This window comes from Microbacterium sp. GCS4 (assembly GCF_001262495.1).
GTDB lineage: Bacteria > Actinomycetota > Actinomycetes > Actinomycetales > Microbacteriaceae > Microbacterium.
Window position 1 is genome coordinate 674,508 of the sequence record NZ_LGYE01000001.1, and the last position, 55,148, is coordinate 729,655.

At 70.4% G+C, this 55,148-nt stretch carries 57 protein-coding genes and 1 tRNA gene (2 of these 58 cut by a window edge); 25 read left to right on the top strand and 33 right to left on the bottom strand.

The window, feature by feature from the left end; translation table 11 throughout:
* Both cysK and epsC read left to right on the top strand, forming a co-directional pair.
* Positions 1 to 579, top strand: the 3' portion of a protein-coding gene (gene cysK / locus AKH00_RS03405) for a cysteine synthase A (protein WP_050721286.1). 360 nt of this gene lie to the left of the window's left edge; only the last 579 of its 939 coding nucleotides appear in the window; its start codon lies beyond the left edge, outside the window; it ends in the stop codon at positions 577 to 579.
* A gap of 8 nt (positions 580 to 587) precedes the next feature.
* Positions 588 to 1,157 (top strand): serine O-acetyltransferase EpsC, encoded by a 570-nt coding sequence (epsC, locus tag AKH00_RS03410; protein WP_050721287.1) that lies wholly within the window; start codon positions 588 to 590, stop codon positions 1,155 to 1,157.
* Positions 1,158 to 1,166: 9 nt separating this feature from the next.
* Here the strand turns inward: epsC and AKH00_RS03415 are convergent, their stop codons facing one another.
* The 7 genes from AKH00_RS03415 to lysA form a co-directional block, all read right to left on the bottom strand.
* Entirely contained in the window at positions 1,167 to 1,580 is a 414-nt protein-coding gene (locus AKH00_RS03415; protein WP_050721288.1) for a phage holin family protein, read from the bottom strand.
* A 93-nt stretch (positions 1,581 to 1,673) separates the two neighbouring features.
* Entirely contained in the window at positions 1,674 to 2,672 is a 999-nt protein-coding gene (locus tag AKH00_RS03420) for a hypothetical protein (RefSeq protein WP_050721289.1), read from the bottom strand.
* Between the two features lie 117 nt (positions 2,673 to 2,789).
* On the bottom strand, positions 2,790 to 3,869 hold the full coding sequence (gene prfA, locus AKH00_RS03425) for a peptide chain release factor 1 (RefSeq protein WP_050721290.1): 1,080 nt from the start codon (positions 3,867 to 3,869) through the stop codon (positions 2,790 to 2,792).
* An 11-nt stretch (positions 3,870 to 3,880) separates the two neighbouring features.
* Positions 3,881 to 5,821: a transcription termination factor Rho gene (gene rho / locus AKH00_RS03430; protein ID WP_050721291.1), complete on the bottom strand. Its 1,941-nt coding sequence runs from the start codon at positions 5,819 to 5,821 to the stop codon at positions 3,881 to 3,883.
* Positions 5,822 to 6,035: 214 nt separating this feature from the next.
* Complete coding sequence (thrB, locus tag AKH00_RS03435) at positions 6,036 to 6,971, bottom strand: homoserine kinase (protein ID WP_050721292.1); 936 nt, start codon at positions 6,969 to 6,971, stop codon at positions 6,036 to 6,038.
* Positions 6,968 to 8,275, bottom strand: coding sequence for a homoserine dehydrogenase (locus tag AKH00_RS03440; protein WP_050721293.1), 1,308 nt, complete (start codon positions 8,273 to 8,275; stop codon positions 6,968 to 6,970). Before AKH00_RS03440 ends, thrB begins: the two co-directional genes overlap by 4 nt.
* A gap of 58 nt (positions 8,276 to 8,333) precedes the next feature.
* Entirely contained in the window at positions 8,334 to 9,746 is a 1,413-nt protein-coding gene (lysA, locus tag AKH00_RS03445) for a diaminopimelate decarboxylase (protein ID WP_050721294.1), read from the bottom strand.
* A 145-nt stretch (positions 9,747 to 9,891) separates the two neighbouring features.
* On the opposite strand from lysA, the gene AKH00_RS03450 reads away from it, so the two are divergent.
* On the top strand, positions 9,892 to 10,947 hold the full coding sequence (locus AKH00_RS03450) for a YihY/virulence factor BrkB family protein (RefSeq protein WP_200903786.1): 1,056 nt from the start codon (positions 9,892 to 9,894) through the stop codon (positions 10,945 to 10,947).
* Between the two features lie 13 nt (positions 10,948 to 10,960).
* Here the strand turns inward: AKH00_RS03450 and AKH00_RS03455 are convergent, their stop codons facing one another.
* Together AKH00_RS03455 and argS are read right to left on the bottom strand one after the other, a co-directional pair.
* Positions 10,961 to 11,812 carry an LmeA family phospholipid-binding protein gene (locus AKH00_RS03455; protein WP_050721295.1) on the bottom strand — a complete coding sequence of 284 codons (852 nt, stop codon included), beginning with the start codon at positions 11,810 to 11,812 and terminating at the stop codon, positions 10,961 to 10,963.
* A 51-nt stretch (positions 11,813 to 11,863) separates the two neighbouring features.
* Positions 11,864 to 13,528 (bottom strand): arginine--tRNA ligase, encoded by a 1,665-nt coding sequence (gene argS, locus AKH00_RS03460; RefSeq protein ID WP_050721296.1) that lies wholly within the window; start codon positions 13,526 to 13,528, stop codon positions 11,864 to 11,866.
* A gap of 70 nt (positions 13,529 to 13,598) precedes the next feature.
* Here argS and AKH00_RS03465 point away from each other — a divergent pair, with 70 nt between their 5' ends.
* Positions 13,599 to 14,405: an SGNH/GDSL hydrolase family protein gene (locus tag AKH00_RS03465; protein ID WP_082297375.1), complete on the top strand. Its 807-nt coding sequence runs from the start codon at positions 13,599 to 13,601 to the stop codon at positions 14,403 to 14,405.
* A gap of 16 nt (positions 14,406 to 14,421) precedes the next feature.
* A tRNA-Arg gene (locus tag AKH00_RS03470) sits at positions 14,422 to 14,494 on the top strand.
* 222 nt (positions 14,495 to 14,716) lie between these two features.
* Here the strand turns inward: AKH00_RS03470 and AKH00_RS03475 are convergent.
* The 3 genes from AKH00_RS03475 to AKH00_RS03485 all read right to left on the bottom strand — a co-directional run bounded on the left by AKH00_RS03475 (position 14,717) and on the right by AKH00_RS03485 (position 17,812).
* Complete coding sequence (locus AKH00_RS03475; RefSeq protein ID WP_050721298.1) at positions 14,717 to 15,310, bottom strand: DUF305 domain-containing protein; 594 nt, start codon at positions 15,308 to 15,310, stop codon at positions 14,717 to 14,719.
* Positions 15,311 to 15,393: 83 nt separating this feature from the next.
* Positions 15,394 to 16,041: a DUF6153 family protein gene (locus AKH00_RS18480; protein WP_442922367.1), complete on the bottom strand. Its 648-nt coding sequence runs from the start codon at positions 16,039 to 16,041 to the stop codon at positions 15,394 to 15,396.
* Positions 16,004 to 17,812, bottom strand: a complete 1,809-nt coding sequence (locus AKH00_RS03485) for a glycoside hydrolase family 15 protein (protein WP_050721300.1) — start codon at positions 17,810 to 17,812, stop codon at positions 16,004 to 16,006. The genes AKH00_RS18480 and AKH00_RS03485 overlap by 38 nt, the downstream gene beginning before the upstream one ends.
* Before the next feature lie 76 nt (positions 17,813 to 17,888).
* Between AKH00_RS03485 and AKH00_RS03490 the strand changes: the two genes are divergently transcribed.
* Positions 17,889 to 19,289 carry a glucose-6-phosphate dehydrogenase gene (locus tag AKH00_RS03490; RefSeq protein WP_050722017.1) on the top strand — a complete coding sequence of 467 codons (1,401 nt, stop codon included), beginning with the start codon at positions 17,889 to 17,891 and terminating at the stop codon, positions 19,287 to 19,289.
* On the opposite strand, the gene AKH00_RS03495 is transcribed toward AKH00_RS03490, so the two are convergent.
* Together AKH00_RS03495 and AKH00_RS03500 are read right to left on the bottom strand one after the other, a co-directional pair.
* The gene (locus AKH00_RS03495; protein ID WP_050721301.1) at positions 19,276 to 20,205 is read right to left on the bottom strand and encodes an AEC family transporter; all 930 of its coding nucleotides are present in this window, start codon (positions 20,203 to 20,205) and stop codon (positions 19,276 to 19,278) included. The genes AKH00_RS03490 and AKH00_RS03495 overlap by 14 nt on opposite strands.
* Positions 20,206 to 20,260: 55 nt before the next feature.
* Positions 20,261 to 20,758, bottom strand: coding sequence for a CGNR zinc finger domain-containing protein (locus AKH00_RS03500; RefSeq protein WP_235556674.1), 498 nt, complete (start codon positions 20,756 to 20,758; stop codon positions 20,261 to 20,263).
* 125 nt (positions 20,759 to 20,883) lie between these two features.
* Here AKH00_RS03500 and AKH00_RS03505 point away from each other — a divergent pair, with 125 nt between their 5' ends.
* The 4 genes from AKH00_RS03505 to AKH00_RS03520 are packed head-to-tail and all read left to right on the top strand — an operon-like array spanning position 20,884 to position 24,323.
* A complete protein-coding gene (locus tag AKH00_RS03505; RefSeq protein WP_050722018.1) occupies positions 20,884 to 22,284 on the top strand; it encodes a threonine/serine ThrE exporter family protein in 1,401 nt (466 codons plus the stop codon).
* Positions 22,285 to 22,344: 60 nt separating this feature from the next.
* Positions 22,345 to 22,809, top strand: coding sequence for a MarR family winged helix-turn-helix transcriptional regulator (locus AKH00_RS03510; protein ID WP_200903788.1), 465 nt, complete (start codon positions 22,345 to 22,347; stop codon positions 22,807 to 22,809).
* Positions 22,810 to 22,868: 59 nt separating this feature from the next.
* Positions 22,869 to 23,291: an organic hydroperoxide resistance protein gene (locus tag AKH00_RS03515; RefSeq protein ID WP_050721303.1), complete on the top strand. Its 423-nt coding sequence runs from the start codon at positions 22,869 to 22,871 to the stop codon at positions 23,289 to 23,291.
* A 54-nt stretch (positions 23,292 to 23,345) separates the two neighbouring features.
* The gene (locus AKH00_RS03520; RefSeq protein ID WP_050721304.1) at positions 23,346 to 24,323 is read left to right on the top strand and encodes a zinc-binding dehydrogenase; all 978 of its coding nucleotides are present in this window, start codon (positions 23,346 to 23,348) and stop codon (positions 24,321 to 24,323) included.
* Between the two features lie 174 nt (positions 24,324 to 24,497).
* On the opposite strand, the gene AKH00_RS03525 is transcribed toward AKH00_RS03520, so the two are convergent.
* The 5 genes from AKH00_RS03525 to AKH00_RS03545 all read right to left on the bottom strand — a co-directional run bounded on the left by AKH00_RS03525 (position 24,498) and on the right by AKH00_RS03545 (position 28,541).
* Entirely contained in the window at positions 24,498 to 25,574 is a 1,077-nt protein-coding gene (locus AKH00_RS03525) for a DNA polymerase IV (protein ID WP_200903789.1), read from the bottom strand.
* Positions 25,575 to 25,636: 62 nt separating this feature from the next.
* A complete protein-coding gene (locus tag AKH00_RS03530) occupies positions 25,637 to 26,029 on the bottom strand; it encodes a DUF1304 domain-containing protein (RefSeq protein ID WP_050721305.1) in 393 nt (130 codons plus the stop codon).
* A 26-nt stretch (positions 26,030 to 26,055) separates the two neighbouring features.
* Positions 26,056 to 26,949, bottom strand: coding sequence for a CPBP family intramembrane glutamic endopeptidase (locus AKH00_RS03535; protein ID WP_050721306.1), 894 nt, complete (start codon positions 26,947 to 26,949; stop codon positions 26,056 to 26,058).
* The gene (gene trmB / locus AKH00_RS03540; RefSeq protein ID WP_050721307.1) at positions 26,946 to 27,671 is read right to left on the bottom strand and encodes a tRNA (guanosine(46)-N7)-methyltransferase TrmB; all 726 of its coding nucleotides are present in this window, start codon (positions 27,669 to 27,671) and stop codon (positions 26,946 to 26,948) included. The genes AKH00_RS03535 and trmB overlap by 4 nt, the downstream gene beginning before the upstream one ends.
* Before the next feature lie 30 nt (positions 27,672 to 27,701).
* Positions 27,702 to 28,541 (bottom strand): DUF3097 domain-containing protein, encoded by an 840-nt coding sequence (locus AKH00_RS03545; protein ID WP_050721308.1) that lies wholly within the window; start codon positions 28,539 to 28,541, stop codon positions 27,702 to 27,704.
* A gap of 122 nt (positions 28,542 to 28,663) precedes the next feature.
* Between AKH00_RS03545 and AKH00_RS03550 the strand changes: the two genes are divergently transcribed.
* The 4 genes from AKH00_RS03550 to AKH00_RS03565 all read left to right on the top strand — a co-directional run bounded on the left by AKH00_RS03550 (position 28,664) and on the right by AKH00_RS03565 (position 32,832).
* Positions 28,664 to 30,709, top strand: coding sequence for a TPM domain-containing protein (locus tag AKH00_RS03550; RefSeq protein ID WP_050721309.1), 2,046 nt, complete (start codon positions 28,664 to 28,666; stop codon positions 30,707 to 30,709).
* 55 nt (positions 30,710 to 30,764) lie between these two features.
* Positions 30,765 to 31,511: a PspA/IM30 family protein gene (locus AKH00_RS03555; protein WP_050721310.1), complete on the top strand. Its 747-nt coding sequence runs from the start codon at positions 30,765 to 30,767 to the stop codon at positions 31,509 to 31,511.
* A 65-nt stretch (positions 31,512 to 31,576) separates the two neighbouring features.
* Positions 31,577 to 32,380 (top strand): arginase family protein, encoded by an 804-nt coding sequence (locus tag AKH00_RS03560; RefSeq protein WP_050721311.1) that lies wholly within the window; start codon positions 31,577 to 31,579, stop codon positions 32,378 to 32,380.
* Positions 32,377 to 32,832, top strand: coding sequence for a hypothetical protein (locus AKH00_RS03565; protein ID WP_050721312.1), 456 nt, complete (start codon positions 32,377 to 32,379; stop codon positions 32,830 to 32,832). The genes AKH00_RS03560 and AKH00_RS03565 overlap by 4 nt, the downstream gene beginning before the upstream one ends.
* A gap of 13 nt (positions 32,833 to 32,845) precedes the next feature.
* Here the strand turns inward: AKH00_RS03565 and AKH00_RS03570 are convergent, their stop codons facing one another.
* Genes AKH00_RS03570 through AKH00_RS03580 form a run of 3 tightly spaced genes read right to left on the bottom strand, consistent with a single transcriptional unit; the run spans position 32,846 to position 34,557 of the window.
* Positions 32,846 to 33,316, bottom strand: a complete 471-nt coding sequence (locus AKH00_RS03570) for an SIP domain-containing protein (protein WP_050722021.1) — start codon at positions 33,314 to 33,316, stop codon at positions 32,846 to 32,848.
* Between the two features lie 33 nt (positions 33,317 to 33,349).
* Positions 33,350 to 34,084, bottom strand: a complete 735-nt coding sequence (locus AKH00_RS03575; protein WP_050721313.1) for a tyrosine-protein phosphatase — start codon at positions 34,082 to 34,084, stop codon at positions 33,350 to 33,352.
* Positions 34,081 to 34,557 carry a carboxymuconolactone decarboxylase family protein gene (locus tag AKH00_RS03580; RefSeq protein WP_050722022.1) on the bottom strand — a complete coding sequence of 159 codons (477 nt, stop codon included), beginning with the start codon at positions 34,555 to 34,557 and terminating at the stop codon, positions 34,081 to 34,083. Before AKH00_RS03580 ends, AKH00_RS03575 begins: the two co-directional genes overlap by 4 nt.
* A gap of 240 nt (positions 34,558 to 34,797) precedes the next feature.
* Between AKH00_RS03580 and AKH00_RS03585 the strand changes: the two genes are divergently transcribed.
* The 6 genes from AKH00_RS03585 to AKH00_RS03610 all read left to right on the top strand — a co-directional run bounded on the left by AKH00_RS03585 (position 34,798) and on the right by AKH00_RS03610 (position 40,693).
* Entirely contained in the window at positions 34,798 to 35,667 is an 870-nt protein-coding gene (locus tag AKH00_RS03585; RefSeq protein ID WP_235556711.1) for an alpha/beta fold hydrolase, read from the top strand.
* A gap of 96 nt (positions 35,668 to 35,763) precedes the next feature.
* Positions 35,764 to 37,284, top strand: a complete 1,521-nt coding sequence (locus AKH00_RS03590) for an ABC transporter substrate-binding protein (RefSeq protein ID WP_050721314.1) — start codon at positions 35,764 to 35,766, stop codon at positions 37,282 to 37,284.
* Between the two features lie 16 nt (positions 37,285 to 37,300).
* Positions 37,301 to 38,248: an ABC transporter permease gene (locus AKH00_RS03595; RefSeq protein ID WP_050721315.1), complete on the top strand. Its 948-nt coding sequence runs from the start codon at positions 37,301 to 37,303 to the stop codon at positions 38,246 to 38,248.
* Positions 38,248 to 39,114 (top strand): ABC transporter permease, encoded by an 867-nt coding sequence (locus AKH00_RS03600; RefSeq protein WP_050721316.1) that lies wholly within the window; start codon positions 38,248 to 38,250, stop codon positions 39,112 to 39,114. Before AKH00_RS03595 ends, AKH00_RS03600 begins: the two co-directional genes overlap by 1 nt.
* Complete coding sequence (locus AKH00_RS03605) at positions 39,111 to 39,902, top strand: ABC transporter ATP-binding protein (protein WP_050721317.1); 792 nt, start codon at positions 39,111 to 39,113, stop codon at positions 39,900 to 39,902. The genes AKH00_RS03600 and AKH00_RS03605 overlap by 4 nt, the downstream gene beginning before the upstream one ends.
* Positions 39,899 to 40,693: an ABC transporter ATP-binding protein gene (locus tag AKH00_RS03610; RefSeq protein ID WP_050721318.1), complete on the top strand. Its 795-nt coding sequence runs from the start codon at positions 39,899 to 39,901 to the stop codon at positions 40,691 to 40,693. The genes AKH00_RS03605 and AKH00_RS03610 overlap by 4 nt, the downstream gene beginning before the upstream one ends.
* Positions 40,694 to 40,696: 3 nt before the next feature.
* On the opposite strand, the gene AKH00_RS03615 is transcribed toward AKH00_RS03610, so the two are convergent.
* The 4 genes from AKH00_RS03615 to AKH00_RS03630 form a co-directional block, all read right to left on the bottom strand.
* On the bottom strand, positions 40,697 to 41,308 hold the full coding sequence (locus AKH00_RS03615) for a GNAT family N-acetyltransferase (RefSeq protein WP_050721319.1): 612 nt from the start codon (positions 41,306 to 41,308) through the stop codon (positions 40,697 to 40,699).
* 41 nt (positions 41,309 to 41,349) lie between these two features.
* Positions 41,350 to 42,060, bottom strand: coding sequence for a uracil-DNA glycosylase (locus tag AKH00_RS03620; RefSeq protein ID WP_050721320.1), 711 nt, complete (start codon positions 42,058 to 42,060; stop codon positions 41,350 to 41,352).
* Positions 42,061 to 42,062: 2 nt separating this feature from the next.
* A complete protein-coding gene (locus AKH00_RS03625; protein WP_200903790.1) occupies positions 42,063 to 42,845 on the bottom strand; it encodes an SDR family oxidoreductase in 783 nt (260 codons plus the stop codon).
* An 85-nt stretch (positions 42,846 to 42,930) separates the two neighbouring features.
* Positions 42,931 to 43,875 carry a DMT family transporter gene (locus tag AKH00_RS03630; RefSeq protein WP_050721322.1) on the bottom strand — a complete coding sequence of 315 codons (945 nt, stop codon included), beginning with the start codon at positions 43,873 to 43,875 and terminating at the stop codon, positions 42,931 to 42,933.
* Positions 43,876 to 43,908: 33 nt separating this feature from the next.
* Here AKH00_RS03630 and AKH00_RS03635 point away from each other — a divergent pair, with 33 nt between their 5' ends.
* Complete coding sequence (locus tag AKH00_RS03635) at positions 43,909 to 44,499, top strand: TetR/AcrR family transcriptional regulator (protein ID WP_050721323.1); 591 nt, start codon at positions 43,909 to 43,911, stop codon at positions 44,497 to 44,499.
* A gap of 60 nt (positions 44,500 to 44,559) precedes the next feature.
* Here AKH00_RS03635 and AKH00_RS03640 read toward each other — a convergent pair whose 3' ends face one another.
* Positions 44,560 to 45,402: a MerR family transcriptional regulator gene (locus tag AKH00_RS03640; RefSeq protein WP_235556675.1), complete on the bottom strand. Its 843-nt coding sequence runs from the start codon at positions 45,400 to 45,402 to the stop codon at positions 44,560 to 44,562.
* 165 nt (positions 45,403 to 45,567) lie between these two features.
* On the opposite strand from AKH00_RS03640, the gene AKH00_RS03645 reads away from it, so the two are divergent.
* The 3 genes from AKH00_RS03645 to metX all read left to right on the top strand — a co-directional run bounded on the left by AKH00_RS03645 (position 45,568) and on the right by metX (position 49,254).
* Complete coding sequence (locus tag AKH00_RS03645; protein ID WP_050721324.1) at positions 45,568 to 46,890, top strand: bifunctional o-acetylhomoserine/o-acetylserine sulfhydrylase; 1,323 nt, start codon at positions 45,568 to 45,570, stop codon at positions 46,888 to 46,890.
* A 138-nt stretch (positions 46,891 to 47,028) separates the two neighbouring features.
* Entirely contained in the window at positions 47,029 to 47,982 is a 954-nt protein-coding gene (locus tag AKH00_RS03650) for an endonuclease/exonuclease/phosphatase family protein (protein WP_050721325.1), read from the top strand.
* A gap of 63 nt (positions 47,983 to 48,045) precedes the next feature.
* The gene (gene metX / locus AKH00_RS03655; RefSeq protein ID WP_050721326.1) at positions 48,046 to 49,254 is read left to right on the top strand and encodes a homoserine O-acetyltransferase MetX; all 1,209 of its coding nucleotides are present in this window, start codon (positions 48,046 to 48,048) and stop codon (positions 49,252 to 49,254) included.
* An 8-nt stretch (positions 49,255 to 49,262) separates the two neighbouring features.
* Here the strand turns inward: metX and AKH00_RS03660 are convergent, their stop codons facing one another.
* Genes AKH00_RS03660 through AKH00_RS03680 form a run of 5 tightly spaced genes read right to left on the bottom strand, consistent with a single transcriptional unit; the run spans position 49,263 to position 53,589 of the window.
* The gene (locus tag AKH00_RS03660) at positions 49,263 to 49,889 is read right to left on the bottom strand and encodes an NUDIX hydrolase (protein WP_050721327.1); all 627 of its coding nucleotides are present in this window, start codon (positions 49,887 to 49,889) and stop codon (positions 49,263 to 49,265) included.
* A gap of 52 nt (positions 49,890 to 49,941) precedes the next feature.
* Entirely contained in the window at positions 49,942 to 51,159 is a 1,218-nt protein-coding gene (locus AKH00_RS03665; protein WP_050721328.1) for an MFS transporter, read from the bottom strand.
* Positions 51,160 to 51,168: 9 nt separating this feature from the next.
* A complete protein-coding gene (locus tag AKH00_RS03670) occupies positions 51,169 to 51,501 on the bottom strand; it encodes a thiamine-binding protein (protein ID WP_050721329.1) in 333 nt (110 codons plus the stop codon).
* Between the two features lie 4 nt (positions 51,502 to 51,505).
* Positions 51,506 to 52,747 carry a hypothetical protein gene (locus AKH00_RS03675; RefSeq protein WP_235556676.1) on the bottom strand — a complete coding sequence of 414 codons (1,242 nt, stop codon included), beginning with the start codon at positions 52,745 to 52,747 and terminating at the stop codon, positions 51,506 to 51,508.
* Complete coding sequence (locus AKH00_RS03680) at positions 52,744 to 53,589, bottom strand: NAD(P)H-hydrate dehydratase (RefSeq protein ID WP_050721330.1); 846 nt, start codon at positions 53,587 to 53,589, stop codon at positions 52,744 to 52,746. Before AKH00_RS03680 ends, AKH00_RS03675 begins: the two co-directional genes overlap by 4 nt.
* 67 nt (positions 53,590 to 53,656) lie before the next feature.
* On the opposite strand from AKH00_RS03680, the gene AKH00_RS03685 reads away from it, so the two are divergent.
* Positions 53,657 to 54,724 (top strand): NADH:flavin oxidoreductase/NADH oxidase, encoded by a 1,068-nt coding sequence (locus AKH00_RS03685; protein ID WP_050721331.1) that lies wholly within the window; start codon positions 53,657 to 53,659, stop codon positions 54,722 to 54,724.
* 63 nt (positions 54,725 to 54,787) lie between these two features.
* Here the strand turns inward: AKH00_RS03685 and AKH00_RS03690 are convergent, their stop codons facing one another.
* Positions 54,788 to 55,148: the 3' end of a hemolysin family protein gene (locus tag AKH00_RS03690; protein WP_050721332.1), read on the bottom strand. 701 nt of this gene lie beyond the right edge of the window; the window shows 361 of its 1,062 coding nt (coding positions 702-1,062); its start codon lies beyond the right edge, outside the window — the gene reads right to left on this strand; the stop codon is at positions 54,788 to 54,790.

Consider the following 55,148-nt stretch of genomic DNA (forward strand, 5'->3'; position numbering starts at 1 on the left):
AAGGGCATGACGCACGCCGTCGCCGAGGCCGAGGCCATCGCGGAGAAGACCCCCGGCGCCGTGCTCGCCAAGCAGTTCGCGAACGAGGCGAACCCGGCGATCCACCGCAAGACCACCGCCGAGGAGATCCTGCGCGACACCGACGGCCACGTCGACTACTTCGTCGCGGGCATCGGCACGGGCGGAACCATCACCGGTGTCGGCCAGGTGCTCAAGGAGCGCATCCCCGGCGTCAAGGTCATCGCGGTGGAGCCCAAGGACTCCCCCATCCTCACCGAGGGCCACCCCGGACCGCACAAGATCCAGGGCATCGGCCCGAACTTCGTTCCGCAGATCCTCGACCGCGACGTGATCGACGAGGTCGTCGACGTCGAGTTCGACGACGCGATCCGCCTCGCACGCGACACCGCGGCGAAGGACGGCATCCTGGTCGGCATGTCGAGCGGCGCGGCGATCTGGGCCGCGCTCGAGATCGCGAAGCGACCGGAAGCTGCGGGCAAGACCATCGTCGTGATCATCCCGTCGTTCGGCGAGCGCTACCTGTCGACCGCTCTGTACGAGCACCTGCGCGAGGCCTGATCCGCCCGATGGACGTCATCGGTCGAATGCGCGAGGACATCGCGGCGGCCCGGCTGCGCGACCCCGCCGCTCGGAGTTCCCTCGAGGTCGCTCTGCTCTACCCCGGACTGCACGCGATCTGGGCGCACCGCGTCTGGAACGCGCTGTGGCGTCGGCGGCTGCGACTGCTCGCACGCGGGGGCTCGCAGATCTCCCGCTGGCTCACCGGCATCGAGATCCATCCCGGCGCGCGGATCGGCCGTCGCTTCTTCATCGACCACGGGATGGGCGTCGTGATCGGCGAGACCGCCGAGATCGGCGACGACGTGATGCTGTACCACGGAGTGACGCTGGGAGGCCGTACGCGGGACGCCGGCAAGCGGCATCCGACCCTCGGCGACGGGGTCGCCGTGGGCGCCGGGGCGAAGATCCTCGGGCCGGTGACGGTCGGCGCCCACTCCGTCGTCGGAGCCAATGCCGTCGTGACGCGCGACGCCCCCGCCGACAGCGTGCTGGTGGGCGTTCCCGCCAAGCCGCGCGCGCGGACCTCGCAGGATGACACGCGAGCGCTGCTGACCGCCCCGGAGTACTCGATCTGAGGATGCCGGTCAGCGCGCTGCTCGGCGGCCGCGCTTCTCCCCGACCTCCTTGCGGAGGAAGATGAGCGGCAGCAGGACGCTTCCCAGCGCCGTGATGAGCCACACGATGACCGCGCCGAGCAGCCATCCGGTCACATCGACGATGCGCAGACCGCCGATCGGCAGCAGCACCACGATCACGAGCGCGATGAGCGTCGAGAAGATCCCGATCCCGCCCATGAGCACGGGCGCGTAGCGGTCGGCCAGCTTGCTGACCCAGGGTGCGAGCACGCTCTGTAGGATCGCGAAGATCAGGATGCAGATGACGAAGCCCCACCACCGGTCCCACTGGATCTGGAACCCGTCGAGGAGGAGGTCGGCGACGATGAGGCCGAGACCCGCCGAGACGACGTACATCAGCGAGCGGAACAGGAACGTGATCACGGCCCGAGCATAGCGCTCACACAGGCCCGCATGTGGGAGCGCTCCACACCCGTCTGTTTCTGCCGAACGGCAGAAACAGACGCTCGGTTTGCGTCATACGGCAGAGATAGACGGGCCTGAATCGCGGTCGGCGCGGCGACAGGCCTCACGGATCCGACGGACGGCCTCGTGAGGTGAGCGATAGACGTGCTCCGACGTCAGGCGAACCGTCACCCACCCCGCCTCGGCGTACGCCTGGTACTTGTCGATGTCGCGCTCGAGCTGATGGCGAAGGAGATGACCGTCGCTCTCGTACTCGATCGCCACACGCAGGTCCGGATACGCCAGTTCGCTGCATCCGAGGAATCGGCCTCGCCCGTCGTAGACGTCGTGATCGAGGACCGGCTCTGGCAGCCCCGCGTCGCGGATGAGCAGCCGGATCTGAGTCTCCGGAGGCGACGCCGATCCCGTGCGCGCATGCTCCAGAGCGCGGCGAAGCGCCGGGGCACCGGGGCGGCCTCGTCGCTCTGCGAAGCGTTCGAGGCGCTCGCGATCGGCGAGCGCGGACTCCGTCACCGGTCTGAACCCGCCGGGATGCCGCGGAATGTGGAGGACGTGATCCGCGGCAACGATCAGCTCATCCTCACGCAGCGTTCCGCCGAGCGACGCCCAGGTCGAGGCGGGGTCGGTGACACGGATGCCGCCGAGATCCGTGACGAGGACGAAGGATGCCGTGAATTGCCGCCCCCGCAGCCCTGGCCTCACCGGTGCGGTGCGTGGACGGAACACGCCGACCTCGATCGCTGCGGGGACCCTCGATGGCAGCGGGATCTGCCACAGATGAGCCGCCGTCGTCCCGCAAAGGAAAGCGTGCGGTGGCATGAGAGGGATGTAGGCGCTGATGAGCCGCTCGAACTCTGCGGAGCGCCGCGCCCAGTTCGGTGCGTCGTCGGAACCGGCCGGGTCGAGGTCTCGACGGCGTCGGCCGCCGTGGAAGATCGTCTCGAAATGGTCGCCCCGCAGCGCGGATCTCCCGACGCCGAGGTGCGAGGCCTCAGCGACCGTGAACGCCTCGGGCAGTCGGGAAGGAGTCTCGGGGCGGCGTCGTGGCATGACGCAAGAGTGCACGAACCGGAACCGCGCGCGTGCGGGCCGTCCACAGGGCCCGTCTATTTGCGGCGAATGGTCGCCGCACGCACGCTATTTGTGCCGTTCGGCAGAAATAGACGGTCAGGAGTCGGAGCCGACGGCGGCGAGACGCGCCTCCTCATCGGCCTGGACCGCCGACTCGATGATCGGCTCGAGAGCGCCGTCCATGACCTGGTCGAGGTTGTACGCCTTGAAGCCGGTGCGGTGGTCCGCGATCCGGTTCTCCGGGAAGTTGTAGGTGCGGATGCGCTCGGAGCGGTCCATCGTGCGGATCTGCGACTTACGCGCATCCGACGCCACCGCATCCAGCTCCTCCTGCTGCTTCGCGAGCAGCCGAGCGCGGAGCACGCGCATCGCGGCCTCGCGGTTCTGCAGCTGCGACTTCTCGTTCTGCATCGACACGACGATGCCGGTCGGCACGTGCGTGATCCGCACCGCCGAGTCTGTCGTGTTCACGGACTGCCCGCCGGGGCCCGACGAGCGGAACACGTCGATCTTGAGATCGTTCTGGTCGATCTGGATCTCCTCGGGCTCGTCGACCTCGGGGAACACCAGCACCCCGGTCGTGGACGTGTGGATGCGACCCTGCGACTCGGTCGCCGGCACGCGCTGCACTCGGTGCACACCGCCCTCGTACTTCAGGTGAGCCCAGACGCCCTGAGCGGGGTCGGATGACGATCCCTTGATCGCGACCTGCACGTCCTTGTATCCGCCGAGATCCGACTCGTTGCGCTCGAGGAGCTCCGTCTTCCAGCCCTTCGACGCCGCGTACTGCACGTACATGCGCAGCAGATCGGCGGCGAACAGCGCCGACTCGGCGCCGCCCTCCCCCGCCTTGATCTCCATGATCACGTCGCGCGCATCATCGGGATCACGCGGGATCAGCAGGCGTCGAAGCTTCTCCTGCGCCGCCTGCAGACCCTGCTCGAGCACCGGGACCTCGTCGGCGAACGCCTCGTCCTCACGGGCGAGTTCGCGCGCGGCCTCCAGATCGTCGGATGCCGCGACCCACGCCTCATGCGCCGCGACGATGCGCGACAGCTCGGCGTAGCGCCGGTTGACGCGCTTGGCGCGCGCGGCATCGGCGTGCACCGCCGGGTCGGAGAGCTCCTCCTGCACCCGGCGGTGCTCGTCGATCAGAGTCTGGACGGACTCGAACACCGTCGCTCCGCTCAGCGGATGTTGTTGTCGTGCCCGTGACCGCCGGCCGGCAGCGTCGGGATCGACTTCTGCATCTGCACGAGGAACTCCACGTTCGAATGGGTCTCCTTGAGCTTGCCGAGCACGACCTCGAGCGCCTGCTGCTGGTCGAGGCCGGCGAGGGCGCGACGCAGCTTCCAGGTGATCTTCACCTCGTCGGCGGAGAGCAGCATCTCCTCACGGCGGGTGCTCGACGCGTTGACGTCGACGGCCGGGAAGATCCGCTTGTCGGCGAGAGCGCGCGACAGACGCAGCTCGCTGTTGCCGGTGCCCTTGAACTCCTCGAAGATGACCTCGTCCATCTTGGAGCCGGTCTCGACGAGCGCGGTGGCGAGGATCGTGAGCGACCCGCCGTTCTCGATGTTGCGCGCAGCGCCGAAGAAGCGCTTGGGCGGGTAGAGCGCCGAGGCGTCGACTCCACCGGTCAGCACACGACCCGAGGCGGGGGCGGCGAGGTTGTACGCACGGCCGAGGCGCGTGATCGAGTCGAGCAGCACGACGACGTCGCGACCGAGTTCGACGAGGCGCTTCGCGCGCTCGATCGCGAGCTCGGCGACCGTCGTGTGGTCCTCGGCGGGGCGGTCGAAGGTCGAGGCGATGACCTCGCCCTTGACCGAGCGTTCCATGTCGGTGACCTCTTCGGGGCGCTCGTCCACGAGCACGACCATGAGGTGGACCTCGGGGTTGTTCTGCGCGATCGCGTTCGCGATCTGCTGCAGGACGATGGTCTTGCCGGCCTTGGGGGGCGCGACGATGAGTCCGCGCTGGCCCTTGCCGATGGGGGCGACCAGGTCGATGATGCGCTGCGTGAGCTTCTCGGGCGCGGTCTCCAGGCGCAGACGCTCCTGCGGGTACAGCGGGGTCAGCTTGCCGAACTCGACGCGCGTGGCGGCGTCGTCGACCGAGAGGCCGTTGATCGAGTCGACCTTCACGAGCGCGTTGTACTTCTGGCGCCCCTGCTGCTCGTTCTCACGCGGCTGCTTGATCGAGCCGACGATCGCGTCGCCCTTGCGCAGGTTGTACTTCTTCACCTGGCCGAGCGAGACGTAGACGTCGCTGGGACCCGCGAGGTAGCCGGTCGTGCGAACGAAGGCGTAGTTGTCGAGGACGTCGAGGATTCCGGCGATCGGGATCAGGACGTCGTCCTCGCCGATCTCGGTCTCGAACTCGTCGGTCTGCGTGCCGCCGCGGCGCTTGTTGCGCTGACGGCCACGACCGTTGCCGCCCTGCTCGTCATCCGCGGGAGCGTTCTGCTGCTGCTCGCCCTGGCCGTTGCCGTTCTGTCCGCGACCGCGGTTGCGGCTGCGGTTGCGGCTGCGGCTGCGGCCGCTCTGCTCCTCGCCATCGGCGCCCTCGGAGGCGGAGTCGTTCGACGACGCCGCCTCGGCGGGTGCCTGCTCCGCGGGCTTCTCCTCGGCCGCGGCGGGAGCGTCCGCCTCCGCGGTGGCCTTCTTGGCGGGACGACGCCCGCGGCCCTTCTTGGGCTCGGCGGCGGAGTCGGCCGCCGCATCGCTCGCCGCGTCGGCGGGCTTCTTGTCCTCGGCGGGCGTGCTCTCGGCCGGGGCCGCGTCCGTCGCCGGAGCGGCGTCTGCCGCGGGCTCGGCGTCGGCCTTCTTCGCACGGCTGCGGCGAGGGGCCTTGGCCTTGGGTGCCTCGGCGTCGGCGGCCGGAGCGTCAGCAGACGCCGGAGCGTCAGCGGACGCCGGGGCGTCGGCCGCGGGCGCCGCGGCGGCGCTCTCCGCTGCCTTCTCGGCCTTGGCGGCCGCCGACGCGGTGTTCGCCCGACGCGGGGCGCGCTTGCGGGCGGGCGCGGCCTCGGCAGGCGCCTCGGTCGCGGCGGGGGCCGCGGCGGATGCCGGGGCCTCGGCGGCCGGAGCCGCCTGGTCGTTCTGGGTCTCGGAGAAGTTCTCCACGAGTGCTCCCTCTTTGGTCTCGAAGACATGAGCGGTACGTGCGCAACGGGTGCTGCGCACGATCGCACGGGCTGGTGCTCGGCACCGGCCGGCCCCGCACCAGGCTCTCGGTGAGAACCACGCTCAGGATGAGGGCGGCGCTCACGACAGATAGGTGCGTCAGGGGTTTGGCGTGCGGATCTTGCAGAGTTGCAATGGGGCCAGATTCACGAACCTACGTGGAGCCCTCCGCTCGAGTCCCCACTGTACCACCACGGACGTCGACCGCCAGCAGCAGCGCGTCCCACGGGGTGTCGGTGGTCGCAGCGGCCAGTTCCACGGCATCCTGTCGGCTGCCGGGTCCGTCCGCGAGCACGAGCACGCTGGGCCCCGCGCCCGAGACGACGGCGGCGAAACCCGCCGCGCGCAGCGCCTGCACGAGGCGCTGCGTCTCGGGCATCGCCCCGGCACGGTAGTCCTGGTGCAGCCGGTCGGCGGTCGCGTCGAGCAGCAGCTCGGGGCTCTGCATGAGCGCGGCGATCAGGAGTGCCGATCGCGAGACGTTGAACACCGCATCGGCCGTCGACACCTGCGGCGGCTGCAGCGACCGCGCGGCCGAGGTCGACATCGTGTAGGCGGGGACGAGCACGAGCGGAGAGACGCCGCGGTGCACCAGCAGCTTCTTGTGCTGCGGGCCGCGGTCTCCCATCCAGGCGATCGTGAGGCCGCCGAACAGGGCGGGCGCGACGTTGTCGGGGTGCCCCTCGATCTCGGTGGCGAGGCGCAGCATGTCGGTGTCGTCGATCTCGACGTCGCCGTCGAGCAGCCCCTTGGCCGCCAGGATGCCGGCGGTGACGGCGGCTCCGGACGAGCCGAGTCCCCGCCCGTGCGGGACGCCGTTCTCGGCGACGATCCGCAGCCCCGGCATGGGGCGTGCGACATCCGCGTACACGTGTGCGATCGTGCGGACGATGAGGTTCGACTCATCGCGGGGGATCTCCTCCGCGCCCGAACCCGACACCTCGATGTCGAGCTCGCCCGCGGGGAGCTCGGTGACGAGGAGGGTGTCGTAGACGCTCAGCGCCAGGCCGAGTGTGTCGAAACCGGGGCCGAGGTTCGCGCTGGTCGCGGGGACCGTGACCTCGACGGTGCGTCCGAGGGCCACCGTCACTCGCCTTCGACGCGCAGCACGGAGACCACGCGCTCGACGACCGAGCTTCCGGCGAGGGCGTCGACCGTCGCGCTCAGCGCCTGATCCGTGGCACGGTGCGTGCCGATCACGAGGCGTGCGGTGGGCTCGTCCTCGCCCTCCACGGTCTGCACGACCGTCGCGACGGACACGTCGCCGTCGCTGAGGATGCCGGCGACCGTCGCGAGGACGCCGGGAGCGTCCGAGACCTCGAGCGTGATCTGGTAGCGCGTCGTGACATGGCCGATCGGGACGACGGGCAGGTTCGCCCTGGTCGACTCCCCCACGCCCACGCCGCCGGCGATGTGTCGGCGGGCGGCGGAGACGACGTCGCCGAGCACCGCCGAGGCCGTCTGCACTCCCCCGGCGCCCGCGCCGTAGAACATGAGCGAGCCCGCGGCCTCGGCCTCGACGAACACGGCGTTGTTCGCACCGTGCACCGAGGCGAGCGGGTGCGACTGCGGCACGAGCGCCGGGTACACGCGCACGGAGATCGACTCCGAGCCGTCGACGTCGATGCGCTCGCACACCGCGAGCAGCTTGATCACGAAGCCCGCAGAGCGGGCCTCTTCGATCATCGACGCGGTGATCGAGGTGATGCCCTCGCGGTGCACGGCGTCGAGCGGGACGGCCGTGTGGAAGGCGAGACTCGCGAGGATCGCGGCCTTCTGCGCCGCGTCGTAGCCCTCGACGTCGGCCGTCGGGTCGGCTTCGGCGTATCCGAGCCGCTGGGCGTCGGCGAGCACGTCGGCGAAGTCGGCACCCTCGGTCTCCATCCGGTCGAGGATGTAGTTGGTCGTGCCGTTCACGATGCCCATGATCCGCACCACCCGGTCTCCGGCGAGGGAGTCCCGCAGCGGTCGGATGATCGGGATCGCACCGGCGGCCGCGGCCTCGTAGTAGACGGAGGCGCCGACGCGGTCGGCAGCCTCGAACAGCTCGGGGCCGTGGGTCGCGAGGAGCGCCTTGTTCGCCGTGACGACGTCCGCCCCCGAACCGATCGCCTGGAGGATGTTCGCCCGCGCGGGCTCGATGCCCCCGATCAGCTCGATCACGATGTCGGATCCGAGGATCAGCGACTCGGCGTCGGTCGTGAACAGCTCCTTCGGCAGGTCGACGTCGCGCGGTGCGTCGAGGTTGCGCACGGCGATGCCGGCGAGCTCGAGCGACGCTCCCGCGCGGTCGGCGAGTTCGTCGCCGTGACGCAGCAGAAGGGCGGCGACCTGGGAGCCGACCGCGCCGGCGCCGAGCAGCGCCACCCGAAGTCGTCGGTACTCAGTCGTCATTGCTTCTCCTTCGGAGGGGTGGGACGGGTGGTGCTTTCCGGGCGGATCGGCCGGGCGATCAGCCCTGCGCCGACTCCACCGCGGGGACCCCGGCATCGCGGGACAGGACATCGGCGATGGTCTCGCCTCGGACGATCACGGTCGACCGGCCGTCGCGGACCGCGACGATCGGCGGACGCGGGACGTGGTTGTAGTTGCTCGCGAGGGACGCGCAGTACGCGCCGGTCGCCGGCACGGCGAGGAGGTCGCCCGGTGCGACGTCATCCGGCAGGTACTCGTGGTCGACGACGATGTCGCCGGACTCGCAGTGCTTGCCCACGACGCGGCTGAGCTGCGGGGCGCCGACGCCGACACGGGACGCCAGGCGCGCCGAGAACTGGGCGCCGTACAGGGCCGTGCGCGCGTTGTCGCTCATGCCTCCGTCGACGCTGAGGTACCGGCGGACGGCTCCGGACTCGAGCTCGACGTCCTTCGTGGTGCCGACCTCGTACAGGGTCACGCCGGCCGTGCCCACGATCGCGCGCCCCGGCTCGAACGAGAGCGCGGGGACGGCGATGCCCCGCGCCGCGCAGCCCTCGGCCACTGCCGCGACGATCTCGCCCGCGAGGGTCTCGATCGGCGTGGGGTCGTCGACGCTCGTGTAGGCGATGCCGAAGCCGCCGCCGAGGTTGAGCTGCGGCACCGGGCCGCCGTCCAGCAGAGCGGCGTGCAGCTCCAGGACACGGGATGCCGACTCCCGGAAGCCCGCGACCCCGAAGATCTGCGAGCCGATGTGGCAGTGCAGTCCGGCGAAGTCCAGACCGGGGATCTCCCGGATGCGGGCGACGGCTGCCTCGGCATCCGCCAGGGGGAATCCAAACTTCTGATCCTCGTGAGCGGTGGCGAGGAAGTCGTGCGTCTCGGCGTGCACGCCGCTGATGACGCGCACGAGCACGCGCTGCACGGCGCCTGTTCGAGAGGTGATCGCTGCGAGCCGCTCGATCTCGATCGCGCTGTCCACGATGATCGTGCCGATGCCGACGCCGACCGCGCGTTCGAGCTCCGCGACGGATTTGTTGTTGCCGTGGAACCCCAGGGATGCCGGTGCCACGCCGGCTGCGAGCGCGACTTCGAGCTCGCCACCGGTGCAGACGTCGATGCGGAGACCCTCGTCGATGACCCAGCGCGCGACCACGGTGCTGAGGAACGCCTTGCCGGCGTAATAGACCTGGGCGGTCGTCCCGTGCTCCGCCGCCGCCTCGTCGAACGCCGTGCGGAATGCGCGCGCCCTGGTGCGGACCTCGTCCTCGTCGAGCACGAGCAGCGGGGTGCCGTAGTGCTGCGCGAGCGTCGTCGCCGGGATGCCGGCGAGGGTCAGCGTCCCCTCGGCGTCGCGCACGGCGGAGGCGGGCCACACCGAGGTCGGCAGATCGTTCGCGTCATCGGGTACGACGAGCCAGTCCGGGGCGAGCGAGTCGGCAGGGGAATGCAAGGATCACCAATCGTGGAGCGGGTCTCGGGCCGGAGGGGCACAGCGAGTTGACCCGATTCTAGGGCACCGCCCATGCCGCATCCGTCATGGTGACACCCCGCGTCAACCCCCTGCGCCCGCGCGCTCCGACTCGTAGGGTGGGGGCGTGACGAGCAGTGAGAAGACCTCCGAGGAGCCCACCCGGCCCGGCCTCATCCCGCGCGTGTCCGCGGCGGCGATCCGCTGGGCTCTGCAACGCCGTGCCGTGCGCGCGTTCCTGCTGTACTCGGAGCGACGTGGCGCGATGCTCGCCGACAGCGTCACCTACCGTGCCTTGTTCAGCGTGTTCGCGGGCGTGCTGCTCGGCTTCTCGATCGCGGCTCTCTGGCTCGCCGGCAACCCCGACGCGTGGCGCGCGATCATCGACGCGGTGCAGTCGGTCGTGCCCGGGCTCATCGGCGAGGGCGGGGTCATCGATCCCGACGACCTGCGCGCCCCGCTGTCGCTCTCGATCGCCGGGATCGTGGGTGCTGTGGCGCTCGCTGGTTCCGCACTCGCGGCGATCGGATCGCTGCGGACGGCCGTCCGCGTGATCGCGGGGACCGCGCAGGACGACATCCTGTTCATCTGGGTCATGCTCCGAAACCTCGCCCTTGCGATCGGGATCGGCGCGGCTTTCGTCGCAGCGGCCGCAGTGACCTTCGTCGGACGCCTCGGCGTCACGTGGCTCAGCGGGCTGTTCGGCTTCTCCGAGGACTCCCCCGCCGCCACCTGGGGCATCCGCATCGTCTCGCTGCTGGTCGTGCTGGTGCTCGATACGGCGCTGGTCGCCGCCATCTTCCGGGTGCTCTCGGGCGCCCGCGCCTCGGGGCGCTCGCTGTGGACGGGTGCGCTGATCGGCGGCGTGGGGCTTCTCGTGCTGCAGGAGCTGTCGAGCCTGTTCGTCGGTGGCGCGACGAGCAACCCGCTGCTGGCGTCGTTCGCCTCGCTGCTGGCGCTGCTCATCTGGCTGCAGCTGTCGACGCAGGTGATCCTGATCGCGTGCGCGTTCATCGTGACGTCCGAGCAGGAGCGCGCCGATCGCGTGCGCGCCCGTTTCGGTGCGACCACCTTCGAGCAGCGCCGTGTGCAGCGCGCCGAGGAGGAGGTCGCCCTGGCCACTGCGGCCCTGCGCAAGGCTCAGACGGACGCCGGGCTCAAGACTCCGGCCGACGACGCCTGAGTGGAGCGCTCGCTCAGCCCTGTGCGCAGACGCCCTTCTCGAGCAGGCTCGCATCGGTCGCGATCGCCCCGTCGACGTCCACGTCGATGACCGCCTCGCTGCCGTCGATCGTCACTCCGGTGATGAGGATCCCGGCGGGAAGCTGGTCCTTGATGCAGATGCGCTGGGTGTCGGTGAGCTGCGCCCCCAGAGAACCGAGCGACGAGCCGACCTGGTCGGCGCCGATCTCGAGCCCGCCGACCGTCAGCGCGACCGGGGTGAGTTCCAGGTCGCCCTCGGCGACACCGGGGGTCACGGTCAGGGAGATCGGGATCGGGATGCCGAGCACGGCGACGGAACCCGCGACCGTGGCGTTGGGCGCCTCGAGCGTGACGGTGTCGATCGGGAGGTCCGTCTTCGCGAGGATGTCCGTGAACTGGGACTCGTCGATGCGGATGGTCCCCACCGCCCCTCCCAGGTCGCCGCCCTGCAGCGGGACGCCCGTCGCGGTCACATCGACCGCTCCCGTGATTCCCTCGAGCGTCACCGAGTCCGTCGCGAGGTGCAGGCTGTCGAGGCGCCCGCCGATCAGCTGCGGGATCAGGATGCCCTCGGCCTCGACGTCGAGCTGCTGGTCGGCGGGCAGGTCGAGCTGATCGATCACGATCGAGCGGACCACACCGGGCACCACCGAGCGCGCGACGGCCTCCGCCGCCACCGCGAGCAGCGCGAGCACCACCACGACGATGAGGAGCACCCAGGGCCACCGCTTGCGACGACGCGTGGGCGCGGCGGCATCCGCTCCGTCCCTCTCGCCGGGGATCACGAGCGTCGGGTGCTGGGTGTCGGCGGCGGGGTACGGCAGCGTGTGGTTGTCGTCGCTCATATTGACATCCTGTCGTATCGGTCTGGATATCGGACCGATCGGATAACGCGACTACTTGCGCTCGGGCGCGGACACACCCAGCAGGTGCAGGCCGTTGCGGAGCACCTGACCGGTGGCGTCGTTGAGCCACAGGCGCGTGCGGTGCACGCTCTGCACGGGCTCGTCGCCCAGCGGGATCACCCGGCAGTTGTCGTACCAGCGGTGGTACAGACCCGCGAGCTCCTCCAGGTAGCGTGCCACGCGGTGCGGCTCGCGCACCTCCGCGGCGAACGCGACGACGCGCGGGAACTCCTGCAGGGCGCCGAGCAGCGCCGCCTCGGTCTCGTGCGTCAGCGTCTCCGGAGCGAACTCCGAGCGGTCGACGCCGGAGTCGGCGGCGTTGCGGGCCACGTTGTGCGTGCGCGCGTGGGCGTACTGCACGTAGTGGACCGGGTTGTCATTCGAGGGCTTCTGGAGCAGCTCGGGGTCGAGCGCCAGCGGCGAGTCCGCGGGAGAGCGCTCGAGCGAGTACCGCAACGCATCCGTGCCGAGCCACTCGCGCAGGTCGTCCATCTCGATGATGTTGCCGGCACGCTTACTGAGACGCGCCCCGCCGACCGAGACGAGCTGACCGATCAGCACCTCGACGTTCTTCTCCGGGTCCTCACCCGCGGCGCCCGCGATGGCCTTGAGACGGTGCACGTACCCGTGGTGGTCCGCGCCGAGCAGGTAGAGCTTGTACTCGAAGCCGCGGTCGCCCTTGTTGAGGTAGTACGCGGCGTCGGCGGCGAAGTACGTGTACTCGCCGTTCGAGCGGCGGATCACGCGGTCCTTGTCGTCGCCGAAGTCGGTCGTGCGCACCCAGACGGCGCCGTCCTGGTCGAAGACGTGCCCCTGCTCGCGCAGCCGGTCGACGGCCTGGTCCACGAGGCTCACGCCGTTCTCGTCCTCCGCGTGCAGCACGCGCTCCGAGAACCAGACGTCGAACTCGACGTTGAACTTCGCCAGCGATTCCTTCTGCTCGGCGAGCTGGAACCCGTAGGCGAGCTCGCGCGTCACGAGCAGCTGCTCCTCGTCCGGGAGGTTCAGCAGATCAGGGCGTGCCGCGAGCACCCGCGTCGCGAGGTCGCCGATGTAGCTGCCGGCATAGCCGCCCTCGGGCGTCGGCTCGCCCTTCGCAGCAGCGAGCACGGAGTGCGCGAAGCGCTCCATCTGCACGCCCGCGTCGTTGATGTAGTACTCGCGGGCCACGGTCGCCCCCGATGCGGCCAGCACGCGCGCGATCGCATCGCCGAGCGCAGCCCAGCGGGTGTGGCCGATGTGCAGCGGCCCGGTCGGGTTCGCGCTCACGAACTCGATGTTGACGGTCTGGCCGGCCTGAGAGTCGTTCGAACCGTAGGCCTCACCCGCATCGACGATGACCTTCGCGAGAGCGCCTGCGGCGGCGGCATCCAGGCGGATGTTGATGAAGCCCGGTCCCGCGACCTCGGCGGTGTCGACGCCGTCGACCTGCGCGAGTCCGTCGGCGATCTGCTGCGCGAGCTCGCGGGGGTTCGTGCCGAGCTGCTTCGCGAGGCGCATCGCGATGTTCGACGCCCAGTCGCCGTGCTCGCGGTTGCGCGGACGCTCGAACACGATGTCCGATGAGGCGAGCGCGAGAGGCTCGCCCGGACGTCGTTCCTCGGCGATCGGGGCGAGGACGGCGAGGAGGGCTTGGGCGAGCGTTTCAGGATTCATAGACTGACCAGTTTACGGCGCGTCGCGATGCGGAATTTGCGCAGGGCCGAACGTGATCTACAGTCATGCCATGCTTCCCGCCGCCACCCGCCGCCGTCTGCCTCTCGCAGGCGTCGTGATCGCCGTGACCCTCGCGCTCGCTGCGGTCGTCCTCGGTGTGTGGCGCCCCTGGGTCGGAACCCCTACCACAGACCCCGTCGGCGCCGCCGCGGCAGGCGAGGACGTGGCCGCGATCGCCCCCGCGCCGCTCGCCCTGCCCGAGCATCCGACGGTCCTCGTGTTCGGCGACTCCTGGACGTACGGATCGGCCGCCACCGTCCCGACGGAGGGGTACGCCTACGTGCTCGCAGGACTGCTCGACGGCGAGACGATCGTGAACGGCGTGAGGGGCAGCGGCTATCTCAAGCCCGGCATCGACGGCCCGACATTCGGAGAGCGCATCGCGGCGCTGGACCCCGAGCTCTCCCCCGACCTCGTCATCATGCAGGGATCGATCAACGACCGCGCCCAGGGCATCGCGGGCTACCGGGACGCCGTGAACGCCGCGTGGGACGCCATGGCCGCGAAGTACCCGGACGCGACGATCGTGATCCTCGGTCCCGCCCCGCACGAACTCCCCGTCGGCGACGCGACCGCGCGCATCGACGCCGATCTGTCGGAGCTCGCCGCCGCACGCGGCTGGTGGTACATCTCCCCCCTCACCGAGAACTGGATCACCGACCAGAACTACCTCTCGGTCATCGACGTCGAGATCGGACGCAAGCACCCCTCCACGGACGGACACCGCTACCTGGCGCAGAAGGTCGCCGACGCACTGGCTCGACTGGGCGACGCGCCCGCGACCGAGGCCGGGTCGGAGACCACCCCTCAGCAGTGATATCGTCGTTCGGTACGCCTCCGTAGCTCAGTGGATAGAGCGCCGGTTTCCGGTACCGTAGGTCGCAGGTTCGACTCCTGTCGGGGGCACAAGACACACGAGAAGGGCCGTCTGGATCAGACGGCCCTTTCGCGTTCCTCGGCATCTGCCACCGAGCCCTCGACTCCCAGGCCTGCGCACATCGCCTGGCCTTTTGGGCCGCACCCGGACGGCTGAATTCCGTGTCACTGCTCGATCTCGTTGCAATGGAATCAGAGACATCGAGAGCGATGGGTGGGGCCCCACCGTCTGGCAGCGCCCCACCCGCGGAGTCACAGAGACGCGAGGATCTCTTCCATCCTGGCGATCTCGCGTGTTTGCGCGTCGATGATCGCCCCCGCGAGAGCGATGGCGTCGCCGTTCCGACCGTCGTCGATCTGCTTCTGCGCCATCTCGACGGCGCCGTCGTGGTGCTGGATCATCTGCTGGAGGAACAACCTGCCCGCATCTGCGCCTGATGCCTCTTCGAGAGCCTGCATGTCTTCGTCAGACATCATGCCGTCGCCATGCTCCATGCCCTCCATGCCGGACGTGTCAGCGCCCCATTCCTCGAGCCACTGTTCCATCTTCTGGATCTCTGGCGCCTGAGCGGCCTTGATCTCCTCCGCGAGGGCGACGACTCGCTCGTCGACGCCCTCTTTGCTCAGGAGGATGTCGGACATATCGATCGCCTGCGCGTGGTGTTCCTTCATCATGCCGGCGAACATGATGTCGGCGTCGTTGGCGTCGGCGGATGCCGGGGCGGAGCTGCTGCTCCCGTGATTCATACCGGGCATACCGCCGCCCGACGTGGGGCCGGCACACCCGGTGAGGGCGAGCATGGCGGCGAGAGTGATGGCGGTGGTCGCCACAGCACGGTTCTTCATGATGGTTCTCCAAGAGTCGACGATGGTACCCGGCGGGATCACCGAGCGCGGATGCGACGCCCACGGGTCGGGCGTCCCATCCCTCACGTGCGACTGATGCGGAGTTCGGTCAGAGAAGGCGGACGGAGCGGACGACTCGAAACCGCTGACCATGCCAAGGGGCGCTGGACGCATGACCCACGGCCGGGCGAGCGCCACCACGCGGCAGCGCGCACGAGCAGCAAGACCCCGACCAGGAGCGCGAGCACGCACGCCATCCAGGCCATCCTGTGACCTTCCGTGCGGTCCGGGCGGGATGCACCGTCCGCGGAGTCCGCGGAGTCCGCGGCGTGTCCGTCGGCCGAGGTCATGGCTGGTGCGGCGCGCTCGTGATGCGACTCCGCCGGAGCGTTCGCGACGACGACATCTCCGCCGTGCGCGGATGGTGCGGCGTGGGTGTTCATCGTGTGCATCGCCAGGAGTCCGACGATGATGCCGAGCGCGACAGTCACGGCCACGACCATGGTACGCGCGAGGCCGCACCGACCGTGCGCGCACCGAGCGATCCCGATCAGCATCCACTCACCTCCTCGTCCGCACAGCAGACATCGACACACGGAGTATACCCCTATGGGGTATACGGTGGCTATCGGTGACCGGGCCACGCCGCCGGCGTGCCCGAGCTCCCCCGCACGCAGACCTACGCCGCCGCCCTCACCCCCGGGGCCGGTGGGCCCTGCGTGCCAGCGCATCCGCTGCCCGCACGAGCGCGAGGTGCGAGAACGCCTGCGGAGTGTTGCCCAGTTGACGCCCGGCGCCCGGATCGTACTCCTCCGACAGCATCCCCACGTCGTTCGCGAGGCCGCACAGCCGGTCCATCAGCGCCTCGGCCTCGTCGAGGCGCCCCGTGCATGCGTACTGCTCGACGAGCCAGAACGAGCAGGCGAGGAACGCTCCCTCCGAACCCGAAAGCCCGTCGACGCCGGTCTCGGTGCGGTACCGATACACGAGCCCGTCTCTCACGAGTGTCTGCTCGATCCGCTCGACCGTCGCGAGCATCCGCGGGTCGTCCGGGCGGCAGTAGCCCACCTGCGGGAGCAGCAGCAGGGAGGCGTCGACCTCGTCGGTGTCGGCGTGCTGCACGAAGTGCCCGTCGCGCACCCCCTTCTCGTCGATCTCCCTGCGCATCCGGTCGCGCAGGCCGCTCCATCTCTCCACCGGGCCGTCGAGTCCATCCTCCTCGACTGCCCGCACACCGCGGTCGAACGCCGCCCAGATCATCACCCGCGAGTGCGTGAAGTAGCGCGGCTCCCCGCGGATCTCCCACAGGCCCTGGTCCGGCCGCTCGATCTGCTCGGCGGTGAACCGCAGCAGCTGCCTCTCCAACGCCCAGGAGAACTCGGATTCGCGTACCCCCGCGGCCCTCGCCGCCGACAGGGTCACGATCACCTCGCCCACCACATCGGCCTGGTACTGCGTCGCCGCCCCGTTGCCCAGTCGCACGGGACGCGAACCCTCGAACCCGGGAAGCTGCGGCAGCTCCCGCTCGGTGATGTCGCGCTCCCCCGCCGGACCGTACATGATCTGCAGATCGGCGGGATCGCCCGCCACGGCGCGCAGCAGCCACGTGCGCCAGCTGTCGGCCAGACTCAGGAACCCGTGGTCGACGAGCGCCTCCAGAGTGAGAGCCGCATCTCGCAGCCACACGTACCGGTAGTCCCAGTTGCGCTCCCCGCCGATGTCCTCGGGCAGCCCCATGGTCGCCGCGGCCGCGATGCCACCGGTCTCGCGGTTCGACAGCGCCCGGAGGATCAGCAGCGATCGCACCACCTCGGCGTGATGCGGACCGGAGTGCGCGATCCTGCCCGCCCACTCCCGCCACCACTCGGCGGTCTCGGCGAACGCGACGTCCGCGTCGAGCAGCGCGGGCATGTCCCGGTGCGAGGGGAACCACGTGAGGTGCAGGTCGCGCGTCTCCCCCTCGCGGATCGAGACCTCACCGGTGTGCTCGTGATCGTTCGGCTCCAGATGCGCGCCACGGATCGCGAGCGCGTCCGGACCGGCCATCGCGACGAGACACGGCTCGTCATCGGTGCCGGTCTGGCGGACCCATGGCATCGCCCGCGCATAGTCGAAGCGGAGCGTGAGGTGCTGCGCGAAGGTCATCTCGCCCCGGATGCCGACGATGCGGCGCACCACGTCGGTGCGCAGCGCCGAGGCCTCCGCGTCCGCGCCCGCGCCGACGGGCATGACGTCGTGCACCTCGGCGACCGCGTCACCACTCGTCCACCGGGTCACGAGCACGAACGTATCGCCCTCGTAGCGACGTGTGCTCACGGCATCCGCGTCGATCGGGCGCAGCAGCCAGCGGCCGTGATGCTCGTCGCCGAGGAGCGCTGCGAACACCGAGGCGGAGTCGAGTCGCGGCAGACACAGCCAGTCGATGCTCCCCGCCGTCGAGACGAGCGCCGCCGTGCGGCAGTCGCTGAGCAGGGCGTAGTCCTCGATCCGTGCGGTCACCATCCGCAGTGTGCCATGACTTCGCCCTCCGCGACCACGGGGTGGCGCAGGTACTCGGCGAATGCATACCCTCGACGGCATGACCAGTTCGTCACGGACCCTGCTCATCCTCGGAGCGTCGGGAGACCTCACCTCCCGTCTGCTCCTCCCCTCGCTCGGCGCACTGCTCGCCCGCACCCCCGACCGCACGGTGAACGTCCGCGGTGCCGGCCGCGACGAATGGGACGAGGAGCGCTGGCGCACCACCGTGACCGAGGCCGTCGGCACGGCCGCCGCAGGCCAGGTGACGATCCGCGACTACACCGCTGCCGATGTGACCGACCCCGCGGCTCTCGGCGCGCTCCTCGCGACGGTCGGCCCCGGTACCGTGCTCTACTTCGCGCTGCCGCCTGCGATCACGCGCAAGGCCGTCGAGGCGCTGCGCGGCGTGGATCTGCCGGACGACCTCGTGCTCGCCATGGAGAAGCCCTTCGGCGACGACGCGGCGAGCGCCCGCTCGCTGAACGCCGCGCTGACCGCGCTGGTGCCGGAGGACCGGATCTTCCGGGTCGACCATTTCCTGGGACGCTCGATGATCCTGAACCTCCTCGGACTGCGCCTCGCGAACCGCATGTGGGATCCGGTGTGGTCGGCCGAGCACATCGAGTCCGTGCTGATCCGCTTCGACGAGTCGCTCGCACTGGAGAACCGCGCGGGGTACTACGACCATGCGGGGGCGATGATCGACATGATCCAGAGCCATCTGCTGCAAGTGCTGGGGCTCGTGGCGATGGAACCGCCGGCGACGCTCGGCGAGCGCGACCTGCGCGACGCGAAAGCCGCGGCCCTGCGAGCGACTCATGTGTGGAGGGATGCGCCGGAGACCGCGTCGCATCGCGCCCGCTACACGGCCGGCACCGTCGACGGTAAGGACATCCCCTCCTACGTCGACGAGGAGGGTGTGGATCCCGACCGCGGAACCGAGACGCTCGCCGAGGTCGTGTTCGAGGTCGCGAACGAACGATGGGCCGGCGTGCCCTTCGTGCTGCGCTCCGGCAAGGCACTGCCCGCGAAGCGCTCCGAGGTCGTGGTCACGTTCCGTCCGGTGCGACACCTCCCCGCCGGTCTCTCGCACGCGCCGCGCGACGGCGGGCGGCTCACGTTCGCGCTCGGGCCCGACCGGATGACGCTCGGCGTCCACGTGACGAGCGGCGACGAGCCCTTCGACCTCCGCGAGGAGGATCTCGTGGCGGAGATGGGACAGGGCCAGCAGCGCTCCTACGAGGAGGTGCTCGACGAGCTGCTCGACGGCGACGTGACGCTCTCGGTGCGGGCGGACGAGGCCGAGGACTGCTGGCGCATCCTGCAGCCGCTCCGCGACGCCTGGGCCGCGGGGACGGTGCCGTTGCAGGATTATCCGGCGGGCACAGCGGGCCCTGACGGATGGCCGAGCACGGTCGATCCGGCCGCGGTCGCGGAGGCCGCCGTCACCGCGTCGTGACGACCTCGAGCACTGCGAGCGCGAGCGGCACGGTCACGAGTGCCGCGACCGTCTGCACCCCCGTGATCGACGCCATGAGCCGGTGATCGCCGCCCATCCGTCGCGCGAGCACGTAGGCGGACGGGGCCGTGGGCACGGCGGCGATGACCACGACCGCGGAGAGGACCACGTCCTCGATCCCGAGGGCTGCGGCGACGAGCACCGCGAGCGCCGGCAGCACGAGGAGCTTCAGCAGCACCGCGATGCCGATATCGAGCAGATCCCGCCGCCGGAACGCGAGTGTGAGTGCCGCACCGGCGATGAGAGTCCCCGTCACGAGCGCCGGTGCCGCGAGCAGATCGAGCACGGTCGCGACGGGCCCGTCGAGCCGGAGCCCCGAGACGTTCACGACGATCCCGATCACGCATCCTTGGATCAGCGGGTTGGTGACGAGCTCGCGTCCGAATCGCGGACGGGTCTCTTCGACGCCGTCGCCCCACCGGGCGAGGGCCGAGACGCAGACCACGTTGACGAGCGGCACCATGACCGCGCTCGCGATCGCATAGGTCGCGATTCCCTCCTCGCCGTGCAGGGCGGTCGCGAACATCAACCCCAGATAGGTGTTCACGCGCACGGACCCCTGCACGAGCGAGGTGAGGCGGGCACCGGTGATGCGCAGGAGTCGCGCGGCGCCGAGCAGGATGCCGAGCACGAGCAGCACGGGTATCGTCAGCGCGACCGCCAGCGGCCCGATCGGCACGGCTCCGAGGTCGGCCCGGCCGATCGAGGTCACGAACAATGCGGGTGTGAAGACCCGGTAGCTCATCCACTCCAGACCGCGCCAGAACGAGGGGTCGAGCGGCGCCCGGTGGCGCAGGATCCAACCGATCACGAGCAGGACGACGACGGGCAGGATGGCGGTGAGGGCGAGAGGCACTCACTGAGAGTCCTGCAAGGAGTCAGAGCCTTTCAACCATGACAGTTCGCGACCCTCAGGTTCTGCCCCGATGCCGATGCACGGCGTCGTAGTTGCCGCAGCGTGCGGAGCAGTAGCGCCGCCGACCGTTCCTGCTCGTGTCGACGAAGACCGCGCGGCACCCCGCCCGCGCGCAGGTGCCCAAGCGCTCCCCCTCCGACTCGACCGCGAAGATCGCCAGGCCTCCGGCAGTGACCGCGCGCACCCGACCGACGATGTCGTCGTCCTCCGGGGTGAAGTGCAGATGCGGGCGGCGTCCATCGTGGGTCGTGAGGTAGACGCCTGTCGTGCCGACGGTGAGCAGCGCGTTCACCGCGACCGTGCGCGCATCCGGGTCCTCCGCTGCGAAGACGGCACGCAACCGCGTCGACCACTCGATGAGAAGCTCTCCCTGCTCTCCGGTGAGCTGCGGACGTCGGATGTCGTGATCGGCAAGGATCGCCTCCAGCGCCGGTCGCCCGATCCCGGCTGCCGCGGCGTTCACGAGAGCAGCCGACAGGTGGACGCCGGGCATATTGTCATGGGCGAACAGCATTGACCGATTACACCACGCGCAACCCCGGCGACGGTACCGGCCCGGATCCGAGCCGCGCCCGCGCGGTCGCACGCGCACTCGGGGTCGAGGGGAAGAATGGAGGCATGCCCTCGAACCCGCGCCGGCGACTGCTCGACTCCATGCGACGGATCCTGCACACCGACCCGTCGAGCGTCGCGCACACCGAGATGATGCCGATCATCGATGAGCGCACCGTGCCACGGGTGCTCGACCTCGCCACTCGGATCGGCGAGGCGATGTTCGCGGTCGGCGCCTCGGCGCACGAGGTCACTCTCGCGATCGTCCGGGTGAGCGAGGCCTACGGATTGCGCGGAGTGCAGGTCGACGTCACCTACAACTCGATCACGGTGTCGTTCCACCTGAGCGGCGAAGCCTGGCCGGAGACGCTCGTGCGCGTGGTCCGCGTCGCCGCCCCCGACCATGCCAAGCTGCAGCGCGTGCAGGCGCTCGTCGCCGACATCGACGACGGCCTGGACCTGGAATCGGCCCGCACCTCGTTCCGAGCGATCAGACGGATGCCGTTCCGCTACCAGCAGCCGGTCGTGATCGTCGCGCGCGCGATGCTCGCGGTCGGCGTCAGCATCCTGCTCGGCGCCTCCCCGGTGATCGTCGGGCTGACCTTCCTCGCCGCGCTCGGCGCGGCGCTGACCCAGGCGGGCCTCGCACGCATCCAGGTGCCGCTGTTCTTCAGCCAGATCGCGGGAGGGTTCGTGACGACGATCGTCGCCGTCGCTGTCTCGGCGCTGGGCTCGGCGGGGATCGAGCCCTTCGTCGGCATCCGCCCGTCCATCATCGTCGCCTCGGGAATCGTGCTCATGCTCGCGGGACTCACCGTCGTCGGCGCGGCGCAGGACGCGATCGACGGCTTCGCGCTCACCGCGGGCGGCCGCATCCTCGACCTCACGATGCAGACTCTCGGAGTCGTGATCGGCATCCTCGTCGGCCTGGAGCTCGGCGGGCTGCTCGGGTTCACGATGGACCTTCCCGACGACCCTGCGCCGTTCGGGCCGCTGCTGGGCGTGTTCGCGGGCGCGATCATCATCGCGGTCGCCGTCGCGGTCTTCAACGGCGCAGGGCTCAGGATCATCCTCGTGAGCGCGTTGCTCAGCGCCATCACGATCGCCGGTTACACGGGGGCTGTGACGGTGAACGTGCACCCTGCGGCTGCGAGCGCGATCGGCGCCCTGCTCGCGAGCTTCGTCGGCGTGCTGATCGCGCACAATCTGCACGTGCCGTCCGTCGCGGTGACGACGGCGGCGATCGTACCGCTCGTGCCGGGCGTCGCGGTCTTCCAGGGGCTGCTCGAGATGGTGCACGCGGGCGGCACGACGAGCGGCGTGGTGGGGGCGGGTGGCTCGCTCGTCGGCGCCGCCGTGATCGGGATCGGGCTCGCCTCCGGAGCCTCGCTGGGCCTCTACATCGGCACTCCGGTTCGCGCGACGCTCTCCGGGGTCTCGAAGACCCGCGCGCGCCTGCGCCGCTGATCCGCGTCTCGGATCGCCACGTTCAGGTGATGCACAACTATGTTGTGCACAATACTTGTCATGGCCGTGACCGATGAGATGGTGTGCTTCTCGCTCTACTCCGCCGCCCGCGCGACCACGCAGGCGTACCGTTCGCTGCTGAGCCCCTGGGGACTCACCTACCCTCAGTACCTCGTCCTCGCGATCCTGTGGAACGAGGGAGAGCAGAGCATCGGCGCACTCGGCGAGGCGATGCAGCTCGACTCCGGCACGCTCTCCCCGCTCGTGCGTCGGCTCGAGCAGGCCGGCTACGTCACCCGCGCCCGGCGTGCCGGCGACGAGCGCGTCGTGATCGTGCAGCTCACGGACGCCGGTGTCGCCCTGCGCTCCGAGGTCGCGCCCGTGCATGCCCGCGTGGCCGCGCTCGCCGGCATGGCGGACGATGCCGACCGCCTGCGCCTGATCGCCGAGCTGCGAGAGCTCACGACACTGCTGCACACGGTCGCCGCCTCCGACGACCCCGCCCCGGTCACCCGCACCTCCTGACCCCCGCACCTCCTGACCACCCGCGGTCGCCGACCGCACCACCGGAAGGAATCCTCACGATGGAAGCCCTGTACACCGCAGAAGCACTCGCCACCGGCGCCGGCCGCGACGGCCGCGTCGTCACCGCGGACGGAAGTCTCGCGTTCGACCTCGCGATCCCGAAGGCCATGGGTGGCAGCGGAGACGGCGCGAACCCCGAGCAGCTCTTCGCGGCCGGCTACGCCGCCTGCTTCCACTCGGCCCTGCAAGCCGTCGCCCGCACGCAGAAGGTCGCTATCGCCGACACCTCCGTCGGAGCGCGCGTGCACATCGGCTCGAACGGGCAGGGAGGCTTCGGCCTGGCTGTCGAGCTCGAGGTCGTGATCCCGGACCTGCCGCACGACGAGGCCCAGGCGCTCGCGGACGCCGCCCACCAGGTCTGCCCCTACTCGAACGCGACCCGCGGCAACATCGAGGTCACGATCACGGTCGCGGACGACTGACCCGTCACCCCCGACCGACACCGCATCGAACCGGAACCCACGAGGAGAACACCCATGCGCGCACTCATCCATCACGCCTTCGGCGCCCCCGAGGAGGTCCTCGCCGTCGAGGATCGCCCCCTGCCAGAGCCCGGACCGGGCCAGGTCCGCCTGCGCATCGTCCTGTCGCCGATCCACAACCACGATCTCTGGACGGTCCGCGGCACGTACGGTTTCGTGCCGGATCTCCCCGCCGCATCCGGCACCGAGGCGCTCGGCATCGTCGACGCGCTCGGCGAGGGCGTCGACGGCCTGAGCGTCGGTCAGCGCGTCGCGACCGGAGGCACCTTCGGCGCGTGGGCGGAGTACGTCGTGGCGAACGCCGCCGGGCTCATCCCCGTCTCGGACGCGATCGACGACGAGAGCGCCTCGCAGCTCGTGTCGATGCCCTTCAGCACCATCGCCCTCCTCGAGTTCCTGGGAGCGAAGGAGGGCGACTGGATCGTGCAGAACGCAGCCAACGGCGCGGTCGGACGGATGCTCGCGCAGCTCGGTGCCGCGCGCGGCATCAACGTGCTCGGACTCGTCCGCCGAGCGGGCGGAGTCGATGAGCTGCGCGCGCAGGGCATCGAGAACGTCGTCGCGACGGATGCCGAGGGCTGGCGCGACCGCGTCGCCGAGATCACCGGCGGCGCGCATATCGCCCACGGCGTCGACTCGGTGGGCGGCTCGTCCGCGGGCGACGTCCTGTCGCTGCTCGGCGAGGGTGGCACGCTCGTGGCCTTCGGCGCGATGCAGTCGCCGGTCATGGAGATCGCCTCATCGGACGTCATCTTCAAGCAGGCGGTCGTGAAGGGCTTCTGGGGCAGCAAGGTGATCCCCTCGCTGGATGCCGCGACGCGCGGTGCCCTGTTCGGCGAGCTGATCCAGCGCCTGACCGACGGCACCCTCACGCTGCCCGTGTCGGCGGTGTTCGACGCGGCCGACATCTCGGATGCCGTGCGCGCGAGCGACACCGCCGGACGCGTCGGCAAGGTGCTGCTGAAGTTCTGAGCCCGCCGACACGGAGTCTGCGCCGGGGATGTCCGACCCCCGGTGCAGACTCCGCGCATGGACATCGAACTCCTCCAGCCGGCGGGCCTGGTCGCCAGTCCCGCCGTTCCCGGCGCGATGATCGAGGTCAGTGCGATCGCCGCCGTGCTGCGTGAGTGACGCGGCGCCCGGTGCTCAGATTCGTCCGCGCACCGGGGTGCGTTCGGCCATATCGCCGCCGTCGGGCATGGTCATCTCGGCGCGGACCCCGAGCAGGCGCACCTCGCGTTCGGCGTCGAGCGTGCGGCCGAGAGCGACGGCCGCGTCGATCACGTCGTCACGGCGCTCCGTGGGCACCGCGAGCGTGCGCCCGAACGTCTTCGTCTCGAACGGCGCATACCGCACCTTGAGGTGCACTCTTACCACGGCTCTCCCCTCCGCGGCGCAGTCGTCGAACGCGTGACCCGCCAGGTCGCGCAGCGCGTCCTCGACCTGCTCGGCCGTGGTGAGGTTCTGCTGGAAGGTCGTCTCGCGGCTGTGGCTGCGGGCGATCCACGGAGTGTCGTCGACCGTCGCGGGTCCGATCCCGGCACCGAGATCGCGGTACCAGACGCCCATGCGCGGACCGAACTCCGCGACCAGTGCGTCGCGACCCGCATCGGCGAGCTCCTGCACGGTCTCGACGCCGAGACCCGCGAGACGCTTCTGCACCTTCGGCCCCACGCCCCACAGGTCACGCGTGGGCTTCTCCCCCATGACCTCGAACCAGTTCTCGGCCGTGAGGCGGAACATCCCGCGAGGCTTGCCGAACTCGGTGGCGATCTTCGCGCGCACCTTGTTGTCGCCGATCCCGACCGAGCAGTGCAGCCCCGTCGCCTCGAGGACCGCGGACTGCGCGTCTCGCGCGACGTGCTCCGGGTCCTCCGTCGCGATGCCGAGGAAGCACTCGTCCCAACCGATGATCTCCACGACCACTCCCGGCAGCGCCCTCAGCGCGGACATGACCTCGGTCGACGCCGACTCGTAGGCCTCATGGTCGACGGGCAGGAACACGGCATCGTCGGGAGCTTTCCTCGCCGCGATCTTGAGCGGCATGCCCGAGCCGATGCCGAAGGCGCGAGCCTCGTACGACGCGGTCGACACCACCGCGCGCTCCGTCGGATCTCCGCGCCCGCCCACGATGACGGGCAGCCCCGCGAGCTCGGGGCGGCGCAGCACCTCGACGGCCGCGATGAACTGATCCATGTCCACGTGCAGCACCCAGTCGGCCATGCCACGAGTGTGACCGGTCGGGGCGGGGATGTCACCCCCTCGCCCCGTGCGGCCGGACGAGGTCAGCCCAGGGAGACGCCGATCGCGGTCGCGATCACGGCCAGCAGCGGCAGCGTCCCCTGCATCGCGGCCGCGCGCAGCTTGGTGCGGTCCGACAGCACGAGCACGAGCGCCGCGGCGACCATCATGCCGGTGCCGGCGAACACGAGCGTGAGACCGACGGTCGGTGCGCCGACGATCGTGAGGCCGATGCCGAGCAGGGTGGTGAGCGCCAGGAACAGGTTGTAGAAGCCCTGGTTGAAGGCGAGCTGCTTCATCGTCACGGCATCCGCCTCGCTCGCGACGCCGAAGATCTTGCGCGTCTCGGGCTCGGTCCACTTGAGCGACTCGAGCGCGAAGATGAAGACGTGGAAGGCGGCTGCGGCTGCGGCGAGGACGAGTCCTGTGATGAGCATGGCTCGATCGTATCGCCGCGGGCGGGCTACACCAGGAAGATCGGCAGCAGCCCGGGGTTGTGCGCGTGGACGAGCACGGCGAACACCACGGCGTCGAAGAGCAGATGCACCGTGACGACGTACGCGAGCGAGTGGGTGCGCAGGAAGATGAACCCCTGCAGCAGAGCGAATGGGATCGTGAGCACGGGACCCCATGCCCGGTAGCCGAGCTCCCACAGGAACGACACGAACACGATCGCCTGCAGCGCGTTCGCGAGAGCATCCGGGAAGTGCCGCCGCAGCAGCGCGAAGACGGTGCAGATGAAGAACAGCTCGTCCCAGATGCCCACCGCGCCGACCCCGACGAACAGTCGTGCGATGAGGTCGGGCGTGTCGACGACCGGCCAGTTCTGGTAGACACCGCTCGTGATGAAGTAGAACGGCAGGATCAGCCAGCCGAGCACGAGCACTGCGACGAGCCAGCCCCACTGCAGCCGCCCCCAGCGCTTGCCGGAACGCCACGGGAAGCTGATCGCGCGGTCGCGGTAGACGAAGCGCGACACGAAGTACGGCACGGCGACCGCGCCGCCGAGGGCGAGCGTGAACCGGAGCATCGCCCAGTTGTCGAGCTCCGCCGCGAGCGGGATCACGCTCACGATCAGCATCCCGAGCGCGATGAGCGACAGGTCCCGGGTGAGCGACGGCTGCCGGTGCACGCCGATCATACGGGCGGTCTCCCGGCGCGAGCCCATGCTCACGACCTGGTCGGGCATGCTCGGACGGCCCCGCTCGACGAGCCACGTCGACACGATGCCGAGGGCCAGCAGCGTCCACCCCAGCCAGGGGATCTCGAGCACGAAGAACGCCGGCGCCGCAAGGCACACGAGCACGGCCGGTGCGATCCCCGGCCACACGGTCGTCTCGGCTCGGACGGTCGTCACGCGCGGGGCTTCCGGCGGTACACGAGGTCGCGGATATCGCGGCCCTTCGCGAGGCCCTTGCGCTCGAACGCGGTCATGACGCGACCGTCGAAGCGCTCGGCCCACTCTCCCTCGAACGCACGCTCGAAATCGGGCTCGGCGTCGAAGACCTCGCGCATCTGCAGCGCGTAGTCCTCCCAGTCCGTCGCGAGACGCAGAAGTCCGCCGTCGCGCAGCGCGCGTGCGACCGTCGCACCGAAGCCCGGACGGATGAGACGGCGCTTGGTGTGCTTCTTCTTGTGCCACGGGTCGGAGAAGAAGATCCACACCTCGGCGGCGGACCCTTCGGGCAGGTAGGAGGAGAGCACCTCCGGGGCGTTCGCCTCGACCACGCGCAGATTGCGCGCGCCCTCGCGGTCGGCGTCGAGCATGGTGCGCGCGAGCCCCGCGCGGAAGACCTCGACCGCGAGGAAGTCGTCATCGGGACGCGACGCCGCGGCGGACACGATCGCGTGTCCCTGCCCCGAACCGATCTCGACGTAGAGGTCGGCGTCGCGGCCGTACTCGGCGGCGGGGTCGAGACGGGCCTCGGGGTGGACCGAGGTCCACGCGACGTCGCGCGGCACGTCGAGGAGGTAGTGCGGTCCGAGCTCCTCGAAGGCGCGCTCCTGCGCGTCGGACATCCGTCCGCTGCGGCGCACGAAGGACACCGGTTCGTCACGGAAAGTGCGGGGTTCGGGCATGACTCCAGGGTAGTCGGCCGCCGACCACGCTCAGGATGCGGGAGCGGTCACGAAGTCGATGAGCTCCTCGACGCGGCCCAGGAGCGAGGGCTCGAGGTCGCGGTAGGTGTGCACCTTCGACAGGATGTGCTGCCACGCGCGCGCCGTGTCGGCCTGCGTCTCGTGCGGCCAGCCGAAGGCGCGGCAGATTCCGGTCTTCCAGTCCGTCCCCCGCGGGATCTCCGGCCACTTCGCAATGCCCAGCGCGCGCGGCGTCACACACTGCCAGACATCGACGAACGGGTGGCCCACGATCTTCACGTGCCGCCCGTGCGGACCTCGGGCGACGGCGTCCGCGATCCGCGACTCCTTGGACCCGGTGACCAGGTGATCCACGAGCACGCCGTAGCGGCGGGTGGCGCTCGGCGGCTCCTCCGCGAGCAGCTCGTCGAGCAGGTCGACGCCCTGCAGGTACTCCACGACCACGCCCTCGACGCGCAGATCAGCGCCCCACACCTTCTCGACGAGCTCGGCGTCGTGCCGTCCCTCGACGAGGATGCGGCTGGGCAGGGCGATCCGTGCGCGCTGGTCCGCGACGGCGAACGACCCGGATGCCGTGCGCTTCGCGCCCTGCTCTTTCACCGCCGGAGGCGTCAGACGCACCGCGGACCCGTCGATGAGGAAGCCGCCGCCGAGCGGGAACAGACGCTTGCGCCCCACGCGGTCCTCGAGTTCGACGTTGCCAGCCTGCACGCGCGTGACGGCCCCGACGTAGCCGTCGGACGCGACCTCGACCACGAGGTCGAGCTCCGCGGGGACCTCGGGCACAGGCTTCGCGCCGCGCTGCCTCCACCCCGCCGCGAGCACATCCGATCCGTACCTGTCGTCCATGCCCTCCAGCGTATGTGTCTCCGCTGAGGGCGAACGGCCAACCCGCCCGGGAGGCTGTCGCGTGTCGGACTCAGTGCATAGACTCGTGCCATGGGGCTCGGCTGCCGGTCGGAGGGAACGCGATGAAGACACGGTTGCTCGGAGCGGCTGCGCTGGCGCTGGCCGCGACGATCGGGATGCTCGCGGCCCCTGCCGCGTACGCCACCGATCCCGTGACACTCGACTCCGGGTACGTGACCGACGACGCGGGCGTGCTCAACCCGACCGAGAAGCAAGCCGTAGAAGACCGGTTGCGGGAACTCGAGGAGAACTCACCGGTCGAGCTCTTCGTCGTCTTCGTCGACGACTTCACGTCTCCGTCCGACAGCGCCGAGTGGGCTGACACAGTCGCCGACGCGAACAACATCGGCACCGAGCAGTACCTCCTCGCGGTCGCAGTGGAGGGACGCAGTTACTACATCTCGCAGCCTGTCGACGGCGGCTCGGTCAGCGGCGGTCAGCTCGACGACATCGAGGGCAAGATCCAGCCCCTGATGCGCGACAGCGACTGGAGCGGAGCAGTCATCCTCGCAGCGGACGAGATGCAGGGCGACGGGGGCGCCGGGGCACTGCGCGCGACGCTCATCGTCGTCGGCATCGTGGTTCTGGCTCTGCTGGTGTGGCTCGTCATCGCGCTCGTCCGCCGCGCACGGCGCAACGCCGCGATCCGCGCCCGCGGCGCGATGCCCGAGAAGCCCGACCCGAACGATCCGTTCTCTACCCTGACCGACGAGCAGGTGCAGACCCAGGCGGGCGCAGCGCTCGTGCAGGCCGATGACGCGATCACGTCGAGCCGTGAGGAACTCGGGTTCGCGGTCGCCCAGTTCGGCGAAGCGGCGACCGCCGAGTTCAGCGGCGCGGTCGAGACCGCGAAGGCCAAGATGTCGGAGGCGTTCGACCTCAAGCAGAAGCTCGACGACGAGGTCGAGGACACGGTCCAGGATCGCCGCGCCTGGCACATCCGCATCATCCAGCTGTGCGACGAGATCGACGATGTGCTCGACGACAACACCGAGGCGTTCGATTCGCTCCGCAAGCTCGAGCAGAACGCACCGCAGGAGCTCGAACGCGTGCGCGGCGAGCGGGCCGCGCTGGAGCCCGTGCTCGCCGGCGCCTCGTCCGCCCTCGCCGCGCTCGCGGCCACTTATGACCAGAGCGCCCTCAGCACCGTCTCCGACAACCCCGCCCAGGCGGCCGAACGCGCTGCCCTCGCGGATCGTTCGATCGCGGGCGCCGCCCAGGCGATCACGGCCGGTCGCACGGGAGAGGCCGCATTCGCGATCCGCACCGCCGAGCAGTCCGTGGCGCAGTCCGCGCAGCTCGTGAAGGCGATCACCGACCTCGGCGGCGAGCTCGCCGGCATCGAGGCCCAGGCACAGGCCCTCGTGGCCGAGCTGCAGGGCGACATGGCGACCGCCCAGCAGATCCCCGATACCTCCGGCACGATCGCCGGCGTCGTCTCGGCGACGGCCCAGCAGCTTCAGGTCGCCCAGGCGGGACTCTCGGGCGCGGCCCGCAGCCCGCAGCGCGTGCTCGACGCGCTCACCGCAGCGAACACGCAGATCGACGCCGCGATCGCGCAGGGCACGGCCGCAGTCGAGCGCAGCCGCCGCGTGCAGCAGATGCTCGACCAGACGCTCGCCCAGGCCGAGTCAGAGATCCGCGCAGCACGCGAGTACATCGAAACCCGTCGCGGCACTGTCGGCTCGACCGCGCGCACCCGCCTCTCACAGGCCGAGGCGACGCTGACGCAGGCGCTGAACCTGCGCTCCTCGAACCCCGAGGCCGCCCTCACCGAGGCCGGCCGCGCCCTCGACCTCGCCCGTCAGGCGACATCCTCGGCGCAGGCTGACGTCTCGGCCATGAACCCGAGCCGCTACGAGGACGACGGCTGGGGCGGAGGGGGCCTCTTCGGCGGCTCGTCCGGCGGTGGCTCCGGCCTCGGCGGCGACATCCTCGGCGGCATCATCGGCGGCCTCCTCTCCGGTGGCGGAGGCGGCGGCTCCACGCGTCGCAGCAGCAGCTGGCGCTCGAGCGGGGGCGGAGGCTTCCGCAGCTCCGGCTTCGGCGGCGGAGGCGGCAGCCGCTCCAGCGGCCGCAGCGGCCGCTCAGGAGGTCGACGCTTCTGACCCTCGCACACGCTCTCACACAGACCACGACGACGACCCTCTGAAAGGAACACGCATGACCAAGCAGTCCATCTTCGGACGTATCTCGACCCTCGTCCGTGCGAACATCAACTCGCTCCTCGATTCCGCCGAGGACCCGCAGAAGATGATCGACCAGCTCGTCCGCGACTACACGAACAGCATCGCGGATGCCGAGTCGGCGATCGCGGAGACCATCGGCAACCTGCGCCTCCTCGAGCGCGACCACGAAGAGGACGTCCAGGCGGCCACGGAGTGGGGCAACAAGGCCCTCGCCGCCAGCCGCAAGGCCGACGAGATGCGCTCGAGCGGCAACGCGGCGGACGCCGACAAGTTCGACAGCCTCGCCAAGATCGCCCTGCAGCGCCAGATCAGCGCAGAGCGCGAGGCGACCGGCGCCGAGCCGCAGATCGCCTCGCAGACCGAGATCGTCGACAAGCTGAAGTCCGGCCTCAACGGCATGAAGGACAAGCTCGGCGAGCTCAAGAACAAGCGCAGCGAGCTGCTCGCCCGCGCCAAGGTCGCCGAGGCGCAGACCAAGGTGCAGGACGCGGTGTCGTCGATCAACGTGCTCGACCCCACGAGCGAGCTGGGACGCTTCGAGGACAAGGTCCGTCGCCAGGAGGCCCTCGCCCAGGGCAAGGCCGAGCTCGCGGCGTCGAGCCTCGACGCCCAGTTCGAGAGCCTGGAGGATCTCGGCGAGCTCACCGAGGTCGAGGCCCGTCTGGCCGAGCTGAAGGCCGGCGGCTCGAACTCCTCGCGCCAGGCCATCGAAGGCTCCTGACACACCCCGCGGATGCCCCGGACCTATCGCGTCCGGGGCATCCGCCTTCCTCCCGGGAGGCATCAATGGTGCGTTTTCTCGTCGTCCCGCAGTGGCAGGGCTCCCCTGCCGCGCGTGCGATGCTCCTCGTCGACGGTGCCTCGGCGATCGCCGGCGATCTCCCCCGTGCCGCCACGACCGTGCTCGACGTGCCCGTCGAAGCCGGCGAGTCTCTCGGCACCGGGGTCCGGCGGCTCAGCGCGCTGCGGCGCACCCGCGAACTCGTCGCCGAGAGCATGACTGCCGACACCGTCGTGATCGGCGGCGACTGCAGCGTCACGGTCGCGGCCCTCGCCGCACTGCCGGGCGGCATCGAGGATCTCGCCGTCGTGTGGTGCGACGCCCACGGCGACCTTCACACGCCCGAGACCTCGCCGTCTGGTGCGTTCTCCGGCATGGCGCTGCGCGCGGTTCTCGGCGAGGGCGAGCCGCAGGTCGTGCTCTCCCCCGGCATCCCCCGCGATCGTGTCGTCACGGTCGGGATGCGTACCCTCGACGACGACGAGGCTCCGGTGCTCGACGGCCTGGCGCAGCTATCGGTCGACGACCTCGACCGCGTCGACGCTCTCGCCGACGCCGTGCAGGCCACGGGCGCGACGCGCGTCTGGGTGCACATCGACGTCGACGTGCTGGATCCCGCAGACCTCGCGGGCGTCTCATCCGCCGTGCCGTTCGGCGCCGCGCCGGCATCCCTCGGTGCCGCGATCCGCGCGCTGCGCGAACGCGTGCCCCTGGCGGGTGCCACGATCGCGGGATTCGCGCCGCGCTCCCCCGCCGACGCGGTCGACGACCTCGGTGCGCTCCTCCGACTCGTCGGAGCTGTCGCGTGACGGACTGGCGGCCGGCTGCCGAGGAGGCGCTCGCGCGCGGGCGGCGTCTCGATCGCCGCATCCCGTCCTTCCTGCTGCGTTCCCCGATCAGCCGCATCGGCTACTGGTGGGGAACCGGGGTGGGATGGGTGTGGGGTTCGCTGTGGAGCACCGGACCCGTCGAGCGGCGCGCAGGGCTCTGGGTGTTCCGGGGCATGCCGTCGTGGACGTTCAACCGCGGCGGCGTCTGCGTCGGCGGATGCTTCCTCACCGGCGACGCCAGACCGACGGATGCCGTGCTGCGACACGAGGCCGTGCACAAGGCGCAGTGGCTGCGCTACGGATTCCTCATGCCCGTGCTGTACGCCGTCGCCGGGCGCGATCCGCTGCGGAACCGCTTCGAGATCGAGGCCGGACTGGAGGACGGCAACTACGTGCGTCGTGGCACCCCGGTGACACGCTCGGGACGATAGGACCGAAGAGCGCTCAGCGGTCGAGCGGGAGGAGACCGAAGCGCTCGGGAGCGTGGACCGTCGACGGGTCGATCCCGAGCCGGGCGGTGAGATGCTCGACGATGTCGGCCGTACCGAGGTATCCGCCCAGGAGCGTCACGTGCGTCTCGACCTCGTCGTCGCACAGCATCTCGTCGGCCCACGCGCAGGTCGCGCGGGCGAGAGCCTGACCGGGGGCGCACGCCCGACCGGTTCCCGGGGCACCGGAGCGACGGTCGCGGGCGAGCCAGGTCACGGTCATGCGGCCCGGGGCGTCGATGACGCCGACGTCCGCGGTCTCTGCGACCTCGATGAAGATACGGCCGGAGGCGCACAGCGGAAGCGTCGCGAGGAAAGCCTCGAGTTCGACGAGAGAGTGCTCGTCGGCGGTCACGAGGTGGTGCGCGGAGCGACGCGCGGCACGGCGCTCGGCGCGCGTGCTGCGGGTGTCGACGGGGATGCTCATGATGCCTCCATCGTACACCAAGTGAAGGCTTGCCTAACCTTGGTCGCCGTCTTTCATGACCACGGGTTCGACCAGGGCCGCCTGCAGCGCTTCGAGCTCGGCCTCCGTCATCCCCTGCGCGCGCAGATACTCGCGTGCGGATCCCCATCTCTCGTCGACCGCGTCGAGGAGCGCGCGCATGACCGCGGCGGGCGACTGCGTCGCGAGCGCGACGGCGTGGACGGCCTCGGGATGCTGCGCCTGCAGGTAGGCGGCGATGCGGCGAGACCGCTCGGGAGGGAGCTGCGACTCGGTGAGCGCGTAATCGGCGACGACCGCCTCACGGTCGGCGCCGACGGCCGACAGGGCGAGGGCGACCGTGACTCCCGTGCGGTCCTTGCCGACCGTGCAGTGCACGAGGGTGGGCTCGCCCGCAGCGATGACGCGGATGGCCGCGGCGAGGCGGTCACCGCTCTCCTCCAGCAGGTGGAGGTAGAGGTCGTCGAGACTCGTGTCGCTCTCGAAGAACGAGCGCACGGAGCCGAGGAAGAGCGGGAGGTGCGTGGTCTCCGGGCCCTCGATGCCGCTCGGCTCCGCGGCGACCTCTTCGCCGTCGCGGAGATCGACGATGTGCGCGACGGCGTGCCGGAGAGCATCCGCCCCTGCCGTCGTCGCACCCGACAGCTGTCCGGAGCGGAACAGGACGCCCGAGCGGATGCGGCCGCCGGCCGCAGGGATCCCGCCGACATCACGGACGTTCGTGACGCCCTCGATGCGGAGGACGGTCATGCCTGCGCCTGCGGCGCGCGGGGCGGAACCGGATAGCGCCCCGCGATGACCACGCGGTTGAAGGCGTTGATGGAGATGCACGCCCAGCTCAGCGCCGCATACTCCTTCTCGGTGAAGATCGCGCCCACCCGGTTGTACACGTCGTCCGAGATGCCGTCCTCCGAGATGAAGGTGAACGCCTCCGCGAGTTCCAGCGCGGCCTGCTCGCGCTCCGTGAAGACGTCGCTCTCGCGCCACGTCGCGATCTGCATCATGGTGTCGGGATCGATCCCCGCGGCGGTCGCGCGATCGACATGCACGCGGGTGCAGTACGCGCATCCGTTGAGCTGCGAGCAGTGGATCATCACGATCTCCTTGAGGCGATCGTCGATGCCGTTCGCCGCACAGATCTGCCCCACGGTCTTCGAGAACGCATCCAGCGCCTGGTAGGCGGTGGGCTCGGTCTTGGAGAGGTGCACTCGCGTCTCGCTCATGGGGTCCATGATATTCGTTCCGATGCTCCACGTACCGTTACGGTGCAGCAACTGCCCGATTCCGCTCGATTACGAAATGCTCAGTTGTTCGAGGCTTTGGTCAGCATAATGCATGGCGTGATGCACTCGCCGCGTGTCATAGTGATCTCGCATTTCCACACGCACCCCGCGTCGGAGCAGAATGATCAGGTGCCGACCGACATCACCGAGTTCAGCTATCTTCCCGCTCAGGCGGAGGCGATGGGCGTACCCGTCCCGCCCGTCGAACGGCTCACGTTCGCCCTCGCGGACGGCCGGACGCTCAGCGCTTTGCGTTTCGGCTCGTCCTCGCCGAGGATCACGCTGCTCCACGGCGCCGGTCTCAACGCGCACACCTGGGACACGACCGTTCTCGCGCTCGGACAGTCCGCGCTCGTCCTCGATCTCCCCGGCCACGGCGACTCGTCCTGGCGGGATGACCTCGACTACACGCCCCGTGCGCTTGCCGGCGACGTCGCGGCAGCGCTCGACGCCTGGACGGACGCCCCGCAGGTCGTGGTCGGCCAGTCACTGGGCGGCCTGACCGGCGCGGCGCTCGCCGCTGCCCGCCCCGACCTCGTCGCCGAGCTGATCGTGGTCGACATCACCCCCGGCATCGACACCTCTGCGGGTCCCGCAGCATTGCGGGAGTTCTACGCCGGTCCCACTGACTTCGCGAGCCGCGACGAGCTCGTCGATCGCGCAATCGCGTTCGGGTTCGGCGGCGCCCGTCCGGATACCGAGCGCGGCGTGTTCCACAACACGCGTATCCGCGCCGACGGACGCGTCGAGTGGAAGCACCACTTCGCCCACCTGGCCGCACAGGCGCTCGCCGCGCATCATGCGGGCGATGGGGCGACGCCTTCGGTCCTCAGCGCCGCGGGGTGGGACGATCTCACCACCACCGCCGCGCCGATCACGCTGGTTCGGGCACTCCACGGCTTCGTCTCCTCCGCCGATGCGGAGGAGTTCGCCCGACGCCTCCCCGACGCCCGTGTCGTCGTACTCGACGCAACCCACAACGCACAGGAGACGGCGCCTGCACCGCTCGCAGAGCTCATCGCCTCCGCTCACGCCTCCGCGGGAATGTGACGTTCCGTTCCACACCCGCCCCGGCCCGCCCCGCTCATCCCTAGGCTCGTCCCACCGGCACACAGCACCTGCCGCACCGAGAGGAAACACCCGACAATGTCCCGACGTACCAGGCGGTTCGCGCTGATCTCCGCGATCGCCGCGAGCGCAATCATCCTCAGCGCCTGCACGGGCACCGCTGCGCCCGAGACCACGGCGCCCACCGGTGAACCCGACCCCGACGCCACACTCCAGGTCGGACTCGTCCTCGAGCCCACCAACCTCGACATCCGGCACACGAGCGGCGCCGCGATCGAGCAGATCCTCATCGACAACATCTACGAAGGCCTCGTGAGCCGCACCGAGGACAACGAGATCGTGCCGCGTCTCGCCTCGGACTACGAGATGTCCGACGACGGACTGACCTACACCTTCACGCTCAACGACGGCATCGCGTTCCACAACGGCACCGCACTCACCTCGGCCGACGTCGTGTCGTCGTACGAAGCCGTCCGCACTGACACGACGCTCCAGGGCAACGCCGAGTTCGCCTCGGTCGCGTCGATCACGGCGCCGGACCCCGCAACGGTCCAGATCGTGCTCACGGAGCCGAACCAGAACTTCCTGTTCTCGCTCACGGGACCCGCCGGTCTCGTCTTCCAGACCGGCGACACGACCGATCTGAAGACGGCCGAGAACGGCACCGGTCCTTTCACGCTGACGCGCTGGAGCAAGGGCAGCACCATCACGTTCGCGCGGAACGACGCGTACTGGGGCGAGAAGGCGGGCGTCGCCTCGGTCGAGTTCCAGTACATCCCCGACTTCACGGCCGGCGTGAACACGGCGCTCGACGGCGGAGTGCAGGTGCTCACCGCGGTCGACCCGAACCTCGCACCTCAGCTGGAGGACTCCGGCGAATTCATCCTCACGACCGGCCGCACCACCGACAAGGCGACCCTCGCGTTCAACAACGCCAAGGCCCCGCTCGACGACGTCCGGGTCCGCGAGGCGCTGCGACTCGCGATCGACCACGAGTCGCTCGTGCAGGCCGTGGGGGCCGGATCCACGCTCTACGGTCCGATCCCCGAGCTCGACCCCGGGTACGAGGACCTGTCCGACGTGATCTCCTACGATCCGGAGAAGGCCAAGGAACTGCTCGCCGAGGCGGGCCAGGAGGACCTCGAGCTCACTCTCACCATCCCCAGCTTCTACGGGACCACCGTGCCGAAGGTCCTGATCTCCGACTTCAAGAAGGTCGGCGTGACGCTCACCGTCGACGCCGTCGAGTTCCCGACCTGGCTCGAGGACGTCTACACGAACCACGACTACGATCTGAGCTTCGTGCTGCACGTCGAGCCCCGTGACTTCGGAAACTTCGCGAACCCGGAGTACTACTTCGGATACGACAACGCCGAGGTGCAGTCCCTGTACGCGGAGGCGCTGTCGGAGGTCGACCCCGATGCCTCCGCGAAGCTGCTCGCCCAGGCCGCTCGCATCGTCTCTGAAGACCATGCGGCCGATTGGCTGTACAACGGCGCGACCATCACGGCCGTGAGCCCGCTCGTGAGCGGCTTCCCTCAGGACTCGATCAACTCGCGCATCGACCTGGCCGGGGTCACGGTCGCCACCGAGAACTGATCGCGGCGCACACGTCGTGATCCGCTACGCGCTCGTCCGAGGAGTCCTGCTCATCGCAGGACTCCTCGTGTCGAGCGTGCTGATCTTCCTCACGCTTCGGGTGTTCCCCGGTGATGTGGCGCAGTTGATCGCGGGCACCCAGGCCTCGCCCGCCGAGGTCGAGGCGCTCCGCGAGTCCCTCGGACTGAACCGTCCTCTGCCGGCGCAGTACGCCGAGTGGATCGGGGGGATCTTCCGCGGCGACCTCGGCACCTCGCTGCTGTCCGGCGCGTCGGTCGGCGAGGAGCTCGTCGAGAAGGCTCAGGTGACGGTGCCGCTCGGGATCATGTCTCTGCTGATCGCCGTGCTGATCGCCGTCCCCTTCGGCATCCTCGCCGCACTGCGCCGCGGCCGCCCTGGCGGCACCGTGCTGAGTGTCGGGGCGCAGGCCCTCGCCGCGGTGCCCGTGGTCTGGGCGGGGATGATGCTGATCGTCGTGTTCTCCGTCTGGCTCGGATGGCTGCCGCCGCAGGGCTTCCCGCGCACGGGCTGGAGCACGCCGGGCCGGGCCATCGAGTCGCTGCTGCTCCCCGCACTCACGATCGGCGTTGTCGAGGGGGCCATGCTCATGCGTTTCGTGCGCAGCGCCACCCTGCAGGCCGCCGGTCAGGACTTCGTCCGCACGGCCGCGGCGAAGGGCCTCACCCGTACGCGTGCGCTCCTCTCGCACGGCATCCCCGCCGTGGGCCTCTCGATCGTCACGGTGCTCGGGCTCCAGGTCGCGGGCATCATCGTCGGATCGGTCGTCATCGAGCAGCTGTTCACGCTTCCCGGCATCGGCAGGATGCTCGTGACCGACGTCGGCACGAGGGATCTCATCAAGGTGCAGAGCGAGCTGCTCGTGCTCACCGGCTTCGTGCTCGTCGTCGGGTTCGTCGTCGATCTGATCCACCGCGCGATCGACCCGCGCCAGAGGGAGGCCTGATGCCCGGTTGGCTCCTCCGCCTGTGGGGCGGCGCCATGGGTCGCTTCGGCCTGATCGTCATCGCCGTGGTCGCCGTCGCCGCCCTCGTCTCGCTCGTCTGGACGCCGTTCGACCCGCAGGACTCCGACCTCGCCTCCCGCTGGTCGACGCCGAGCTGGCCCCATCTGCTCGGAACCGACGACACGGGCCGCGACATCCTCAGCCTTCTCATGGCCGGAGCGCGCACCACGGTGTTCGTGAGCGTCGGCGCCGGCCTCGTGGCCACGGCCGTCGGGATCGCGCTCGCAGCCCTCGGGGCGCTCACGGCTCGCTGGCTGCGGGAGACCGTGGCTGTGCTCGTCGACATCCTCATCGCATTTCCGGTACTCCTCATCGCGATGATGATCTCCTCGGTGTGGGGCGGCTCGCTGTGGGTCGTGATCTGGGCCGTCGGCATCGGATTCGGCGTCAACATCGCGCGTGTCACCCGCCCGGAGCTGCGTCGCGTGCAGCAGAGCGACTTCGTCCTCGCTGCGCGCGCCTCGGGTCTCACGACCGGGCAGAATCTGACGCGTCATCTCCTGCCGAACGTCGCCCCGGTGTTCATCGTCCAGCTGTCGTGGTCGATGGCGGTGGCGGTGCTGGCCGAAGCCGGCCTGTCGTACCTCGGTTTCGGAGCCTCGGTCGTCGACCCGAGCTGGGGCCTGCTGCTGGCCGACCTGCAGCGCTACATCGGCGTGCATCCGCTCTCGGTGATCTGGCCCGGCCTCGCGATCACGATCACGGTGCTCGCTCTCAACCTCCTCGGCGACGCGCTTCGCGAGGCGACGGATCCGACACTGCGTCATCGCGCAGCCCCGACGCACACCCCGGCGGTGGTCGCATGAGCCTCGTCGTGGACGGTCTCGTGATCGAGATCGACGGGCGTCGCGTCGTCGACGGCGTGTCCTTCGAGGTGCCCGACGCCGCGCGCCTCGGGCTCATCGGGGAGTCCGGCTCGGGCAAGTCGCTGACGGCCCTCGCGATCCTCGGCCTGCTCCCCGACGGCGCCGTCGCGAGCGGCAGCATCCGCTGGCGCGGCACCGAGCTGATCGGGATGCCGGATCGCGAGCTCGCTCGACTCCGTGGCGACGAGATGGGGATCGTGTTCCAGGAGCCGCGGACCGCGCTCAACCCGATCCGCACCGTGGGACGGCAGATCGCCGAGTCCGTGCGCATCCACGAGGGACTCGGTCGTCGCGCGGCCCGGCAGCGCGCAATCGAGGAGGCGTCCCGCGTCCGCCTGCCGGACCCCTCGTCGATCGTCGACCGGTACCCGCACCAGCTCTCGGGCGGTCAGAGACAGCGCGTGGCGATCGCCATGGCTCTCGCCTGTCGCCCGCAGCTCCTGATCGCCGATGAGCCGACCACCGCACTCGACGTCACGATCCAGGCGGAGATCCTGACGCTCCTGCTCTCCCTCGTCGAGGAGCACGGGATGTCGCTGCTGTTCATCACGCATGACCTGGCCGTGCTCGCGCAGGTCGCCACGCACGGCGTCGTGCTCGAGGACGGGAAGGTCGTCGAGTCGGCCCCGGTGCGAGAACTTCTCACGGCTCCCACGTCGCCTGTCACGCAGGGACTGCTGCGGGACGCCACCGCGACCCTGTGGCGTCCCGAAGGGGGCCGCGCATGAGTCTGATCGAGGCGCGCGGTCTGAGCCGCGACTTCGTCGTCCCGAAGCGTGCGGCGTTCGAGCGCACGCGCCACCAGACGGCGCTCGCGCCCACCGACCTCGATGTGCAGGCGGGCGCCGCGCTCGGCATCATCGGCGAGTCCGGCTCGGGCAAGTCCACGCTCGTCCGGCTGCTGCTCGGCCTCGACCGGCCGTCCGCGGGCACGGTCGAGATCGACGGGCGCGCCGTCGATGCCTCAGCGCCCGCGCGATCCCTGCACTGGCTGCGGCGGGAGACCGGCCTGGTGTTCCAGGACCCCTATGCCTCCCTGGATCCACGGATGACGGCCGGGCGCATCATCGGCGAGCCGTTGTGGGCTCTGGGCATCGAGGGCGACCGACGGGCGCGAGTGCGCGAGGTCCTCGCGCAGGTGGGCCTCGATCCCGAGACGGCCGAGCGGTATCCGCACGAGTTCTCCGGAGGGCAGCGTCAGCGCATCGCCCTCGCACGCGCCATCGTGCATCGTCCGCGCATCCTCGTCGGCGATGAACCGCTCTCCGCGCTGGACGTCACGGTGCGCGCGCAGATCCTCGACCTCCTGATCGAGCTGCGCCGCACGAGCGAACTGACCCTGCTGCTCGTCTCGCACGACATCGGCGTGGTGCAGAACCTGTGCGACACGGTCGTCGTCATGAAGGACGGGCACGTCGTCGAGCGCGGCACCACGGACGAGGTCCTGCAGCGACCGACGCAGGAGTACACGAAGGCGTTGCTGGCGGCGATCCCGGTGATCCCCGCGCGCGGAGAGTGAGGGTCAGCGGCCGGCGCCGAAGAACCGGCGCTTCCGGCTCGGACGCAGTGCCTTGCGCATGTAGACCGTGCCGAGGTCGCGTCCGAACTTGTGTCCCACCCGGCCCATGCGTCCGGCTTCGACGAAGCCCAGCCGGGCGTGCAGGCGGATAGACGCCTCCGCCTTGGTGTCGCTGATCACGGCGACCATCTCGCGGATGCCGAGCTGCTCGCACTCGTCGATGAGGGACTGCAGCAGCACTCCCCCGAGCCCCTTGCCGCCGGCCCCTGGCCCGAGGTAGATCGAGTCCTCGACCGTGTACCGATAGGCGTTCTTTCCCGCCCAGGGCTGAGCGAGCGCGTATCCCAGCACAGCGCCCGACGGTGACACGGCCACGAGGAACGGCAGTCCGAGTCGGCTGAGAAGCGCGAACTTCTCGCGCCAGTACGGGATGCTGCTGCGCCGTTCGTCGAGCGTGACCACGGAGTTGCTCACGAAGTGGTTGTAGATCTCGCGCACGTGCGGGAGATCGCCGGGGCGCACCGGACGGATCGAGTACGAGAACACCTCGGGGGCCGGGGCGGGGCGCAGATGGCGCGGCAGAACACGACGGCGGTCACCGGGCTCGAACTGCATGCGCTCAGCTTAGGGCGCGCTCCCGGGATGGCGGCAAGCGCTCACTCCGGCGAGCGCTCACCCGCGACCCTCCAGTCCACGGGGTCGGCGCCGAGTCCCTCGAGCAGCGCGTTGGCGCGCGAGAACGGGCGCGATCCGAAGAAGCCCCTGCTCGCCGACAGCGGCGACGGATGCGCGGAGGCGATCACGGGCGTCGAGCCGAGCAGAGGCTGCAGGTTCGCGGCATCCCTGCCCCACAGGATCGCGACGAGGGGCCGGTCGCGGGCGACGAGCGTGCGGATCGCGAGCTCCGTGACCTTCTCCCAACCCCAGCCGCTGTGCGAGGCCGCCTCACCCGGACGCACCGTCAGCACACGGTTCAGCAGCAGCACGCCCTGGTCGCTCCAGGCGGTGAGGTCGCCGTGCGGGGCGGGAGGGATGCCGAGGTCGCTCTCCCGTTCCCGGTAGATGTTGCCGAGGCTCCGGGGCAGCGGGCGCACGGTCGGATCCACGGCGAACGACAGTCCGATGGGATGTCCGGGCGTCGGATACGGGTCCTGTCCGGTGATGAGCACCTTCACGTCGGCGAGCGGTCGCTGGAACGCGCGGAGGACGTTCTCGCCGGCGGGCAGGTAGCCTCGCCCCTCCGCCTGCTCGGCACGCAGCCGATCGCCGAGCGCCGCGATCGTATCCTGCACCGGTGCGAGCGCCTCGGCCCAACCGGGGTCGATCAGTCCGTCGGAGGCGAGCTCCGCGAGCGTGCGCGGCGGCATCGTCACTCGACCGCGCGGACGCGGAGCGGCCCGCGTGCGAGCAGATGGTTCGCGGACTGCGCGACCGGTCGCATCGTGATGAGGTCGAGGTTGACGTGGCCGGGGGCCTCGAGCGCGTAGGCGATCACGTCGGCGACGTCCTCCGCGAGCAATGGTGCCTCGACGCCCGAGTACACGGCCTCCGCCGCGGCCTTGTCGCCACCCAGGCGGTTGAGCGTGAACTCCTCGGTGTGCACGAGTCCCGGCGCCACTTCGGCGACACGGATCGGCTCGCCGTTGAGCTCGAGGCGCAGGGCATGCACGAGCATCGACTCGGCGGCCTTCGCGGCGTTGTAGCCGGCGCCTCCCGGGTAGGCGACCTGCGCCGCGGTGGAGGTCACGAACAGCGTGTCGGCATGACCGTCGGCGGCCGCGGCGCGGCGGAGCAGGGGAAGGAGACCCGCGACGAGGCGTTGCGTGGCCAGCACGTTGGCGTCGAACATCCACTGCCAGTCCGCGATCGACCCGTCCTCCACGCGGTCGGTGCCACGTGCTCCACCGGCGACCTGCACGAGCGCGTGCACGGGTCCGGTGGCGTCGAGCTCCTCGACGAGGGCTGCCACTGCCGCCTCGTTCGTCAGGTCGCACGCGATGGCCGAGGCGCCGGTCTCCGCGACGAGTGCAGCCAACCGCTCCTCGCGTCGCGCGACGCCGACGACGTCCCAGCCTCGGGCGCGCAGTGCGCGCACCGTCGCCTCCCCGATCCCCGAACTCGCACCGGTCACCACTGCACGCCTGTTGCTCATACCCCCACCGTACGATGCTCCGCGTAGCGACGCCGTATACCGCGCGAGCGCGACAGGAGCGCGTGGCCCGCTGAAGCGGCTCCGCTCAGGTCTCGACGCGGTCCTCGGAAGCACGAGCCCGGGCGCGGTCACGGTTCGAGGACCTCTCGACCAGCAGCACCACGGCGACGCCGACGCCGCACAGCACGAAGCCGATCAGAGTCTCGACCGTCAGCGGTTCGTGCAGCAGCAGCGCACCGGCGAGCGAGGTCGCGGGTGCGATGAGGAACAGCAGTGCCTGGAGCACGGTGATGCCCACCCGACGCAGCAGCCACCAGTAGAGCCCGTACGCGGCGAGAGTGGGAAACACAGCAGTGAGCACGACGGCGAGCCAGAACGACGCCGATGAGGGCGGAGCGATCGTGCCGGTGAGCGCGGCGATCAGGAGCAGCAGCAGCGCGCTCACGGCGACGTGCACGGCGAGCGTCACCATCACGGGCGTCTCGACCGCGTACTTGCGCTGCAGGAGCGTGCCGACGATCAGGCAGGCCATCGCGAGAGCGGGCAGGGCGTAGGCCACCGGGGCGGCTCCCGCCGATCCGAACTGGGAGCGCACGACGAGCAGCACCCCGACCGCGCCGATCGCCAGGCCGACCCACTGTGATCCGCGGACCCGCAGTCCGAGCACCGGTCCTGCGAGCACAGCGACGATGAGGGGCTGGACGGCATCGATCAGGGCGACGGTGCCGGTGGCGATGCCGGCCGCGACCGCGCCGTAGACGGCGAGACAGTAGCCGAACTGGGCGAAGAGACCGATCATCGCCTGGATCCCGAGATCGCGGATGCCGGTGCTCCGCGCTCTGCCCGAGGAGAGGACGAGGACGACGAGGACCAGGGCGAGGGGGACGAATCGCCAGACGAGCAGGGTGAGCGGCGACACGTCGACCGTCGCGAAGGCGGGGATCACGAAGCCCGAGCTCCAGCTCACGATGAAGGCGACGGCGGCCAGAACCGTGACGCTCGACGAAAGTATACCGATCTGTTTACTCATGGTTCGACTATACAGAACGGTATACTCACGGTCATGACCTCTTCGACGCCGACCCTCGCTCCCCTCACGCCCGGAGCACGACGAGTGCTCGACGCCGCGTCCCGCCTGTTCTACGAGCGCGGCATCCACGCCGTCGGCGTGGACACCATCGCCGAGGAGGCGGGCGTCACGAAGAAGACGCTGTACGACCGGTTCGGCTCGAAGGAGGCCCTCGTGGTCGCCTACCTGCAGCACCGCGACGCACGATGGCGGGAGCACCTCGAGGCGCACCTCGCCGAAGCTCCGTCGACCGGCGTCGAGCGGGTACTGGCCGTCTTCGACGCCGCCCTCTCCTGGTCGGACGAGAACAGCCCCAAGGGCTGCAGCGCCATCAACGCCCGCGCCGAGGTCGGAGAGGGCAACGACGATCATCCCGTGTTCCCCGAGGTCGCCCGCCAGAAGGCGTGGCTGCTCGCCCTGTTCGCCGAGCTCTGCGCCGAGGCGGGCGTGCAGGACCCCGCCCGGATGGCCGAGGCGATGATGCTGCTCTACGAGGGCGCCATCGTGACGGTCGGCATGGCGACCTTCGACGAGCCCTTCGCCGTCGCCCGACGGTGGGCTGCGACGCTCCTCGACGAGGGCTGACCGGGGTCGGTCGGAGGCCGCGCTGCCGCATCCGGCCGTCTCGCCTCCGACCTCAGCGGGTCAGGCCCGCTCGACCGGCGCCTGGAGCTCGGTCAGCCAGTCGGGGCCGGGTTCGTGTCCCTCGGCCTCGAGGTAGACCTCTCGGGTGTCGCCGACCACGCGATAGCCGTCGGCAACGAGCTGCTGCATCAGCGTCGACCAGGATTCCCCGATGCCGGTCATATCGCCTCGGTGCTGCAGGGTGGCTGCCGTGGGGACCGCCGGGAGTTCGACGACGTCATAGCCCTCACCGGCGACGGGATCGGCTTCCGCGGTGTACGAGACGTGCACATCGATCCCCTCCTCCCCCTCTGAGCCGTACCAGAAGATCCCCGGCTCGAGGAGCGGCCGACCGGCCGCCGCGAGCGATCGGTCGAGCCCCTCGATGAGCGGGCCGATGAGCGGGCTGACGTTCTCTGGCCCCATTCCCGGCGCGACGCCGTGGACGGCGTAGACGGTGACGGGCGCCAGCGGCTTGTAGACGACGTCGGACATGATGTCTCCTTCGAGGTGGCGGAGGCGCCGCTCGATCCGGGCGATGCGCAGACGATCGGCGGCGATCGACGACTCGAGATCGTGGCGACGCGCGACGAGCAGGATGCGCAGTGCGGCATCCTGATCCTCGGCATCCGCCAGCTCCCCGATGCGCTCGAGCCCGACGCCGAGTTCCCGCAGCTCCACGATCCGCAGCAGCAGGGGCAGCTGGTCGATCGCGTAGGAGCGATAGCCGGTGCGGACGTCCACCCGCGCCGGGGTGAGGAGGCCGATCGCGTCGTAGTGCCGCAGCATGCGCACGCTCACCCGTCCCAGGGCGGCGAACTCTCCGATGGTGTACATGATGGAGACCACACTCGACCATGACACAGTGAGAGGGTCAAACGCACCGATCGAGGCGATCCGATCGCCGTGGGCCGACCATCGCGGTGTTACGTCACATTTCCCACCCGTTGTTGACACCCAGCAGTATTCCGTACTGTCGCTGCAAGGCATCCGCCGCTTCGACCTTTCGACCGTTCCAGGGGGAACAACATGTCCGCACCCGAGACCTGGCGTTTCGAGACCAAGCAGATCCACTCCGGAGCCGCACCCGACCCCGTCACCAAGGCCCGTGCGACGCCGATCTACCAGACCACGTCCTACGTGTTCGACAGCGCCGACCACGCCGCGAACCTCTTCGCGCTCGCGGAGTTCGGCAACATCTACACGCGCATCCAGAACCCGACCCAGGACGTGCTGGAGCAGCGTCTCGCGGCGCTCGAGGGCGGAACAGGCGCGCTGGTGCTCTCCAGCGGTCAGGCGGCGTCGACGTTCGCCGTGCTGAACATCGCGCAGGCCGGCGACCACTTCGTCTCGTCGAGCTCGATCTACGGCGGCACCTACAACCTCTTCAAGTACACGCTCGCGAAGCTCGGCATCGAGGTCACGTTCGTCGAGAACCAGGACGACCCCGAGGAATGGCGCCGCGCCGTCCGGCCGAACACCAAGCTGTTCTTCGCGGAGACCATCGGCAACCCGCAGATCAACATCCTCGACATCCGCACCGTCGCCGACGTCGCGCACGAGTCCGGTGTCCCGCTCATCGTCGACAACACGATCGCGACCCCGTACCTGATCCGCCCGTTCGAGCACGGTGCCGACGTCGTCGTGCACTCCGTCACGAAGTTCCTCGGCGGACACGGCACCACGATCGGCGGCGTGATCATCGACGGCGGCACGTTCGAATGGTCGAAGAACGTCGAGAAGTTCCCCGGCCTCACCGAGCCCGACCCCTCGTACCACGGAGCCAGCTACACGACGGCCGTGGGCGACCCTCTCGCGTACATCATCAAGGCGCGCGTGCAGCTGCTCCGCGACCTCGGCTCGTCCATCGCCCCGCAGAGCGCGTGGAACCTCATCCAGGGCATCGAGACGCTGTCGCTGCGCATCGAGCGCCACGTGCAGAACGCTCAGGACATCGCGGAGTGGCTCGACGGCCGCGACGACGTCGCGAGCGTGAACTACTCGGGCCTGCCGTCCTCGCCGTGGTACGCGGCTGCGAACAAGTACGCCCCCCAGGGCGTCGGCGCGGTGCTGTCGTTCGAGCTCAAGGGCGGCGTGGAGGCCGGACGCGAGTTCGTCAACAGCCTGTCGCTGTTCAGCCACCTCGCGAACATCGGCGACGTGCGCTCGCTCGTGATCCACCCCGCGTCGACCACGCACGCCCAGCTGACGCCCGAGCAGCAGCTCACGGCCGGCGTCACGCCCGGTCTCGTGCGCCTGTCCGTCGGCATCGAGAACATCGACGACCTCAAGGCCGACCTCGACCAGGCCCTCGCGGCCGCACGTCGCGTCTCGGAGGCCGCGCGCGCCTGACAGCGCCCGTTCGGCACGAAGCGCCCCGGCACCGCCCGGGGCGCTTCGTCGTATCCGGACGGAGCACGCGGCCTCCCAGCGCTCGGCGCACGCACAGGCGTTCCGACGAGAATGGGAGGCCGCCCACGAGGAGCCCCGATGACCGTCGTCGCACACCCGCAGCCGTCCAGGTCCCGCGCGTCCCGGCCGTCCCGTCGCGGGGCCACCGCCCGGGTCATCGCGGTGATCGGGCTCGTGCTCCTGCTGCTCGTGGTCGCCTCGTGGGTTCCCGGCATCGTCGGCACCGCGGCATCCGTCGTCCTCCCCTGGGTCGGCCTCGCTCTGCTCGCCCTCGTGGTGCTCGCTCTCGTCCGGGCACGGCGTGTGCTGCTGCTCCTCCTGGTGCCGGTCGTCGTGTGGGCGCTCGCCATGGGCCCGTCCGCTCCCGGGTTCGCAGCGGCCACCGCCTCGGATGCGACGACACTGCAGGTCGTGAGCCAGAACGTCCGCGCGCACTCCGGCGGAGCAGCGGCCTCCGCTCAGGAGCTCGCCGCGACCGGCGCCGACGTGATCGCGCTCACCGAGCTGGACGCCGAGAGCCTCGCCGCCGCGCGCGAGGCCCTCGCCGGCGACTACCCCCACTCCTACGCGGTGGGCACGGTCGGCATGTGGAGCCGCTATCCGATCGGCGACGCCGAGGCCCTCACGCTCGGACTCGATTGGAAACGCGCGATGCGCGTCACGGTGCAGACGCCCGACGCCGAGGTCGCGGTGTACGTCATGCACGCCGCATCCGTCCGCCCCGGCCACCAGCAGGGGCGCGACACCATGCTGTCCGGGATCGCCGACGCCGTCGCCGCCGACCCCGCATCGTCGGTCGTCGTGGTGGGCGACTTCAACGCCGCCTCGGCCGACCCCGCACTCTCCGACCTGCGTGCCAGACTCGACTGGGTGCGCCCGACCGATGGATCGCTCGGGTTCACCTGGCCCGCCGGGCTGCCGCTCACCCGCATCGACCACGTGTTCGCCCGCGGCCTCGACGTGCTGTCCTCGACGACGGTCCGTGCGGGCAACAGCGACCACTTGGCGACCGTGACGAGCTTCGGTCTCTGAGCGACGCTCCCGGAGGTCCGTAACGTTCGGCATCCGACCCGCCACCCACGGGAGAATGGATGCATGGACTGGCAGACGACCTCGGAGGACACGGTGCCCTCGGCGCCCGTGACGGAGGCCGATGTGCGCCTGCTGCGGGCCCGACCACCGGCGACCGGCGGATGGCGCGACGGCGACCCGCTCGGCGGACGCCGGTTCGCCGCATTCGGGGCGTTCGCGACCGAGAGCGGCGCCGAACTCCCCGGCATCCGACTCGCGTTCGAATCGTGGGGCGAGCTCAACGCCGCCCGCGACAACGCGATCCTCGTTCTGCATGCCCTCACGGGCGACAGTCACGTCCGCGGCGAGGCCGGCGCGGGGCATCCCACCGCGGGATGGTGGGAGGACATCGTCGGTCCCGGTGCGCCCCTCGACACCGATCGCTGGTTCGTGATCGCCCCCAACATGCTCGGCGGATGCCAGGGTTCGACGGGCCCGGCCAGCATCGCCCCGAACGGCTACGAGTGGGCCTCGCGATTCCCGTATCTCACCATCCGCGACCAGGTCGCAGCGCAGGTACGGCTCGCCGACGCGCTCGGTATCGATACCTGGGCGGCTGTGATCGGCGGTTCGATGGGCGGGATGCACGCACTCGAATGGGGAGTGGAGCACCCCGAGCGCGTCGAGCGTCTCGCCGTGCTGTCGTCTCCCCCGGTGACGACGGCCGACCAGATCGCCTTCAACACGGTGCAGCTCGAGACCATCCGCATGGACCCGCGCTTCCAGGGCGGCGAGTACTACGACCTGGCCGACGGCGACGGGCCCCATCGCGGCCTCGCCCTGGCCCGTCGCATGGCGCTGCTGAACTACCGCAGCCCGATCGAGCTCAACCAGAGGTTCCAGCGGTCGTGGCAGTCCGACGTCTCGCCCCTCGGGCACGGCGGGCGCTTCGCCGTCGAGTCGTACCTCGACTTCCACGGCAACAAGTTCACGCGGCGCTTCGACGCCAACAGCTACGTCACGCTCGTCGAGGCCATGAACTCCCACGACGTGGGGCGCGACCGCGGCGGCGTCGAGGAGGCGCTCGCACGTATCACGGCGCGCACCCTCGTGCTGGGCATCGACAGCGATCGGCTGTTCCCGGTCGACGGACAGCACCGCATCGCCCACGGCATCCGCCACACCCTGGACGGCGCCGAGGCCGTGGTGCTGACGAGCGACTTCGGGCACGACGGCTTCCTGATCGAGACCGCCGCGGTCGGACACCATCTCGGGCGGCTGCTCGCCTCCTGAGCGATGACTCAGTCGTCGTCGCCGGTGATGACGAGCCGCCACGGCAGCGAACCGGTCTCGAGCCGGAGGTCGTCCCACACGAACGCCGTGCCGTGATCGGTCTCGTGCACCTGAGTCGTGAACATCCGGGCGATGCCCGCTGACGCCAGCGCCGACTCCACCGAAACCGCATCCCGCAGCTCGTGGAGGGTCATCCAGGTGGGCGGGAACAGCGCCCACTGCCCCGCGGCGTGCCGCTCGAGAGCCTGAGCGGGCGTCACCCACGCGGTGTCGACGACCTCGCCCTCCGAGGGTGTGAGCTCGCCGTCCGGCGCCGCGGCGAGGAAGAACCACGTGCGGATGCGCACCGGAGCCTCGACAGGAGGCTGCCACCGCGACAGCATCACGGGATCGTGAACTGCGAGACCCACCTCCTCGAAGGTCTCCCGGACGCCGGCGCGTCCCGCGTCCTCCTCCTCCGGTGCGCCGGGACGGCGATCGGAGTCCTCGACCTTGCCCCCGGGGAAGACCCACGCGCCGGCGAAGGAACCGCGCCCCGGTCGACGCAGGAGAAGAACCTCGACGCCACCGGCGCCCGGTCTCAGCAGCACGACCGTCCCGGCGACGGGAAGGTCGAGGTCGGCGGCGTCGCTCATCCCCTCACTCTACGGTTCGCCCTGCGGCCGAGGGAGGACGAGCGCTGCGCGCTCAGCGGATGAGCGCGGGGCGTCGCGCCTCGACGCGGTACGACAGCAGCGCGATGATCAGGCCGGCGACGGCGAGCGCCGCACCGGTCCACGACGGCGCGGTGAATCCCCAGCCCGCCGCGATCACGGCACCGCCGAGGAAAGCACCGAGGCTGTTGCCGATGTTGAGGGCCGAGTGGTTCATGGCGGCGGCGATCGACTGATTGTCGCCCGCGACGTCCATCAGACGCGTCTGGATCGTCGGGCTCAGTACCGAGGAGACGAAGCCCACCACCAGCACCATCAGCGCGAGCGAGACGATCCAGAACGACAGCACCGCGAGCAGCGCGAACACCACGGCCATCGTCGCGAGCCCGAACAGCAGAGTGCGTCGCAGGTCGAGGTCGGCCAGGTGCCCGCCCACGAGGTTGCCCGCCGTCATGCCGATGCCCATGAGCACGAGGACGATCGGCACGACCCACTCCGGGGACCCGGCGATCTCGGTCACGAGGGGCGCGATGTAGCTGTACACGGCGAAGAACCCGCCGAAGCCGATCGCGCCGATGCCCAGCGTGAACCACACCTGAGGGATGCGGAAGACTCCGAGCTCCTGGCGCATGGTGCGGCCGGGAGAGCCGGGGTGCTCCGGGACGAAGAACACGATGCACACGGTCGCGATCGTGAACACGAGCGCGACGACGGCGAACGCGGCCCGCCAGCCCCACAGCTGCCCGAGGAACGTGCCGAGCGGGACGCCCACGACGTTCGCGACCGTGAGACCGGTGAGGATGAAGGCGACGCCCTTGGCGCGGTTGCCCGGGCCCATGACGTCGGCGGCGATCAGAGCTCCGATGCCGAAGTAGGCGCCGTGCGGGAGCCCCGCGAGGAAGCGCGAGACGCCGACTAGCTCGAACGTCGGCAGTACGACCGTGAGCGCGTTGAAGACCGTGAGGGCGATGGCGAGGCAGATGATGACGCGGTGACGCGGGAACCGCGCGACGAACCCCGCGATGGTCGGCGCGCCGACGACGACGCCGAGCGCGTACAGCGAGATCAGCCAGCCGGCCTGGCTCAGCGCATCCTCAGGGCTGGAGGCCCAGAGCGTCGGGAGCAGCTCGGCCGCGATGTTCGGGAGCAGGCCCATGACGACGAACTCGGTCATGCCGATGCCGAAGCTGCCGATGGCGAGAGAGAGGAGCGCCCACTTCGCCGCACCCCTCGATTCAGTCGAGGGATTCACCGGTTCAGCTTAGCGGTCTCCGGACTCGTCGATCGCCGCCTCGAGCCGCTCGATCTTGGCGTCGAGCTCGCCGGAGTAGCCGGGACGGATGTCGGCCTTGAGCACGAGCGAGACCCGCGACCCGAACGGCATGACCGCCTCGGTGGCGCGCTTCACGACGTCCATGACCGTGTCCCAGTCCGGCCCCTCGATCTCGGTGAACATGCTCGTCGTGCGGTGCGGCAGCCCGGACTCACGGACGACGCGGACGGCTGCGGCGACGGCGTCGTGCACGGAGGCGTCGTCGCGGTCGGAGCCGTCGGCGGGGGCGCCGCTCGGCGCGACGGAGAAGGCGATCAGCATGGGGTCACTCCCTGTTCGTGGACGTGTCGGTGGCGGGGACGCGGAGCAGCGCGCGGATGCCGACGGCGAGAAGCACGACCAGCACTGCGTTGCGCACGGTGAGGATGACGATCGGCAGCGCCTCGGCGCGCAGCAGGGCGTCGTAGTTCAGAGGGTAGACGAGGCAGGTGAGGGCGCACAGCGCCAGCACGAGGACCGCGGGCGCGGTGGCCCTCGCGCGGTCCATCACGAGCCACAGCAGTGCCGGCACGATCAGCCAGCTCTGGAACTGCGGCGAGCCGACCTTGTTCAGCACGATGAGCGTCACGACGAGCGACAGCGCGAGCGGCGGGAACAGACGCGGGACGGATGCTCCACGCATCGCCTTCCGCGCCCCCACCACGGTCAGCACGAGCGCGATGACCGCCATGAGCGGCGTGAGCACGGCGGCGACGGCATCCGCCCCTGGTGCCGCGATCTGGAAGGTGAGGATGTCGAAGCTGTACTCGATGCGCGCAGCGCCCGCCGTCGCGAGCCACAGGAACGGCGTCGCGGCGACCGCCTCGATCTGCAGGCCCCGACCGGTCTGCTCCGTCAAGAAGCCGAAGATCTCGGCATCGGCGCCGAGCAGGAGCAGGACGGCGACGATCACCGCAGTGACGGCGACCGTGGTCAGGAGCATCCGCATCCGGGCCCGTGCGGCGACGAGCGCCGCGACCAGCAGAGCGCCGGGCCAGATCTTGATCCAGGCTCCGATCGCCAGCAGCGCCGCAGCGACGGCGGGGCGCCGCGAGAGCCAGAGGCCGCCGATGATCGCCACCGGCACAGTGATCGCGTCGATCCGGTACATCGCGATGGGGCCGAGCAGCAGGAGCGCCCCGACCCAGAACCAGGCCGCGATGCGTCGGGGTGCGGCCGGCCGCCGACCGAGGAGGAAGGCGAAGGCGACCACGTCGAGCGCGGTCACGAGCACCGCCCAGGCGACCAGGTACGCGGCGGAGACACCGAAAGCCGCCACGAACGGTGCGGAGAGGATCTTGGTCGCGAGCATCGGCAGCAGCGCGAGCTGCGGATACACCCAGGTCTCCGTGACCCCGACGATCGGACCGCCCGTGAGCGCCGCCGTCGACCAGGGCTCGTACACGAGCACGACATCGCCCATCGGCTGGCTCGGATAGATCCAGCCCATCACCGCGATGAGCGCGTGCACCGCGGCGAAGGCGACCCAGAGCAGCAGCAGGCGCAGCCCGTGGCGGCGTGCGCTCACCGGAGGAGTCCGGCGAGGGCCTGCGGAAGCGACTCGGCGACGTCGAGCGCGACGATCGGATGCCCCGGCGCACCGCCGTCCGCACCCGCCGCGATCCGCGCGGCCGCGCCGTGCAGCCACGCGCCGGCGGCCACCGCCTCACTCGTGCTCGCATCGGGGTTCGCGGCCAGCACGGCGCCCAGCACGCCACCGAGCACGTCTCCGGTCCCCGCTGTGGCCAGCCAGCCCGTGCCTGCCTCGACACGGATCACGGCGCCGTCGGGGTCGGCGATGACCGTCGACGCGCCCTTGAGGAGCACGACGGCGCCGAGCAGCGCGGCGACCTCGGCGGCCGATCGCTCCCGATCGGAATCGTCCGGGAGGTCGAGCCGCGTGCGCAGACGGGCGAACTCGCGCGCGTGCGGCGTGAGGACCAGTGGCGCGGTGGCGTCCGGGGCCGCGTCGGCCGCCAGGTCCAGAGCGCCGGCATCGACCACGACGACCGCGTCGCCGGCGAGGATGCTGCGCAACTCGGCCTCGTCGTCAGGGCTCCGATGCGCGGCATCCGTGCCCGACCCGATCACCCATGCGCCGACGCGAGCCCCCTCGGCATGTGCGGCGACGACCGTCTCCGGACGGCGCGCGAGCACGGCGTCGGCGGCACGCCCCGGACCCACGTAGCGCACGAAGCCGGCACCGCTGCGCCACGCCGCCTCGACACCGAGGACAGCGGCACCCGGATACGCGTCCGAGCCGGTGCGAAGGCCCACGACGCCGCGCGAGTACTTGTCGTCGTCCGCATCGGGCACCCGCACGAACCGCGCGGTGTCGGCGCGGGACCAGTCGAGCGCATCGGAGGGCATGCGTCCACGTTAGCCTCCACCCGGCGCCGACGACCCCCACGCGCCGTGCGCACCGTAGCGTCGGAGTGTGAGCATCCTCTTCTCCCCGCTGACCATCCGGTCCGTCACCGTCCGCAACCGCCTCTGGGTCTCCCCGATGTGCATGTACAGCGCCGTGGACGGCGTGGTGCAGGAATGGCACCACACGCACCTGGCGCAGTTCGCCTCGGGAGGAGCCGGACTCGTGGTCGCGGAGGCGACGGCCGTCGTGCAGGAGGGGCGGATCTCCCCGCACGACGCCGGGCTGTGGAACGACGAGCAGCGCGACGCGTGGACCCCGATCGTCGCCGCCCTCCACGCGCGCGGGGCCGCCGCCGGCATCCAGCTCGCGCACGCCGGGCGCAAGGCCTCGACGTGGTGGCCCTGGGCCGAACAGCGCGGCACCGTCCCCGCAGCGGACGGCGGATGGCGGACGACCGCACCCTCGGCCGTGGCCTTCGAGGGATTCGAGACGCCGGTCGCACTCGACGCAGCCGGCATCGACGCTGTGGTCGAGGGCTTCGCCTCTGCGGCCCGACGAGCGATCGATGCGGGCTTCGACGTTCTCGAGATCCACGGCGCGCACGGGTACCTGCTGCACCAGTTCCTGTCGCCGCTGTCGAACCTCCGGGACGACGAGTACGGCGGTTCGCTCGAGAACCGCGCCCGGCTGCTGCTCCGCGTCGTGGACGCCGTCCGTGCGGCGGCCGGAGACGACGTTCCCCTGTTCGTGCGCATCTCCGCCACCGACCACGCAGACGGAGGGTTCACTCCGAACGAGGCCGCGATCGTCGGCGAATGGGCGACGACGCACGGCGCCGATCTCATCGACGTCTCCAGCGGCGGACTCGTCGCGCACCAGCAGATCAGCGTGTTCCCGGGCTACCAGGTGCCGCTCGCCGACACCGTGCGCCAGGGCGGACGCATCCCGGTGACGGCGGTCGGTCTCATCACAGCCGCCGAGCAGGCCGAGCAAGTGCTCGCCGACGGCGCAGCCGACGCGATCTTCGCCGGTCGCGAATGGCTGCGCGACCCGCATTTCGCCCTGCGCGCGGCGCACGAGCTGGGCGCGGAGGTCGCCTGGCCGCCCCAGTACGATCGCGCACGCTGGCGTTGACCGCGCCGAGCACGTGACGAGGCCCTCCGGATCGGCGATCCGGAGGGCCTCGTCGTATCCACTTCAGTGCCCGCGCACGCGCCGGGTGGCGTCCTGCACTTCGCCCACGAGCTCCTCGAGGATGTCCTCCAGGAACAGCACGGCCGTCGTACGCCCCTCCGCGTCGCGCACCTTGGCCAGGTGGCGACCGGCGCGGCGCATCACGGCCAGAGCGTCCTCGAGATCGGTCTGCTCCTGCACCGGCACCATGTGGTGGATGCGCTTGGCCGGCAACGGCTCGAAGAGCCGTGCTTCGGCGTCGGGGCCGTCCGAGGCGCGCAGGATGTCCTTGAGGTGCACGTACCCGACCGGCGCGCCCTCGCCGTCGACGATCACGTAGCGCGAGAACCCGTAGCGCGCGACGGCCTTCTCGATGTCGTCCGGC

Excerpts from the sequence above, each read along its gene's own strand:
- AKH00_RS03475 (WP_050721298.1), bottom strand. The coding sequence starts at position 15,310 with ATGAAGAACCGTGCTGTGGCGACCACCGCCATCACTCTCGCCGCCATG.
- AKH00_RS03550 (WP_050721309.1), top strand. The coding sequence starts at position 28,664 with ATGAAGACACGGTTGCTCGGAGCGGCTGCGCTGGCGCTGGCCGCGACG.
- AKH00_RS03580 (WP_050722022.1), bottom strand. The coding sequence starts at position 34,557 with ATGAGCGAGACGCGAGTGCACCTCTCCAAGACCGAGCCCACCGCCTAC.
- epsC (WP_050721287.1), top strand. The coding sequence starts at position 588 with ATGGACGTCATCGGTCGAATGCGCGAGGACATCGCGGCGGCCCGGCTG.
- trmB (WP_050721307.1), bottom strand. The coding sequence starts at position 27,671 with ATGCCCGAACCCCGCACTTTCCGTGACGAACCGGTGTCCTTCGTGCGC.
- AKH00_RS03625 (WP_200903790.1), bottom strand. The coding sequence starts at position 42,845 with ATGAGCAACAGGCGTGCAGTGGTGACCGGTGCGAGTTCGGGGATCGGG.
- AKH00_RS03520 (WP_050721304.1), top strand. The coding sequence starts at position 23,346 with ATGCGCGCACTCATCCATCACGCCTTCGGCGCCCCCGAGGAGGTCCTC.
- AKH00_RS03525 (WP_200903789.1), bottom strand. The coding sequence starts at position 25,574 with ATGGCCGACTGGGTGCTGCACGTGGACATGGATCAGTTCATCGCGGCC.
- metX (WP_050721326.1), top strand. The coding sequence starts at position 48,046 with ATGGACTGGCAGACGACCTCGGAGGACACGGTGCCCTCGGCGCCCGTG.
- argS (WP_050721296.1), bottom strand. The coding sequence starts at position 13,528 with ATGAATCCTGAAACGCTCGCCCAAGCCCTCCTCGCCGTCCTCGCCCCG.
- AKH00_RS03500 (WP_235556674.1), bottom strand. The coding sequence starts at position 20,758 with ATGCCCGGCGTCCACCTGTCGGCTGCTCTCGTGAACGCCGCGGCAGCC.
- AKH00_RS03510 (WP_200903788.1), top strand. The coding sequence starts at position 22,345 with ATGGCCGTGACCGATGAGATGGTGTGCTTCTCGCTCTACTCCGCCGCC.
- AKH00_RS03505 (WP_050722018.1), top strand. The coding sequence starts at position 20,884 with ATGCCCTCGAACCCGCGCCGGCGACTGCTCGACTCCATGCGACGGATC.
- AKH00_RS03515 (WP_050721303.1), top strand. The coding sequence starts at position 22,869 with ATGGAAGCCCTGTACACCGCAGAAGCACTCGCCACCGGCGCCGGCCGC.
- AKH00_RS03670 (WP_050721329.1), bottom strand. The coding sequence starts at position 51,501 with ATGCTGATCGCCTTCTCCGTCGCGCCGAGCGGCGCCCCCGCCGACGGC.
- AKH00_RS03570 (WP_050722021.1), bottom strand. The coding sequence starts at position 33,316 with ATGAGCATCCCCGTCGACACCCGCAGCACGCGCGCCGAGCGCCGTGCC.
- AKH00_RS03530 (WP_050721305.1), bottom strand. The coding sequence starts at position 26,029 with ATGCTCATCACAGGACTCGTCCTCGCCGCAGCCGCAGCCGCCTTCCAC.
- AKH00_RS03635 (WP_050721323.1), top strand. The coding sequence starts at position 43,909 with ATGACCTCTTCGACGCCGACCCTCGCTCCCCTCACGCCCGGAGCACGA.
- AKH00_RS03660 (WP_050721327.1), bottom strand. The coding sequence starts at position 49,889 with ATGAGCGACGCCGCCGACCTCGACCTTCCCGTCGCCGGGACGGTCGTG.
- AKH00_RS03620 (WP_050721320.1), bottom strand. The coding sequence starts at position 42,060 with ATGCCGCCGCGCACGCTCGCGGAGCTCGCCTCCGACGGACTGATCGAC.
- AKH00_RS03680 (WP_050721330.1), bottom strand. The coding sequence starts at position 53,589 with ATGCCCTCCGATGCGCTCGACTGGTCCCGCGCCGACACCGCGCGGTTC.
- AKH00_RS03455 (WP_050721295.1), bottom strand. The coding sequence starts at position 11,812 with ATGAGCGACGACAACCACACGCTGCCGTACCCCGCCGCCGACACCCAG.
- AKH00_RS03465 (WP_082297375.1), top strand. The coding sequence starts at position 13,599 with ATGCTTCCCGCCGCCACCCGCCGCCGTCTGCCTCTCGCAGGCGTCGTG.
- AKH00_RS03610 (WP_050721318.1), top strand. The coding sequence starts at position 39,899 with ATGAGTCTGATCGAGGCGCGCGGTCTGAGCCGCGACTTCGTCGTCCCG.
- AKH00_RS03490 (WP_050722017.1), top strand. The coding sequence starts at position 17,889 with ATGACCAGTTCGTCACGGACCCTGCTCATCCTCGGAGCGTCGGGAGAC.
- AKH00_RS03485 (WP_050721300.1), bottom strand. The coding sequence starts at position 17,812 with ATGGTGACCGCACGGATCGAGGACTACGCCCTGCTCAGCGACTGCCGC.
- AKH00_RS03630 (WP_050721322.1), bottom strand. The coding sequence starts at position 43,875 with ATGAGTAAACAGATCGGTATACTTTCGTCGAGCGTCACGGTTCTGGCC.
- AKH00_RS03575 (WP_050721313.1), bottom strand. The coding sequence starts at position 34,084 with ATGACCGTCCTCCGCATCGAGGGCGTCACGAACGTCCGTGATGTCGGC.
- AKH00_RS03600 (WP_050721316.1), top strand. The coding sequence starts at position 38,248 with ATGCCCGGTTGGCTCCTCCGCCTGTGGGGCGGCGCCATGGGTCGCTTC.
- AKH00_RS03585 (WP_235556711.1), top strand. The coding sequence starts at position 34,798 with ATGGGCGTACCCGTCCCGCCCGTCGAACGGCTCACGTTCGCCCTCGCG.
- AKH00_RS03615 (WP_050721319.1), bottom strand. The coding sequence starts at position 41,308 with ATGCAGTTCGAGCCCGGTGACCGCCGTCGTGTTCTGCCGCGCCATCTG.
- AKH00_RS03440 (WP_050721293.1), bottom strand. The coding sequence starts at position 8,275 with ATGACGACTGAGTACCGACGACTTCGGGTGGCGCTGCTCGGCGCCGGC.
- AKH00_RS18480 (WP_442922367.1), bottom strand. The coding sequence starts at position 16,041 with ATGCGCTGGCACGCAGGGCCCACCGGCCCCGGGGGTGAGGGCGGCGGC.
- AKH00_RS03420 (WP_050721289.1), bottom strand. The coding sequence starts at position 2,672 with ATGCCACGACGCCGCCCCGAGACTCCTTCCCGACTGCCCGAGGCGTTC.
- AKH00_RS03545 (WP_050721308.1), bottom strand. The coding sequence starts at position 28,541 with ATGGACGACAGGTACGGATCGGATGTGCTCGCGGCGGGGTGGAGGCAG.
- AKH00_RS03605 (WP_050721317.1), top strand. The coding sequence starts at position 39,111 with ATGAGCCTCGTCGTGGACGGTCTCGTGATCGAGATCGACGGGCGTCGC.
- AKH00_RS03645 (WP_050721324.1), top strand. The coding sequence starts at position 45,568 with ATGTCCGCACCCGAGACCTGGCGTTTCGAGACCAAGCAGATCCACTCC.
- AKH00_RS03650 (WP_050721325.1), top strand. The coding sequence starts at position 47,029 with ATGACCGTCGTCGCACACCCGCAGCCGTCCAGGTCCCGCGCGTCCCGG.
- AKH00_RS03560 (WP_050721311.1), top strand. The coding sequence starts at position 31,577 with ATGGTGCGTTTTCTCGTCGTCCCGCAGTGGCAGGGCTCCCCTGCCGCG.
- AKH00_RS03590 (WP_050721314.1), top strand. The coding sequence starts at position 35,764 with ATGTCCCGACGTACCAGGCGGTTCGCGCTGATCTCCGCGATCGCCGCG.
- AKH00_RS03555 (WP_050721310.1), top strand. The coding sequence starts at position 30,765 with ATGACCAAGCAGTCCATCTTCGGACGTATCTCGACCCTCGTCCGTGCG.